Source organism: Amycolatopsis sp. NPDC051716 (assembly GCF_040681595.1).
Taxonomy (GTDB): Bacteria; Actinomycetota; Actinomycetes; order Mycobacteriales; family Pseudonocardiaceae; genus Amycolatopsis.
Genome location: NZ_JBFAZA010000001.1, coordinates 167,096 through 222,506, shown reverse-complemented (window position 1 = coordinate 222,506; position 55,411 = coordinate 167,096). Strand labels below are relative to the sequence as shown.

The window sequence follows — 55,411 nt, the reverse complement described above, 5'->3', positions numbered from 1 at the left end:
CTGGCCATGACCAACCTCGGTGACATCGACGCGCAGACCATCGCCGGCGCGATTTCCACCGGCACCCACGGCACCGGCGCGAAGATCGGCGGCCTCGCCACCCAGATCGTCGCGCTCGAACTCGTCCTCGCGGACGGCTCGGTCGTCACCTGCTCGGCCGGGGAAAGGCCCGACCTCTTCGCCGCCGCCCGTGTCGGGCTCGGCGCGCTCGGCGTGATCACCACGGTGACGCTCGCGTGCGAACCGTCGTTCGTGCTGCGCGCGCAGGAACGACCGGAGCCGCTGGAGCAGGTCCTCGAGGGCTTCCACGACTTCGCCGACGAAAACGAGCACTTCGAGTTCTACTGGTTCCCCTACGGCAAGAACGCCCTGGTCAAGCGCAACAACCGGACCGAGACGCCGCAGCCGCTCGGCAAGGTCCGCGAGTTCGTCGACTACCGGATCATGGAGAACGTCGCCTTCGGCGGCCTCTGCCGGACCGGACGGCTGATGCCGAAGCTCGTGCCGTCGCTCGGCAGCTTCGCCTCCAACGTCTTGAGCGCGCGCGACTACAGCGACCTCTCGCACCGGGTCTTCGTCACCGCGCGCAACGTCCGTTTCACCGAAACGGAATACGCTGTTCCACGTGAATCAGTGCTCGACGTGCTCGCCGAACTACGCGCCGTGGTGCCGACGCTGAAGGACCCGGTGATGTTCCCGGTCGAGGTGCGGGTCGCCGCCGCCGACGACATCTGGCTGTCGACCGCGCAAGGCCGCGACTCCGCCTACATCGCCATCCACCAGTTCACCGGCATGCCCTATCGCGAATACTTCAGCGCGTTCGAGAAGATCGCCGGCGCCGTCGGCGGCCGCCCGCACTGGGGCAAGATGCACGACCTCGACGCCGGCGTCCTCCGCACGCGCTACCCGCACTTCGACGACTTCCTGCGCGTGCGCAAGGAAACCGACCCGAGCGGCATCTTCAGCAACACCTACCTGGACCGGGTGCTCGGACCGGCCGGGTAACGGGCTCGGCTGTCACAACCACCACGTTGTCCACAGCTGTGCATACCTGTGGACAACTTTCTGTGGACAGCTACGACCGCTCCCCGAACCGAGCCGCGAGGTACCCCTTCACCACGTACTTCGCCTCGGCCACGATCTTCTCGTCCCCGCTGGGCTCCTTCCGGAACGCCAGCTTCAGCAGCGCGTCCGCCACCTCGTTCGCGATCCCGATCGCGAACCGCAGGTCCTCCACCGGCCGGTCCACCTGGGTCGCAACCACCTCGGTCAGCGAATCCACGAGCACCGCGTTGTTGTCGCGCGTCTCGTCGAGCAGCTGGCGGTCGATGATGTCGCCGAAGTGGACCTTCGAAAATCCCGGGACCGTCCGGTGCATCTCGAGGTAGATGTCGAGGATCGAGTCCACGACGTCCCACCAGTGCTCCGGCCCCAGCTGCTTCAGCCGCTCGTTCACCGCGCCCACGAAACGTTCCAGATTCCGTGCGGTGAGCGCTTGGACGACCGCGCGCTTGTCCGGGAAGAACTGGTACAGCGAACCGACCGCCACCCCCGCTCGTTTGGCGATCAACGTCGTCGTCAGCGCGTCGTAACCGAGCTCGTCGATCAACGCCGCGCTCGCGTCGAGCATCTGCTCGACCCGTTTGGCGCTTCGCTGCTGGACCGGCTGGCGGCGTAAGGGGGTGGCTTCTGCCGGCACCTTCGCGGCCTGGATGTCGGACACGGCACTCCTCCTCGTCTGATCTGGGACTTTATCGTGCCGACGGGCTTCCCCACGGACGAGTGAAGACCTAGTATATGAGAACTTTTCATGTTCACCCTTATGGGTGCCCTGACGAAGGGGTCAGCAGCCGGTGCAGAACCCGATCTTCCCGCCCGACTTCCTCTGGGGTGTTTCGACATCGGCGTTCCAGATCGAAGGTGCCACCAGCGAAGGTGGGCGCGGACCGTCCATCTGGGACACGTTCACCGCGACCGAGGGCAAGATCGCCCGCGGTGAACAAGCCAACGTAGCCGCCGACCACTACCACCGCTACCCCGAAGACATCGCGCTGATGGCGGAACTCGGCGTCGGCGCCTACCGGATGTCCATCGCCTGGCCCCGCATCCAGCCCGGCGGCAAGGGCGCGCCCAACCCCGAAGGTCTCGGCTTCTACGACAAGCTCATCGACGCCGTCTGCGAGGCGGGCATCGCTCCCGCCGTCACGCTTTACCACTGGGACACCCCCCAAGCCATCGAAGACGAGGGCGGCTGGCTCTCCCGGGCGACCGCTGAGCGCTTCGCCGAGTACGCCCAGATCCTCGGAGACCGCTTCGCCGATCGGGTGAAGCTGTGGATTCCGCTCAACGAACCGATGGTCATGTCCATCTTCGGGTACGGCATCGGGGAGTACGCGCCCGGCAAGGTGCTGCTGCTCGACGCCATCCCGACCGCGCACCACCAGAACCTCGCGCACGGGCTCGCCGTCCAGGCCCTCCGCGCGGCCGGCGCCACGAACATCGGCACGGCCAACAACCACTCGCCCATCTGGCCCGCGGACGACGACGCCCGAGACGCGGCGGAATACCTCGACGCGCTGCTCAACCGGCTCTACGCCGACCCCATGCTGCTCGGCAGCTACCCCGAGCAGCTCCACCCGCACCTGCCCGCCGGGTTCGCCGACGACCTGCCCACCATCGCGCAGCCCCTCGACTTCTACGGCGTCAACTACTACGAGCCGCAGGGGGTCGCGATGCCCGGGCCGGGCAACCCGCTGCCCTTCGAGCTGCGCGACATCGAGGGCTACCCGATGACGACCAACGACTCGCCGATCGTCCCGCACGCCCTCCGCGAGCTGCTCCTGGACTTCCACCACCGCTACCAGGACAAGCTCCCCCCGATCCAGATCACCGAAAACGGCTGCAGCTTCGCCGACGAAGTCGCCGAAGACGGCGGTGTGCACGACCCCGAACGCATCGACTTCCTGCACAGTCACCTCGTCGCGCTGCGCGAGGCGATGGACGCCGGTGTCGACGTCCGTGGCTACTTCTGCTGGTCCCTGATGGACAATTTCGAGTGGTCCAAGGGTTACGCGCCGCGCTTCGGCCTGGTGCACGTCGACTACGAGAGCCTGCGGCGGACGCCGAAGGACTCGTTCCACTGGTACCGGAAGCTGGTGCGGAATGAGTAGTGAGACGACCGAGGCCACCGGCGTGCCGGAAGCGCTCGCCGAGCCCGTCGTGCGGGTGCGGCCCGGCTGGATGAGCCTGCTGTTCTTCGCGAACATCGCGCTCTGGCTGGGCGTCTACGCGCCGATCCAGGTGCTGCTGCCGAAGCAGTCCGAACTGCTCGACCAGGTGAACAAGGAGTTCGTCCTCAGCCTGGTGATGGGCGTCGGCGCGCTCGTGGCGCTGGTCGTCAACCCGACGGTCGGGCTGCTGTCGGACCGGACGTGCTCGCGGTTCGGCCGCCGCCACCCGTGGACGGTGATCGGCGCGGCGGTCGCCGCCGTCGGGCTGATGGTGCTGGCGTTCGCGCCGAACGTGGCGCTGCTGATCACCGGCTGGTGCCTGGTGCAGGCCGGGCTCAACGGGATGCTCGCGACGCTGATGTCCGCCATCGCCGACCGGGTGCCGGTCGGGCAGCGTGCGCAGGTCGGCGGGCTCGTCGGCATCGCGCAGATGCTCGGCACCGTGCTGGGCGCGATCGTGGTCGTCCTCGTGGCCGACTTCGCCGGATTGGCGCCGGCCTACGCGGTCTGCGCCGGGATCGTCGTGGCCGGAGCCGCGTTCTTCGTCCTCCGCACGCCGGACGCGCGCCTGCCGGTGGAGTTCCGGCCGTCGTCCAAAGCCGGTGAGGTGCTCCGCAACCTCTGGGTCTCGCCGCGGCGGTTCCCGGACTTCGCGTGGGCGTGGTCGTGCCACTTCATGATCAACCTCGGCAACGCGTTCGGGACGCTGTACCTGTGGTTCTTCCTCAAGGACGCCGTGCACTACCCGGACCCGGACACCGGGCTGATCATCATGATGGCGCTCTACGGGGTCGCGCTGGTGGCCGGCGCCGTGCTCGCAGGGCACTTCTCCGACAGATCCGGACGGCGCAAGCCGTACGTCCTGATGGCCTCCGGCGTGATGGCCTTGGCCGCTTTGCTCCTGGTCGTCTGGCAGAGCTGGCCGGTCGCGCTCGTGGCGTCCCCGCTGCTCGGCGTCGGGTTCGGGGCGTACATGGCGGTCGCGCTGGCGATGCTGACGCAGGTGCTCCCGACGGCGCAGGACCGCGCGAAGGACCTCGGCGTCATCAACATCGCGAACTCGCTGCCGCAGGTGCTGGCCCCGCTGGTGACGCCGCTGGTGCTCACCTACCTCGGCGGCTACTCGGGACTCTTCGCGGCTTCGGCGGTCGCGACACTCCTGGCCTCGGTGCTCGTCTTGCGCGTGAAGGCGGTCCGCTAAGCCCAACCGAAACAGTGAAGGCCGCACTCGGGGAGTGCGGCCTTCACTGTTTCACGGGTATGGAACCGCGGGCCGGTGCCGGTCGGGGGAGGGGAGTGCAACGGCACCGGCCCGCGGAATTCGGGGGCCGCTCAGAGGCGGGGTGACGGCAGGACCAGACCCATGGTCCAACGCCGTCTTCGATGATCAATCTAGCGGGGGATTACCGCCTGGGCTAGGCCTAACGCGTATTTTTTTCGATTAATCGCGGTGGGGACCGGGTGGTGGCCGAGGACCGGTTCGCGCTGCTCGGGGGTGCGGGCGAAACAGTCCTCGGCCGAGGCGAGTGCCGACGCGGGTCCGATGGGGCGATCGGCCGGCCGTGGCTCGCCTGTCAGGGGGTCAGGCCGTGACCGCTCGGCGCGGGTTCACCAGCGCGTGGCGACCGGTGGTCTCGGCGGCGGTGGGCGGTGCGGGGTGCGCCGTGACCGGGCTCTTGCGGCGGCCCTGGAGCCGGCTGTCGGCCGACTGCTGCTGCGGGGCCAGCCCGCCGGCTACCAAGTGTTCGTGCGCGACCTGCCAGACCGAGCACGGCGCCTTGCAGCGGTGCCACCGGGTCGAGCAGGTCGGGCAGTCGCCGCGCTCGTCGGGCTCGTGCATCTTCAGCATCGCGCGCCACGCCTCGGTCAACCGGGGCAGTTCGGAGCGCGCGACCGAGACGAGCGACTGGGCGTCGGCGCGGTTCGCCAGGTCGGTCAGCATGTCGAGGCGCTCCCAGACCGCATTGCGGAGGACCTGCCCGAGTACCTGATCCATGTCAGCTCACCGTTACCTTTCCGCCATCTTGGCGGCTTCGTTGAGCGCGGCGCGCAGCTGTCCGAGCTGGCCGGACGTCAACCGCGCGGTCTCACCGGGAGGCGAGACCAGTACCACCTGGTTGTCCTCGACGAACACCGTCACCGCCCGCTCGCGGCTGATGAGGTCGCCGCACTGCACCCGCCATACGAGCTGACCGCCCTCGTAGTGGCGGACGCTCGCGGTGCGGGGGTCGACCGCGGCGGCGGGGGTGACGGGGCGGACGGCGGAGACGGGAGGGACCGTCGCCGGCCGCACGGCGCGGGTGGCCGTGCCGGCATGTCCCCCTGCGAACGAGTCCACGAACTCCACGCCCTTCTCCGCTCTGTCGAAAGTCTCCGAAGATGCCTTCTGCAACATCGCACTTGCGCAACGCTGCGGTTTTCGTAGCTCTCCGTGATCGCTACCGGTGTGCGGCCGGTGACGGAGATCTGACAACTACAGTGAGGTGAAACCGGGTGCGATAGAAGGTGGAACCGGCGTCATAGCGGTGACTGGGCTCGGTTCCACGGTAAGCGGTCAACGGACTTCGCCCGGACCGATCAGGGCACCAGTTCGGCTGTTCACACGGTTCACCAGGTTTGCCTACGCTGTTTTACAGACGCCCGACCGGACAGTGGAGGGGGCGCGATGGACGCCAGTAACGGTGGCAGTGCCGAAGCCCGGCAGAGCCACGCAGTTCCCGCTGACGCGTGGGAGCAGCCGGAGATGAGAACGGCTCTCGCGTCTCGCGAGATCAGCGCCGTGTACCGGCTCCTGCGCAAGCACGGTGTCTCGCAGCGCCAGATCGCCGCGATGACCGGCCAATCCCAGTCCGAGGTGTCGGAGATCCTCAAGGGTCGCCAGGTCATGGCCTACGACGTGCTCACGCGGATCGCCGACGGCCTGGGCGTCCCCCGTGGATACATGGGCCTCGCCTACGACGAGGCCACGGCGATACGCGTCGTCGGCTCCGCCGACGGCCAGCAGGCTGAGGAGGACGAGTCCGTGAAGCGACGGAGGTTCCTCGCGCACGCTGCCCAGGTCACGATGGGCGCGGCAGTGTTCGGTCCCGAATCGGGCACCTGGGCGGCCGGGCCGGCCAGGACACCGGCGCCGGGGCGCATCGGCATGACCGACGTCCGCCAGGTCGAAGCCGCGACGCGGGCGCTGCGGGCGCTCGACTACCAGTACGGCGGCGGGTTCTGCCGCGACGCCGTCGTGGCCCAGCTGTCCTGGGGCCAGCAGATGCTCGAGGCGCACGGCACCGACCTGGTGAAGAACCGGCTGTACGTGGCGCTCGCCGACCTCCACTCGCTGGCCGGCTGGACCTCCTTCGACACCGGGCTGATGGACTCCGCCCGCGGCCACTTCGCGAACGCGCTGGACCTGGCCAAGCAGGGCGAGAACCACCCGCTGGTGGCCAACGTGCTCTACCGGATGGGCCGCGTCTACCTGCACCAGGACGCCCCGAACGACGCGCTGAAGCTGTTCCAGCTGGGCCAGATCGCCGCCCAGGAAAGCGGTTCCGAGCTGGCCGTCTCCGTGCTGTGCGCGAACGAGGCCTGGGCCTACGCGATGATGGGCAACGAAGAGCAGGCGGTGAAGCTGCTCGGCCGGAGCAAGGACGAGTTCGAGCGCGCCAACCTGGCCGAAGCCGAGTCGTGGGTGAAGTTCTTCACCGAGACCGACGTCTACGCCATGGTCGGCACCGTCCACACGGTCCTCGCGCAGAAGAACGCCGAGCACACCAAGTACGCGATCCCGGCGCTGACCAAGGCCGTGGAGACCTACGACGACGAAATGGCCCGCTCCAAGACGTTCATGCTGAGCGCGCTCGCCACCAACCACCTGCTGGACGGCGACCTCGACCACGGCGCCAAGGTCGGCGGCAAGGCCATTGACTGCGCCGAGGGCATCAAGTCCGAGCGGGTCAAGGACCGGATGCGGCCCTTGCAGGAAGAGGCCGAGCGCCGCCGCAACAACGCCGACGCCCGTGACCTCGCCGACCGGCTCCACGCTTTCTACGCCGCATAACGCCGAAGGCGCCGGCGCGGTTTTGGACGGCCGGTTCACCTCCGGGAAGCTGCGTGGCGTGCTGGCCGAGACCTGCGCGCTGCTGGACCTCGACCCGGCGGGCGCGCGGTTGCTGCGGTTCACCAACAACGCGGTGTACGCGCTGGTCACGGCCCCGTTCGTGGTCCGGATCGTCGGCTCGACGCAGCTGCGGCACCGGGTCGGCACGGTCGTCCGCGTGGCCCGGCACTTCGAAGACCACGGCGTCCCCGCGATCCGGCTGCTCGCCGACGTCGAACAGCCCTTGGCGGTCGGCGGGCACCTGGTGACCGTGTGGCACCAGGTGCCGAGCATCGGCCGGGCCGCGACGTCCGTCGACCTGGCTCGCCTCCTGCGCCAGGTGCACGCCCTGCCCCCGCCGCCCGGCCTCGCCGAGTGGGCGCCGTTCGCCGCGGTGCGGGCCCGGGTGTCCGACGCCGAAGAGCTCGGCGACGCCGACCGGGAGTTCCTGCTCGACCGCTGCGCCGAACTCGAAGCCGAGCTCGCCGAGCTGGAGTTTCCGCTGCCCAGGGGGCTGGTCCACGGCGACGCGTACCCCGGCAACGTCATCCCCGGCCCGGACGGCCCGGTGCTCTGCGACTTCGATTCCTCGTGCGTCGGGCCGCCGGAATGGGACCTGACGCCGCTGGCGGTCGGCCGCGAGCGGTTCGGCGACCCGCCGGTGCGCTACCGGACGTTCGCCGCGGCGTACGGCTTCGACGTGACGTCGTGGCCCGGCTTCACGGTCCTCCGGGGCATCCGCGAGCTGAAGCTGACGACCAGCGTGCTGCCGATCCTGCGCAGCCGGCCGCAGGTCCGGCCGGAGCTGTACCGGCGCCTGGACGACTTCCGCAACGCGCGGACCGACACACGGTGGACGCGTTACCGATGATCGTCATCTGTCACTTGGTGTGATCGACACCACAGTCTGCACGTGCATTCGACGACGGCAAATGACCGTTCGTCGCATCCAAAAGGCGGCCCGCTCTGGGTAGAAAGTTCTGCCCGACCGGTCAACCCCAATGGGTCACCGGTCATCCCAATGCGCAAGTTGCAGCTACTCGCCGTGACGTCACACCGGCTCCTACCTGCGATGACGAGGTCAGGAAGCGACGACCGGCGCCCGCGTCAGCACGACGGCGAACCCGAAGGCGAGTCCCATCACGGTCAGCTCGAGCGTCGCCCACGCGGCGAGCGCCGTGCGGTCGTGGCGGACGATCCGGGGCATCAGGCGCCAGCGGACGTGAGCCCCCAGCACCGCGATGACGCCGGTGCACGCCAGCTTGAGGACGAGCAGCCGCCCGTACGGCGTCGTGAAGATCGCGGCCCAGAACCCGATGGTCGGGTTGAGCGAGAGCTCGATCAGGCCGTTGAACAGCCCGGTGGCGGCGGAGATGACCAGGCAGAGCGTCGCGAGCTTCGAGAACCGGGGCAGCGCGTGCGCGAGCAGCGTCCGGTTCGCCACCAGGAGCACGGTCATCGCGCCGAGGCCGCCGGTCCAGGCGACGGCGCTCATCACGTGCAGCTCCATCGAGATCATCGTGTAGTCGTGGTAGCTCCAGTTCGACGCGTGCCCGGTGACCGGCAGCGGCAGCAGCGCGAACAGGCCGAGCCCGACGCGGACCTCGGCGGGCACCTTCTCCCCGAAGCGCAGCGCCAGCGCGCCGATCCCGGCGTGGACCAGCGCGAGCACGGCGACGATGACGAGCGCCTTCCCGGCGCCGACGTCGGCGATGTACCGGCCGATGTCGGACGGCGAGAGCGTCGACGAACCCGGCTTGTACTCCGCGGTCTGCAGGATCAGCGCGACCACCGCGGCCGTGGCCCAGACGAGCGCGGCCGCGACGCCGGCCGGGCGGGCCAGCCGCATGATCGGCTCGGTGAGCTTCGGCCGGTCGTAGCCGACGAGGACCGAGAGCAGCGCGAGGCCGATCGTGGTGACCGCGGCGAGGTCGAGCAGGACCCGGACGACCGGGATGCCGGCCGAGACCACCGCGCTGGGCTCCACCACACCGGGAACCGGGGCGGTGGACATGAGCGCGACGCCGATCAAGGCGCCGAGCAGGGCCGCCGTCACGACGCAGAGCAGCGTCGAATAGCGGACCTTCGTGGTGGCCTCGGCCTGGGTCATCAGTTCTTCTCTTCCACCGACCGGCCGGACCGCAGGGCCACGGTCAGCCCGATCGCCAGCAGCACGACCGCACCGGCGATCCAGACCCAGATCGGCACCCCGGTCGACGACGACGACTGCGGCGCCGCCGACGAGGAGCCGCCCGGCGACCTCGCCGCGTCGACGGTCGCCGGCGTGCCGGTGCCGGCGGTCGTCAGGGTGAAGGAGAGCTCGCCGGTCACCGGGTGGCCGTCCGCGGACAGCACCCGGTAGCCGACGGTGTACTTCCCGGCCGGTCCGAGCGGCCGCAGGGGCGCGGTGATGACGTTGTTCACCACGCCGATCGGGCCCTCGGCCCACTGGCCGCCGCCGGGTCCGGTCACCGCGATCTGGTTGACGTCGGCGCCCTGCACGTACTGGTCGAAGGTCAGGCTGATCTTCGCCGGGCCGGCGGCGACGGACGAGCCGTTCGCCGGGTCCGAGGAGATCAGCACGTTGTGCGCCAGCGCCGGGGTGGCCGTGCCGAGCACGGCCACCGCGGTCAACGCCAGCGCGACGAGCGCCTTACCAATCCGGCCGAAAGCAGGCGGACGCGGTCCGCGGCCGATCCGCGCCAGGCGAGGGTTTCCGCCGTGACTGCCGGTCGGATCGGTAACGATAGGCACACCGCGCATCTAGCTGTTGCCTCCCGACTTGACCGTGGCCTTGCGGGCCCGGATGGTCGCACCGGCTCCGACGCCGAGGCCGATGGCGCCGACGAGCAGGCCGGCCCCGCCGAGCCAACGGGCCGTATTGTCCGACGTCGCCGCCGCGGCCTCAGTGTGCTCCCCGGTCGTGGCCGCCGTGCCCGGGGCCATCGCGGCGTGGTCGCCGTCGCCCGTGGCCTTGGCGGCCAGCTTGACGGACGGCGCCGGGTGCTCCGGCTCCTCGCCGTTCGCCGGGGTCGGCTGGTTCCAGTCGACGACCTTGCCGTCGCTGTAGGTCTGGTGCGCCGGGAACTCCACTTCGTCCACGTTGGTCGGTAGCGGGCCGAAGGAGACCGAGAACTCCTGGTAGTCGGTGGCCTTGAGCTCGCTGCCCGGCTGCGCGGTCCAGGTGACCGCGGTGACGGCCTCGGTGATCTGGGTGCCGTTGTCCTTGGTGATCGGCGCGGGCAGCTTCGACTTCGTCACCTCGGCGGTCCAGCCGGGCAGCGGCTTGGTCCGCACCGAGCCGATGCCGTAGTCCGCCTTGAACTCGACGGCGACCTTCGTGGTGGTGAGGGGGTCCTTCTCCTCGCTGGGCACGCGGAAGACGATCGCCGCGTAGCCGCCCTTCGTGGGCTGCGGGCCGTAGACGTTGGCGGTGACGTGCGCGGACGCGACGCCGGTGCCGAGGAGACCGGCGACACCGACGGTGGCGACGAGGAAACCGGCGCGCTTGAAGACGTGCTGGGACATGGGTTCACTCCTGATGAACTCAAGAACGGGACGGCTCGGTTCGGGGACCGGCCGGTGTGGGGATGAGCTGGGGTTTCAGGAGTGGCCGGGCGGGCCGCGCCGCCCGCGGATCCGGCGCAGGTCGACGCCGACGAGGTGGTCCGGACCGGCCGTGCGGGCCGGGACGAGCGCGGGCGCCGCGGACGGCACCGGCAGCGGGGTCAGCAGCCGCGGCAGGATCGCGCGCAGCACGGCCAGCACCGTGAGGAGCATCGTGTCCGCGCGGGCGAGCAGCAGGGCGGTGAGCACGGTCGCGATCGCGTGCGCGAAGACCATGCCGGGCCCGGTGGTGCCGGGCATCGCGGCCATGTCGTGCGCGTGGTGCTCGGCGAGCGTGGTGAGCAGCAGGTGCATCACCAGCTGGGCGGCACCCAGCAGGACGACCGTGGCGACCGGCCCGCGTGCCTTGCGGGCGAGCGCGGCCGCGGTCCAGCCGAACAGGCCGGTGAGCAGGACGGTCATCGCCGGATCCGGCAGGCCGCCGTCGGCGAGCCGGTGTGCGGTGACGGAAAGTGCTCCGGCGCTCACGGCGAGCAACACGCCACGGGTAGCACCCAGCACGGCGGGACGCCGTGCCGGATCGCTCATGAGGAGCAGCCTAAGGGACCTGCTTCGCCGTGAGCGTGTGATCCCGTGAAGTGAGCACACATCGAGTTCACGTCCCGGATTGCGCTCCGGTTCAGGTGATTTGTTGCCGATCTCCGGCCGGTAGGCCACGGTGGGCCGATGACCGGGGTTTGGACCGGTCTTGCCGTGGGTACTGAGCCGTCGGTCAGGAACTAGCCCATTCGGGTGAAGGCCGGCGCGAAGGGCGGGAGAGCGGACACGGATGAACCTCTTCGACTACATCTCCGACCGGGCGAGCAAGCTGTGGCTTGAGGCCTATTTGCACACGAGCATGGTGGTGCAGTGCACCATCCTCGCCGCGGTCCTCGGCGTGCTGATCGGGGTCGCGGTGTACCGCAGCCCGATCGGTTCGGCGGTGGCCACGGCGCTGGCGAGCACGATCCTGACGGTCCCGTCGTTCGCCCTGCTGGGCCTGCTGATCCCGCTTTCGGGGCTCGGTCCGACGACGGCGGTGATCGCGCTGGTGCTCTACGGCCTGCTGCCGATCGTCCGGAACACCATCGTCGGGCTCGACGGCGTCGACCCGGCGGTCACCGACGCCGCCCGCGGCATCGGGATGAGCCGCTTCGGCGTGCTCACCCGGGTCGAGCTGCGGCTGGCCTGGCCGGCGATCCTCACCGGCATGCGGGTGGCCACGCAGATGCTGATGGGCATCGCCGTGATCGCCGCCTACGCGAAGGGTCCCGGCTTCGGTGCCGAGGTCTTCTCCGGGCTCACGAACGCGGGGAGCACCAACTCCCTGAACCAAGCCGTCACCGGCACGGTCGGGGTCGTCATCCTCGCCCTGCTCCTCGACGGCATCTACGTCCTGATCAAGCGTTTCACCATTTCTAGGGGTGTCCGTGGCTGAGAACGAGGAAGTCTCCGGTGTCGAGATCGAGCTGGAGCACGTGACCAAGCGGTACCCCGGCACGCGCGAAGCGGCGGTCGACGACTTCTCCATGGTCGTGCCCGCCGGCAAGATCGTGGTCTTCGTCGGCCCGTCCGGCTGCGGCAAGACCACGACGATGCGGATGATCAACCGGCTGATCGAGCCGACGTCCGGCCGGATCACCATCGGCGGCGACGACGCGCTGAAGCTCGACGTCGACACGCTGCGCCGCCGGATCGGCTACGCGATCCAGCAGGCCGGGCTGTTCCCGCACTTCACCGTCGCGCAGAACATCGGCGTGGTGCCCGGCCTGCTCGGCTGGGACAAGAAGAAGGTCAGCGACCGGGTCGAGGAGATGATGGACCTGGTCGGGCTGGACCCGGCCGACTTCCGCGACCGCTTCCCGCGCCAGCTGTCGGGCGGGCAGCAGCAGCGCGTCGGCGTGGCGCGGGCGCTCGCCGCCGACCCGCCGGTGCTGCTGATGGACGAGCCGTTCGGCGCGGTCGACCCGATCACCCGCGGCAACCTGCAGGACGAGCTGCTGCGGCTGCAGAGCGAGCTGCAGAAGACGATCGTGTTCGTCACGCACGACTTCGACGAAGCCGTGAAGCTGGGCGACAAGATCGCCGTGCTCGGCAACCAGTCGAAGATCCTGCAGTACGACACCCCCGAAGCGATCCTGGCGAACCCGGCGGACGACACGGTCGCCGGCTTCGTGGGCGCGGGCGCGTCGCTGAAGCAACTGACCCTGCTGCGCGTCCGGGACGTCGAACTCCAGCAGGACGCGCTCACCGTGACCGTCGACGAGTCGCCCGCCTCGGTGCGGGAGAAGCTCGACAAGTCGCGCCGGCACTTCGCGCTCGTGCTGGACGCGCGCCGCCGTCCGACGCGGTGGGTGCACGCGCGCGAGCTCACCTCGGCGACTTCGCTGGCCAACCTCGGCAAGCCGCTGCGCGACCTCGTCAGCCTGCAGTCGACGCTGCAGGACGCGCTCGAGGCGATGCTCGCCGAGGGCGGGTCGGTGCCGGTCACCGGCGCGCGCGGCGAGTACGCGGGCACCATCCAGCTGGACACCGTGATCGCGACGATCCAGCAGCTGCGCGAGGAGCACACGAACGACGAAGAGGTGCCGGCATGACGGCCGTCGTCGACACCGGCTTCAGCACCGAGTCCGGCTCGAAACGCGCGGAACGCGTCCGGCTGTTCGCGCAGCCGGTCGTGGTGCTGGTGATCGTCGCGGTGACGCTGGTTTCGGTGTTCTCCAGCGGCCTGAACGCGACGGAGAAGGAGACGCTCAACGCGCCCACCTTGTTCACGGCGCTGTGGGACCACCTGCTGATGACGCTCGTGGTGACCGCCATCGTCGTCCTGGTCGCCGTCCCGCTCGGGGTGATCGTGACGAGGCCGTGGGCGCGCTTCCTGGCCCCGGTCTTCCTGGCGATCGCGAACATCGGCCAGGCCGCGCCCGCGCTGGGCGTGCTGGTGCTGTGGTTCATCGTCACCGGCGCGACCGGCGGGATCTGGGTGGCGGCGCTGCCGCTGGCGTTCTACTCGCTGCTGCCGGTGCTGCGGAACACTATGGTCGGCATCCAGCAGGTCGACCCGGCGCTGATCGACGCGGGCCGCGGCATCGGGATGTCGGCGACGGCGGTGCTCTGGCGGGTCGAGCTCCCGCTGGCCGTCCCGCTGATCCTGGCCGGCCTGCGCACCTCGCTGGTCCTGGCGGTCGGCACGGCGACGTTCGGCATGTTCGTCAACGCCGGCGGCTTCGGGCTGCTCATCGACACCGGCTACAAGCTGAACCTGACGTCGGTGCTGGTCACCGGCTCGGTGCTGGCTGTCGCGCTGGCACTGCTGGTCGACTGGGTGGGCGCGGTCGCCGAACAGTTCTTCGGACCGAAGGGGCTGCGATGAAACTCCGGAGGCTGTTCGCCGTGGCGCTGCTGGGGGTGACGCTGTCGTCCTGCGGGCTGACGGTCAACCAGGCGGTCCCGTACGACATCAAGCCGGGCTCGATCCAGCCGATCCCGTCGCTGCAGGGGTTGAAGGTGACGGTGGGGTCGAAGGACTTCACCGAGAACATCATCCTGGCGTACATGGCCGAGATGGCCCTGACGGCGGCCGGCGCGGAGGTCGTCGACCTGTCCGACATCAAGGGGTCTAACTCGTCTCGCCAGGCGCTGCTGTCCGGCCAGACCGACGTCACGTGGGAGTACACGGGCACGGGCTGGATCAACTACCAGGGCAACGAGCTCCCGGTCCCGGGCGGCGAGAAGGCCCAGTACGAGGCGACGGCCAAGGCGGACGAGGAGAAGTTCGGCGTCACCTGGCTGAACTATTCGCCGCTGAACGACCAGTACGCCTTCGCCGTGACCGAGGAGTACGGCGCGAAGAACAACCTGAAGACGACGTCCGACCTGGCGGCCTTCATCAAGCAGAAACCGGACCAGGCGGTGTTCTGCCTGGAGACGGAGTTCACCAGCCGCCAGGACGGTTTCCCGGCGGCGGTCAAGGCGTACGGCTTCCAGAAGCCGACGGTGAAGAACTTCGGCATCGGCACGATCTATTCGGCGGTGGCGAGCGGAACCTGCCCGGTGGGCGAGGTCTTCACCACGGACGGCCGCATTTCGGGGTTGAACCTGCGGGTACTGGAGGACGACAAGAAAGCGTTCCCCCAGTACAACGCGGTGGCGACGCTGCGCACGGAGTGGCTGAAGCAGCACCCGGAGGTCCGCGGCCCGCTGGAGAAGATCAGCGCGGCGATCGACAACGAGCAGATGGTGGAGCTCTGCAAGCAGGTCGACGTCGACGGCCAGGACGCGGGCAAGGTGGCCCACGACTGGATGGTCAAGAAGGGCTTCGTGAAGTAGCCCGCGGGGGCGCCCCCCGTTTTCGACTCTACCGGCCGGCACCGACAGTTTCGGGGTGCCGGCCGGTGCCGACAGGGGCCCTCCGGCTCGCACTCGTTGACCCACCACCCCGAAGCCCGATTGTCACTACGGACGGCAGCACCGCGTCAAGGCGGGAAAGCGTGCCTTGACCCGGCCCTACCGTCCGCGTGCCGGCTTCGGATCGGGGTGGTGGGGGAGGGCTGGGTGGGGTGCCGGTCCTGCCGTCAGCTTGCTGTTCACAGCGTTAGGGCACCTGCGGCGCTGCGACTCTGCCGGGATAGGGCCGGTGCCGTCAGATGCCCAGCCGGTGCAGCAGCTGCCCTTCCAGCCGTTCCAGTTCGCCGGCCACCGCGCGGTGCACCGACTTGCGCCGCGCCGCCGGCATCCGCTCCGCCGCGCGCACCGAAGCCGACAGCTGCTCCAGCGTCCCGAGTGCCCCCTGGGCGAACTCCTGGTCCGCCTTCGAGGCCTTCTCCGACTTCCGCAGGTCCTGGCAGCCCTCGGCCACCCCCGCGATCCGGGCGTGCAGGGCCGCGCCGCGGCCGGTGTACTCGCCCAGCCGGTCGATCGAGACCCCCAGCTTGCGTGCCTGGTAGCGGTCGTACGCCTCGCGGGCCGCACCCGCCGCGCGCACCGCCAGCGGCGCCACCACCGGGAGCACCGCCGGGCCGAGCACCTTCGCCACCGCGACCGCGTTCTTCGCCCTCTTTGGGGTGAACCTGGCTTCACCCTCGACCTTGGCCTTGCGCGCCATGGCACCTCCTGCGACGTGTCGAGGTCGAACTTACTGGTCGCCCGGGTGGCGGGCATGTCGGCTCGGCGGTGGGAATCTAGAGTGATCTCCATGAACACCGAGGTGGTACTCGACGCGGGCGCGGTCAGCCGCTGCCGTCGCCGCGTGCACCTCGAGCACGACCCCGCCATGCGCGAGGTACCGCTTTCCCCGCCGGACCCCACCGCGCAGCAGCGGATCGACGACGCCACCGCGCACCGCGAGGACATCGTCGGCCGGCTGATGGCCGCCAACGACGACCACTGGGTGAAGATCGGCCGCGACCTGCCCGCCCACGAGCGCGTCGAGCAGACGCTGCAGGCCTTCGCCGACGGGGCGCGCTACATCTGGGGTGCGCTGCTGCCGGTCGACGCGGCCGGGCACCGGCGTGGCGGCATCGACCTGCTCGTCCGCACCGGCCACGGCTACGTCCCGGTGCTCGTCGTGCGCCACCGCATCACCGACCGCGGCGCCGGCGCGATCGTCACCGGGCTGACCGACCTCGACCCGGCCCACCGCGCGGCCGACGAGGGCCGCAAGGTCCGGTCGCAGCCGCGTGACCAGCTCCGGCTCGTGCACATCCGCCGCATGCTGCAGACGCTCGGGCGCGCCGACGAGAGCCTCGCGCTCGGTGGCGTCATCGGCCTCGACGCCGACGTCGTCGTCTGGCACGACCTCACCGCGGGCACCTGGCCGGGCGGGCGCACCGCGCTCACCGAGTACCAGGCCCGCTTCGCCGATCGGCTCGCCATCGCCACCGCCGCCGCGAACGGCGAGGAGCCCCTCGCCGAGCCGTCGCGCGTGCTGGAGTGCCGCCGCTGCCCGTGGTGGCCGACGTGCGAGGTCGTGCTCACCGACACCCGCGACGTCAGCCTCGTCGTCCGGGGAGAGGACGCGGTCGAGCTGCGCCGCGCCGGTGTGTCCACTGTGGACCAGCTGGCCGCGCTCGACCCGGCGGGCGAGCCGCCGGCGGTGAACTGGACCGGCGTCACCTTCCCGGACGCCGTCGTGCTCGCCCGGGCCTGGCTGGCCGACCTGACGCTGGTGCGCCGCGTCGGCCGGGTCGAGGTGCCGCGCGCCGACGTCGAGGTCGACGTCGACATGGAGAGCTTCGGCGACGCCGGCGCGTACCTTTGGGGCTGCCTGCTCAGCGGCGCCGACATCGGCGTCCCGCCGGGCTACCGCGCCTTCGCGACGTGGGACCCGCTGCCCACCGACGACGAGGCCCGCTCCTTCGCCGAGTTCTGGGCCTGGCTCACCGACGTCCGCGAGCGCACCGAAGCGGCGGGCCTGACCTTCCGCGCCTACTGCTACAACGCGCTCGCCGAGAACCGCTGGCTCTTCGGCTCCGTCGAGCGCTTCGGCGACCACCCCGGCGTGCCCACGAAGAAGGACATCCAGTCCTTTGTGGATTCCGAGCAGTGGGTGGACCTCTTCCGCAGCGTCACCGACCAGTTCCTGTGCTCCCACGGCAAGGGCCTGAAGGTGATCGCCCCGGTGGCCGGCTTCTCCTGGCGAGACCCGGAGGCGGGCGGCGAGGCCTCGATGCGCTGGTACCGCGACGCCGTCGGCATGGACGGCGAGAAGCCGGATGACGACCAGCGCGAACGGCTCCTGCGCTACAACGAGGACGACGTCCTCGCGACCCGGGCGCTGCGCGAGTGGATCGACGCGCGGGCGCAGGACGAGGTCCCGTACATGTTCGACCTCTGAGTAGTTCACCGACTAAGACACTTGCCTGCTGGCATGTTCTGCGTAATACTCGTCTGCGAGTACTCGTAGACGAGGAGTTGCGATGAAACGGCGGAAGGTCGCCAACGTCCTGGGGCTGGCCGTCCTTTCCGTCGTACAGGAACGCCCCATGCACCCGTATGAGATGGCGGCCGTGCTCAAGCAGCGCGGCAAGGACGCCGACATGCCGATCAAGTGGGGCTCGCTCTACACGGTTGTCGCGAACCTGGAGAAACACCGCTTCATCGAGGCCGTCGAGAGCGTGAAGGACGGTGGGCGGCCCGAACGGACCGTCTACCGCATCACGCCGGCCGGGCGCGAGGAGTTCGAGGACTGGGTCCGCGAGCTCGTCGGCACGGTCGACCGGGAACCGCCGCGGTTCAAGGCCGGGCTGTCGATGATCGGCGTCCTGGGTCCGGACCAGGCGATCAGCCGGCTGCGGGAGCGGCTGGAGCAGCTCGGCGAACGCGCGGAGGCGCACCGCGCGGTGCTCGAACAGCTGCGGCCGCTGATGCCGCGGCTGTTCCTGGTGGAGGTCGAATACGACCTCGCGATGACGGAAGCCGAGGCGCGCTGGGTGCGCGGCTTCCTCGAAGAACTGACCACCGGCGCCCTGCCGGGCCTCGACGCCTGGCGGCGCTACCACGAAACCGGCGAATTCCCGGACGACCTGGGGGAGTTCGTGGAGAGGTAGGAACCGATGGAAACGACCCGCAAGCACAGAGTGCCCGAGATGGAGGGCTTCCAGGCCCGCTGGTACGCCAAGAACCGGGGCACCGAGGCCCAGCTGGCGCAGTACCGGCGGCAGGCGGCCGAGGTCACCGCGGGGCTGGCCGACGGCGCCGAGATCCTGGAAGTGGCGCCCGGTCCGGGCTTTTTCGCCGTCGAGCTGGCCAAGCGCGGCTACCGCGTCACCGGCCTCGACATCAGCCACACCATGGTCGAGATCGCGCGGGAAAACCGGGCGGGGCTCGACATCGACTTCCGGCAAGGCGACATCACGCAGGCGCCCTTCGCGGACGAGTCGTTCGACTTCGTGGTCTGCCAGGCCGCGTTCAAGAACTTCCGCAAGCCGGTGACGGCGCTGAACGAGATGCACCGGGTGCTGCGCCCGGGCGGGTTCGCGGTGATCCACGACCTCAACCACGAGGCCACCGCCGCGGACATCGACCGCGAGGTAGCCGGGATGGACGTCGGCGTGGTCGGCGGCTTCACCGTCCGGCAGACGCTCGGGTGGCTGCGGCGCCGCGCGTTCACCGCCGCGCAGTTCGAGACGCTGGCCGCGGAAAGCGCGTTCGGCGGCTGCTCGGTCACCCCCGACGGCGTCGGCCTGGAAGTCCGGCTGACCCGCTGATCGCCGGGCGGCACTTTCGCGGGGAAAGTGCCGCCCCCGGCGTCAGCGCGGCGCCATCCGCAGCGAACCGTCCATCCGGACGACCTCGCCGTTCAGGTAGTCGTGGTCGATGAGCGACAGCGCGAGCTGCGCGTACTCGTCCGGCCGCGCGAGCCGCTTCGGGAACGGGATGCCGGCGGCGAGCGACGCGCGGAACTCGTCGCTGACCGTGGCGAGCATCGGGGTGTCGACGATGCCCGGCGCGATGGTCAGCACGCGGATGCCGTGCGAAGCCAAGTCCCGCGCGGCCGGCAACGTCATGCCGACGACGCCGCCCTTGGACGACGCGTAGGCGACCTGCCCGATCTGGCCGTCGAACGCGGCGATGGAGGCGGTGTTGATGATGACGCCGCGGGCGTCGTCCTCGAGGGGCTCGGTCTTGGCGATCGCCTCGGACGCGACGGTCAGCACGTTGAAGGTGCCGACGAGGTTGATCTGGATGACCTTCGCGTACAGCGCGAGGTCGTGCCGGCCCTTCTTGGACAGGATCCGCGCGGACGGCCCGATGCCGGCGCAGTTCACCACGGTCCGCAGCGGCACGCCGGAGCCGGCCGCGGTCGCGACGGCGGCCTCGACCTGCTCGACGTCGGTGACGTCGGCCTCGACGTAGGTGATGCCGTCGACCTGCTCGGCCTTCTCGATCGAAGCCGCCAGGTCCAGCGCGAACACCCGCGCGCCCTTGGCCGCGAGGGCCTTCGCCGTGGCTCCGCCGAGGCCGGACGCGCCCCCGGTGACGAGCGCCGCGGTGCCGTTGATCTGCATCTCTGCCGTTCCCTTCGCTGCTCCGATTCGCCGACCCAGGTTAACGCTCGTTCGCATCGGTGGTTCGTGTCTTCGCTCACCGCTCTTTGGAGCGACCTTTCCCGTTAGCGTCGTGGTCAACTCCGGGTGTCACCTTCAGCAGCATGACGCCAGCTCGGATCGTGGTGGTAGGAACCGGATACGTCGGCTTGACCACGGGGGCCTGCCTGGCCGGCCTGGGTCATTTCGTCACGTGCGTGGACGTCGACCGCGCGAAGGTCTCGCGGCTGGCCGCGGGCCGCGTCGACATCCTCGAACCCGGGCTCGCCGACCTGGTGCACCGCGGGATCGCCGCCGGGCGCCTCCAGTTCGTCGTCGGCGCGCGGGACGCGGTCCGCCACGCGCAGGCGGTGTTCCTCTGCGTGCCGACGCCGATGGAGGCCGGGGGCTCCGCCGACCTGCGCGCGGTCGAGGCGGTGACGGCCGAGATCGGGGACGTCCTGCCCGCCGGCTGCGCGCTCGTCACGAAGTCGACCGTGCCGGTCGGGACGTCGAAGCGGATCCAGGCGCTGGTCGGCCGGACCGACGTGCCGGTGGTGTCGAACCCCGAGTTCCTCCGCGAAGGCACCGCGGTCGCCGACTTCCTGGGCCCGGACCGGATCGTCGTCGGCTCGGACGACCTCGCCGCCGCGCGCTGGGTCGGCGAGCTGTACGCCGAGCTGGACGCGCCGGTCGTCGTCGCCGACGCGGCGAGCGCGGAGCTGGTGAAGTACGCCGCGAACTGCTACCTCGCGCTGAAGCTCTCCTACGTCAACTCGATCGCCGAGCTGTGCGAGCGGCTCGGCGCGGACATCGACCTCGTCACCGAGGGCATGGGGTACGACCGGCGGATCGGGCGGACCTTTCTCAAGCCGGGCCCCGGCTGGGGCGGCTCCTGCCTGCCGAAGGACACCAGCGCGCTGGTCAAGGTGGCCGAGTCGGTGAACTACGACTTCACCATGCTGACCTCCGCCATCGACGAGAACCTGGCCCAGCGCGACCGGATCGTCGCGAAGATCGCCGGCGCGGTCGGCGGGACGCTCGCCGGCGCCCGGATCGGCGTGCTGGGCCTGGCGTTCAAGGCGGGCACCAACGACCTGCGCGACTCGCCCGCGCTCGCCGTCTCGTCGGTGCTGTGCGCGCTGGGCGCCGAGCTGATCGCCTACGACCCGGCCATCGACGGCGAGATCGCCGGGATGACCGTCGTCGACGACCCCTACCAGGTCGCCAAGGACGCGGACGCCGTCGTCGTGCTGACCGAGTGGGCCGAGTTCAAGCACCTCGACTGGGCGGCGATGGCCGAGCTGATGGAGGGCATCGACGTCGTCGACACGCGCAACCTGCTCGACCCGCGGGTGATCGTCGACGCGGGGCTGTCCTGGCAGGGCGTCGGCCGGCCGCGGGCGGCGGCGCGAATCAAGGTTTCTTGAGAACGGGATCTTGGTTAGGCTGGCCGCACGGCATCGCGTGTCGGTCACCGGCTGGGTGAGGCATGGAGGTGGCGGGAGTGCCCCGGAGGCATTTCAACCGTGTCAGTATCCGTTTCCGTTGAATTGAACCATTTGATCGTCCCGTCCCGGAACAACCGGGAATCCGCCGAATTCCTGGCGAACCTGCTCGGCCTCGAAGCCGGGGAGGAATGGGGCCCGTTCATCCCCGTCGAGACGCGCAACGGCGTCCGGCTGGACTTCGCGAGCGTCCCCGAAGAGGACCTGCGCCTGCAGCACTACTGCTTCCTGATCCCGGAGGACGACTTCGACGCCGTCTTCGCGCGGCTCGTCGAAACCGGCGTGACCTACCACGCCGACCCGATGGGGAGGCAGGTCGGCGAAATCAACCACAACCACGGCGGCCGTGGCGTCTATTTCCTCGATCCCGGCGGCAACGGGATGGAAATCATCACGCAGCCGTACGAGCCGGAGCGGAAGCGCCCGTCGTCCTGGTGACAGTTCCTTAGCAATGCGTACTATCGGGGCATGTTCACGACGAGGCCGGAGCTGACCGGCACCTTCGGGATGGTGGCATCGACGCACTGGCTGGCTTCGGCCACCGGGATGGCGGTGCTGGAGGACGGCGGCAACGCCTTCGACGCGGCGGTCGCCGCCGGTTTCGTCCTCCAGGTCGCCGAGCCGCACCTGTGCGGCCCGGCCGGCCAGGTGCCCGGCCTCTTCGTGACGGCGGACGACCCGACCCCGCGGGCACTGGCCGGCCAAGGCCCGTCGCCCGCGGGGGCCACCGCTTCGCACTTCGAGTCGCTGGGCCTGGACCTGATCCCGGGCAGCGGGCTGCTCCCGGCGACCGTCCCGGGTGCGTGGGACGGCTGGCTCATGCTGCTTCGCGACTACGGCACGAAGCCGCTTCGCGACGTGCTCAAGTACGCGATCGGGTACGCGCGCAACGGCGTCCCGCTGGTGTCGCGGGTCAGCGACACGATCAGCGCCGTGTCTCGCCTGTTCACCGAGCACTGGCCGACGTCCGCCGCGCTCTGGATGCCGGACGGCAAGCCCGCCACCGGCCTGCACCGGAACCCGGCGCTGGCTGACACGTGGGAGCGGCTGCTGCGCGAGGCGGAGTCCGTCCCGGGGCGGGAGGCGCAGCTCGACGCGGGACGTCGTGCCTGGTCACAGGGCTTCGTCGCGGAGGCGATCGAGTCCTTCAGCCGCACGGCCTTCCGCGACGATTCGGGCCGCGACCACGCGGGCCTGCTGACGGGCGAGGACCTGGCGTCGTGGTCGGCGTCGTACGAAGACCCGGCCTTCGTGGACGTCGGCGACTGGCGCCTGGTCAAGATGGGTGGCTGGACGCAGGGACCGGCGCTGCTGCAACAGGCCCTGCTCCTGCACGGCTTCCGCGACGAGCTGTCCTATGTGGACGGCATCCCGTCGGAGCGCACGGTGCACCTGGCGACCGAAGCGGCGAAGCTGGCCTTCGCCGACCGCGAGGCCTGGTACGGCGACACCGACGTGCCCTTGGACGTGCTCCTTTCGCCGTCCTACACCGACGCCCGGCGCGCGCTGATCACCGACACGGCGTCCCCCGAGCTTCGCCCCGGAGACGCTCGCGGCCCGGCCCGGCTTCCGGCGATCCTTGACTCCCTCCAGGGCGTGCAGTCGGAGGGCGGCGCCACGGGCGAGCCGACGGTCGGCCCCCAAGGCCAGACCCGCGGCGACACGGTCCACCTCGACGTCGTCGACGCGGCGGGCAACCTCGTCTCGCTGACGCCGTCCGGCGGCTGGCTGCAGTCGAGCCCGACGATCCCCGATCTGGGCTTCTGCCTGGATTCCCGTGGCCAGATGTTCTGGCTGGAGCAGGGCCTGCCCAACTCGCTGGCCCCCCGCAAGCGGCCGCGCATCACGCTGTCGCCGTCCCTGGCCCTGCGGGACGGAGTCCCGACGCTGGCCTTCGGCACTCCCGGCGGCGACCAGCAGGACCAGTGGCAGCTGTGCTTCTGGCTGGCCCACGTCTACGGCGGCCTCAACCTGCAGGAGTCGATCGACTCGCCGGCGTGGCACACGACGGCGTTCCCGAGCTCGTTCTACCCGCGCTCGTGGAACCCCCGCGAGCTGGTGGTGGAGTCCCGGCTGGGTTCGTCCACTTTGGACGCTCTGCGCGAGCGTGGTCACGCCGTGATCGACGCCGGCGACTGGGCCTTGGGCCGCCTCTCCGCGGTTTCCCGCTCCGGCGGGTTGGTGCGAGCGGCGGCGAACGCACGCGGGATGCAGGGGTACGCGGCCGGCCGTTAGAGCGTCAGCGAGCCCCAGCCCCCGCCCTCGGCGAGCAAGGTACGCACGCCGAGGGCGTGCTCGGCAAACCCAGCGAGATCGCCGTGCAGCAGCGCAAGCCGTTCCCCGTCGAGCGGCGTGGTGTCGCCCGCCCACAGTTCCCGGATCCACCCGGCGGCCGGATGCAGCGACCACACGAGCCCGGCAACCTCCGCCTCGGCCGACCCACCCGCGGCCAGGTACTCAGCGAGGACGTCGTCGCAGGCCTGAAGCAGTTCCCGAAGCCCTCGCACGGCTTCATCGGGACTGCCATCCCAGTCCGGCCGGGGCCACACCGACGAGCCGAGCTCGAGCCACAACCGCCAACCCGCGGTCAGCTCATCCTGGTCACGCGGCACCCATTGCCCGGCCATGCTTCCGAGTGTGCGCCCGAAAGCCCGGCCGGGCGGATGGGATTCCTCACTTCCCGGGCTGCTCCCACAGCCAGAACTCGATCCCCTGGTTGTCCGTGCAGTCCGCGGTGTTCCCGTACGGGTGGTGCTCGACCTCCCCGGCCTGCCCACCCTGTTCCCGCACCCGCGCCATCGCCGACTCGAGGTCGTCGACCGCGTACATCAGCTTCCAGCCCACCTGACGGTCCCCGGCCCATAACCCGCCCTCGAGACCCGGCCCCGAGAAACCCCACGAGTCCACCGTCGAGCCCGGCGTGAACTGCCACCCCAGCACCGCGCCGTAGAAGGCCTTCGCCGGCGAAGCCTCCGGGACCTGGAACGTGAAGTACATGGCCTCGCCGTGGCGGGCCGGGCGAGGGCCCGCGGCCGGGGTCGCCGCCTGGGACACCAGCCAGCGCTGGCCGTACGGGTCGCGGAACGATCCGCCCCTCCCGTACGGCGAATCGCTCACCGCGCGGATCAGCGTCGCGCCCAGCTCCAGTGCGCGAGCCACCGAACCGTCCACGTCCGGGACCTCGACCCGCACCGACGCGCCCCCCTCGCGCGGGGCGATGTGGCCGATCTCCGGGTACTCCTCGGCGAGCATCAGCACGGCGTCGCCGATGGCCAGTTCCGCGTGCCCGATGCGGCCGTCGTCCATCAGGATCGGCTCGCCGCGGCGGACGGCGCCGAACACCTCGACGTAGAAGTCGAGTGCCGCGCGGGCGTCGGAAACGGCGAGGTAGGGCGTCAGTGAGCGCAGGGCGGCGTGGCCGGCCGGCGCTTCCGAAGTGGTCGTCATATCGGCTCCGTTCAAGATCGCGCGACGCAGGTTGTCGCGTAGTTCGGCGGCGAAGTCCGGGTCGGGGGCGACCCGCTCGGAGGGACGGCGAAGCGCGTCGAAAGGCTCAGGCATCGCGACCCTCCTTCTCCTCGTAAGCGCGCCGGAACGCGGCACGGGCCCGGACGAGCAACGCCTCGGTGGCGTGCACGCTGCGCCCCAGGTGGCCGGCGACCTCGGGGACGCCGAGGCCGTCGACGTAACGCAGGGTCAGTGCCACCCGGTGGTGCGACCCCAGCGACTCGAGCACCTGTCTCGCGCGCAGGGCGTCGAGCCGCTCGTCCCACGGGTCCTCGACGTCCGGCTCGCTGTCGTGCACGAGCCGCAGTCCACGTTCCTCACGCTCTTTGCGCCGCCAGTGGTCGGCGAGCTTGTGCCGGGCGACGCCGATCAGCCACCCGGTGCTCACTGGAGGTGCGTACTCCTTGCGACAGGCGGCGACCGCCCCGAGGAACGTCTCGGACGTCAGCTCCTCGGCGAGCGTGCGGTCGCCGCACCGGGACAGCAGGTACCCGTAGACCTCCGGCAGGGCCGTCTCGTACAGCCCGAGCAGCGCGAAGGCCGGGTCCGGTCGTACCCGAGGTTCCGTCACACCTTCATAGTCGTCCGGCAGCCGGTTTTTCCGACGGGTGAACTTCCGGTTTTTTCCGGCGGCCAGTTCACCCGGATGGTGACAACGTGGTCCCGCCGCTCCGGGAAGAGCCGGTAGACGCTGACGACGAACGTCCCGGGCCGCGCCCGCTTCCGGGACAGGTAGTCGTGCGCGCACGCGGTCCCGTACCGGACGGTCCAGCCCTGGTACCGATGACTGCGGTGCTCGAGGACGAACCCCATGTCGTCGACGAGCTCGGTGTATTCGTGCACCCGTTCGCCGGGCGTGACTTCACGCAGGTATTCGAGTTCGTGCGGGTAGCCATAACTGTCCATGCGCAGGAGGTTCTCGACGCAAATCAGCGTGCCACCGCCTGCATGCGGGAATCCCAGATCGGGCTGCCCGCCTTACGATTCGTGCTTGACCGACAGCGGGGGGGGGTCCATGGACCGGCCGGCCAAGCCGAACTACCGGCGACGTCAGCTCGGACGCACCCTGCGCAAGCTGCGCGAGGCGGCCGGGCTCAGCCAAGAAGACGCGGGCCGGCCGCTGCGGTTCTCGACGTCGAAGATGAGCCGCATCGAGCAGGGGTACATCCCGGGCTACAACGACTTCCTCGCGCTGCTCGACCGCTATGGCATCATCGCTGCGGACTACGACGAGTACGTGCGGATGTTCGACTACGCGAAGGAAAACGGCTGGTGGCACGCTTTCGGGTTGAGTGATCGCGGCTTCGTGAGTGTGGAGGCCGAGGCGTCGCGCATCCGCAACTACCAGCTCGGGTTCATTCCCGGCCTGCTCCAGACCGAGCCGTACATGCGCGCGACGTTCGCCGGAGCGCGAGATCCGTTCGAGGGCCGCAAGCTGGAGACCGAGATCAAGGTCCGGCTTCGCCGCCAGCTTCGGCTGATCGAGTCCCCGCGGCTGGAACTGCACGCGGTGATCGACGAGTCGGTGATCCGGCGCGAGCCGTGCGACGCCGCGCAGCTGCGTCACCTGCTCAAGGCGGGGGAGCTGCCGAACGTCCACCTGCGGGTTCTTCCTCTGTCGACGGGGTCGCATGACGGTCTGTACAGCAACTTCGTCATCGCGAGCTTCCCCGACCGGGCGGAGCCCGACCTGGCCTACGTCTCCTACGGGTTCGGTGCGCTGCAGATAGAGAAAGACGCGGAAGTGCGCGCTGCCGGCCTGATGTTCGATCATCTGGCCGAGCTGGCATTGGACCAGGAAGACTCGCGTACGTTCATCACTAGGATCCTCGCCGAGATGCAAGACCGACAGAGAGGCGACCGTGGACTGGCGTAAGAGCAGTTACAGCGGGTCCGGCGGCAGCGACGACTGCGTCGAGGTTGCCTTCACCGGTGCCACCATCGCCACCCGGGACTCGAAGGCCCCCGCGGCCGGGGCACTCGAGGTGCCGCCGGCCGCGTGGTCCGCCTTTCTCTCCGCTGTCACGCCCGCGGGTCCGGCAGCCGCCGCCCGGTGATCGCGACGATCGCCGCCAGCACGGCCACCAGGCCGATCACCAGCGCGAACGCGTCCCGGCTCCCGAGCGAACCCGAGAGCGCCGCGTACAGGCTCCCGAGCGTCGCGACGCCGAGCGCCAGCGACGTCTGCTGGTTGGTCGTCATCACGCCTGAGCCGACGCCGGCCAGGTCGGTCGGCACGTGGGACAGCACGATCCGGAACAGCGTCGTCATCGCCAGGGCGTTCCCGACGCCGATCGCCACCATCGACGGTGCCAGGTCGAGGATCGTCACGTGCGGCCACGTGGACAGCGTCGTGCACAGCAGCGCCACCATGCCCACCGCCGTGATCGCGCCTCCGACCGGGACGACTTTCTGGCCGTAGCGGGTCACCAGGCGGCTGCTCAGCATCGACACCGTGAAGTACGCGACCGCCAGCGGCGTCAGTGCGAGGCCCGCGCCGAGTGGCCCGAAGTGCAGGCCCTCCTGCAGCGTCATCGCGTAGACGAACATGAACGAGCCGAACGCGCCGAAGAACGGGATCGCCACCATCAGCCCGCGCCGGACGCTCGGCAGGCGCAGCACCGACGGCGGCAGCAGCGGCGTGCCGCCGGTCCGCTCCAGGCGCCGTTCGACGTGGACCAGGGCCGCGGCGGAAAACGGGAACAGGGCCAGCAGCGCGATCGTCCACGCCGGCCACCCCAGCGCCCGGCCCTCCATCAGCGGGACCAGCAGCGACAGCAGCGTGACCGCCAGGAGCAGCGTGCCGAGGCGGTCGACGCCCAGCGGGTTGTGCGCGCGGCTCTCCGGCAGGCGGCGGGCCAGCAGGAGCACCACCAGGCCGATGGGCACGTTCACCAGGAAGATGGGCCGCCAGCCGGTGCCGAACAGGTCCGCCGCCACCAGGCCGCCGCCGAGGAGCTGGCCGACCACCGTCGAGAGGCCGCCGGTCGCACCGAACAACCCCAGGGCGCGCGAACGCTCTTCGCCGGACGTCGTCGCCTGGATGATCGAGAGCACCTGCGGCAGCAGCATCGCCGACGCCGCCCCCTGCGCGGCGCGGGCCACCACCAGCGTGCCCGCCGTCGGGGCGAGTCCGCAGGCCAGGGACGTCAAGGTGAACAGCCAGAGGCCCCAGAAGAACAGCCGCCGCCTGCCGAACGAGTCGCCGAGGCGGCCGCCGACCACCAGCAGCACCGCGTACGCGATGCCGTAGGCGGCGACCACCAGCTCCAAGGTGGCGGTGGACGCGTGGAGGTCGGCGTTGATGGTCGGCAGCGCGACGTTGACGATGAAGAAGTCGATGATCGGCAGTGCCGCCCCCAGCAGCACCGTGACCAGGCCGGCGGGGGTCAGTCCCGGCCGGAGTCCGGCTCCGGCCGCGCTCGGCGCGAGTTCAGTCGTGGTCATGAGTACTACGATCGACCCGTTCTTAAACTGGTACCAGGTGTTGTTTATCCGGGTACTGCCACTACCTGGTACCAGTTTCGGAGGCGTGGCATCCTGGCACCATGACCACCGCCGTCGAATCCGAACTCCGCCGCCAGGAGCTGGCGAGGTTCCTGCGGAGCCGGCGTGAGCGGATCACGCCCGAGCAGGTCGGCCTCCCGATCATGGGGCGCCGCCGGACGCCGGGGCTGCGCCGCGAAGAGGTCGCGCAGCTCGCCGGCGTGGGGGTCACCTGGTACACGTGGCTCGAGCAGGGCCGCGACATCAACGCGTCCGAGCAGGTCCTGCAGGCGATCGCCCGCACGCTGCGGCTCGACCCGCACGAGCACACCCACCTCTTCCGGCTGGCCGGTGCGCCCGAACCGGAGAACGACAAGGACTGCCAGGTCATCACTCCGGCGATGGAGCTGATGCTGAAGAAGCTCGAGCCGTACCCGGTCGCGGTCCGCAACGCCCGCTGCGACCTGCTGGCCTACAACCGCGGCTACACCTGGCTGATGGGTGACGTCGACGCCATCCCGTTCGGCGACCGGAACACCCTGGTCCAGTGCCTGCTCAACCCCGAGTGGCGCAAGCGGATGCTCGACTGGGAGGCGAACATCCCCCGCGTGATCGCGTCCTTCCGCGCGGCGATGGCCGACCACGTCGCGGAGCCGGCGTGGAAGCAGCTGGTGAAGCGGCTCAAGGCCGAATCGCCGCTGTTCGCCGAGCTGTGGCCGCACCACGACGTCAACTCGGAGCCGATCCGCACCAAGCGGTACCTGCACCCGGACGTCGGGCTGCTCCAGTTCAACTTCACCTACCTCTACTACGGCCGCCGGTCGGAGATCACCGTGTCGACCTACACCCCGGCCGACGAGGAAACGGCGGCGAAGCTGCCGTTGCTGTTCGACTGACGGCGTACGTCCGCAGTGCGCTTCGAGACGGACGCGCAGCCTGGCCGCGGCAGGTAGTTTCGCGGCATGAGAAGGCCTCCGTGGGCAGGACGCGTGGCGCGCGCCGTCGTCGTCGGGGTTTTCGTGATCGGGGCGACCAGTGCGTCGTCGCGGTGGCAGCCCGGGGCGTCGCCGCTGACGCCGATCGGTTTCGCGTGGCTCGCCGCGACCGTCCTCACGCTGCTGCTCGTCCACCGCTTCCCGCTGACGCTCTTCCTGGTCGCGTCCGCCTCCGCGTTCGGCTACTACACCTCCGGCCTGCCCGGCGGCCCGGTCATCGTGGTCCCGACCATCGCGTTGTTCGTGCTGACCCGGCAGCGCGGACCCCTCACCGCGGGCATCACCGGTGCCTCGGCGCTCGCCGCCGCCTACGTCGTGCACGTCATCACGACCAGGTCGTTCGCGCTGGAAACCGGGGCCGCGTTCCTCGTCGTCTGGCTGACCGCCGTGATCGGGGTCGGGACCGCCGTCCGGTACCAGCTCGACGCGCTCGCCGCCCGCCGCGGCCAGGCCGACGAGCACCGCCACCGGCTCGCCGAGCAGGAACGGCTGCGCATCGCCCGCGAGGTGCACGACGTCGTCGCGCACAGCCTGGCGATGATCAACGTCCAGGCCGGGGTCGCCGCGCACGTCGCCGACCGGCGGCCCGAGCAGGCGAAAGAGGCGCTGCTGAACATCAAGGCGGCGAGCGCGTCCGCGCTGAAGGACCTGCGCGCCACCCTGACCGTGCTGCGGTCCGGGGAGGACAAGGCGCCCGCCCCGAGCCTCGCCCAGGCCGGCGAGCTGCTGGACCACGCCCGCGACGCCGGCCTCACGGTCGACGTCCACGGCGAACCCGGCGACCTCCCGGCCCCGGTCGACGCCGCCGCCTACCGGATCCTGCAGGAGTCGCTGACCAACGTCGTCCGGCACGCCGACCAGCCGGGCCACGTCGACGTCCGGTTCGAACGCCGGGCCGGGGCCCTCACGATGAAGGTGCGCGACGACGGCCGCGGTACCGCGCAGCCGGCGCCGGGCCACGGTCTGCGCGGGATGGGCGAACGCGCCGCGGCGCTCGGCGGCCGGTGCACCGCCGGGCCGGTCGGCGGCGGTTTCGAAGTGTGCGTCGAGCTACCGATCGAGGGGGAAGCATGATCCGCGTCCTGCTGGCCGACGACCAGGTCCTGGTCCGCGCCGGGTTCCGCGTGCTGCTGGAGACCGAAGACGGCTTCGAGGTCGTCGGCGAGGCGGGCGACGGCGAGCAAGCGGTTTCCGGAGCGATCGAGCACCACCCCGACATCGTGGTGATGGACGTCCGGATGCCCGGCGTCGACGGTCTCGAAGCCACCCGCCGGATCACCGCGAACCCGGACCTCGCCGCGACGAAGGTGCTGGTGCTGACCACTTTCGACGTCGACGAGTACGTCTACGAGGCGCTGCGCGCGGGCGCCAGCGGGTTTCTCCTGAAGGACACCGAGCCGGTCGAGCTGCTGCGCGCGCTGCGGGTCGTCGCGAGCGGCGAAGCGCTGCTGGCGCCGACCGTCACGCGCCGGCTGATCCAGGAGTTCGTCGGCCGCCCCGAAAACCGGCGCATCGACACCAGCGCCGTCCGGGAGATCACCGACCGCGAGCGCGAGGTGCTCGGCCTGGTCGCGGGCGGGATGTCGAACGACGAAATCGCCGCCCACCTGGTGATCTCGACGGCGACGGCGCGCACCCACGTCAGCCGCATCATGACGAAGATCGGCGCGCGCGACCGCGCCCAGCTGGTGGTGCTGGCCTACGAGTCCGGGCTCGTCACACCGCGCCGTCCCGCCTGACCCGGCGCACCACGCGGACCGCCCGCACCAGGAACACCACGGCGAGGACGCCGACCAGGCAAATCCAGAGCACGGCGCCTCCTCTCCCGGCCGATGCTTCGCTCAGAAGGCGTCCGGGAGGGGGACGGCGTGCACCGACACGGCCGACGTCACACTTCCGGGGGACCGGAACCCGATGCCGAGAACGCCCGGATGACCCTCCACAAAGGCCACGTTCTCCGCTACGTTGCGGATCAACCACAAACCGCAACCTCGCAGGTCGGCCCTCCGTGCCAGACTGTTGCCCCGAACGCCGGATGGGGGTCGAAGATGAGCTGGCAGGATGATCTGCGCCGACTCGACGCGGACCTGGCGGCCGGACGGATCGAGCCTTCGGTGCACCGCAAGCAGCGTGACGAGCTGCTGGCCGCCGCCTCGGGCTCGACGGTTCCCTCGCCCGTGCCTTCACCGCTCCGCCGGCCGGGCAACCGGTCCTGGCAGAGCGCCAACCCGGCGTACGACCGGCCGGCCGGACCGACGCCGGCCCCGGTCGTGCCGCCGCAGGCCACCGGTCCGCGGCCGCCGACTCCCCAGGACCGGCCGTGGATGCGCAGCGCGCCGTCGGCGGCCAAGCCGGGCGGCATCCCCGGCATCCCCGAACTGCCCGACCACATGACCACCGCGCCGAGCCCGGCCGACATCGTGCCGACGCGCTACCTGCGCGTCGACGGCCCGAACCAGCAGCACGCGACGCCCAGCCGGTTCCCGCCGGTCGCCGGCGGGGCCGGCCCGGCGGAGCCGCCGCTCCCGGAGCCGGAAGGTGCCGGGCGGCACCGGTGGCAGACCGACCCGGCCGGTGAAGAGGAGCCGAGCCGGGGCGTCCCGGCCTGGTTGTTCATCACCCTCGCCGTGGTGCTGGTGGTCGGCCTCGTCGCCGGCGGCATCTATTGGTTCGGCAAGAAGGACGCCGCGCCCTCCGACGTGGCCTCGCCGCCGCCGGCGTCATCGAGCGCGCCGCCGCAGACGAACGGTGTCGTCGACCCGTCGCTGACGCTCGAGCAGCGCCTGCCCGCCCTGCCCGGCAAGGCGAACCCCGCCGATTCGACGATGTCGATCGACAAGGCGCTGGAAGCCAAGGTGATCACCGAGGCCGACGCGAAGCAGATCCGGGCCAACAACGGCAAGGAAGTCGTCTTCCGCGCGTCGTCGGATCCGGCGAAGCCCCGCGACGGCAACCTGCTGATGGCGATCCCGACGCTGTCGGTCTACGACGCCAAGCACCTGGTGACGGGCCTGCGGCAGAACCTCTCCGGCGCGCGGCTGGCGGCGACCCGGCTCGGCCCGACCGAAGACGACCTCATGTACACCCAGCGCGGGACCGACGGCTGGGTCGGGATCCTCTGGTACGCCTCCGGCGCGGTGGTCGTCGGCATCGGCGTGTCCCAGTCGGGCACCGCCGACTCGGCTCCGCTGCGGTCCCGGCTCGAGGCGATCCGCAACACCGTGACGACCGTCTTGCCCCCCGGCTGAGCGGATGCCCGCGAAGGCCGGGTGACAAGCCGACCCGAGGGGTGGTCGAACCACCTCGAAGTGCACAATGTGCATGTCGTTGAACAGGCGAAGTGTGTCGGCCGGCCGTGGCCGGCCGATCGGACCGGAATAAGGGGGCTCCTGGTGTCCTGGCAGGAGGAGCTGCGACGGCTGGACGAGGAGCTCGCGGCAGGTCAGCTGTCCGCCGACGAGTACCGGGCACGCCGTGACCAGGTGCTTTCCTCAGCCGTGGGAGTGCAGGACCAGCAACCGCAGCCGCCGGCGTCTTCGAGCGCCGACGCGACCCAGGTGATCGCTCCGATCAGCCCGCCCGGCGGGACACCGCAGCCGAACGCCGGTGACGCCGAACGCACGCAGGCGGTGGCCTGGCAGCCGCAGCAGCCGCCACGCCCGCCGCGGCCCGGTGACCCCGACGCGACCGCCTACGTGCCGCCCGTGCCGTCGCAGCCGTTCTCGCCGCCCGGTGGGTTCGCGCCGCCGCCGCAGGGTACCGACGACAACCCCGAACGCACGCAGGTCGTCCGCAACACCGGCGAGTACCAGCCGAGCTACCAGGGTTATTCGCAGCAGCCGCCCGCCCAGCCGGGCTGGAACCAGGTGCCGCCCGGGTCCGCCGCGCCGCCGTGGGGCACCGACGACAGCGGGCCCGCGCACAACCCGAACGACCTGAGCTGGATGCGCCAGGGTCCGGAGTCCTACTTCGAGACCAAGAGCGGGTCCGGCAAGAAGAAGGTCATCAGCATCGTCGCGGCGGTGGTGGTCCTGCTGCTCGCCGGGTTCGCCATCTGGTGGTTCGGGCTCCGCAGCGATTCGACGCCGGTCGCCGGCCAGACGGGCACCCCGACGACGACCGCGCCGAGCACCACCCCGCCGCCGCCGAGCGTCGCACCCACCCGGGTCCCGCCGATGCCCGGCAAGGCGAGCGACAAGAACGGCACGATGAGTGTCGACGAAGCCGTGCAGAAGGAGTTCCTGAACCCGGCCGAGGCGAGCTCGATCAAGGTGGCCGGTGCCGCGTACGTCAGCTGCCAGGCGTCCACCAACAACCCGTTCGACTACACGGTCCTGCTGGTGAACACCAAGAGCGTCGCGGACGCCGAGCGGCTGGCGCAGACGCTGCAGCGGCCGGGTTCCGGCACCGGGCTCCAGCCGGTCGGCGACCGCGCCGGGCTCCCGCAGTCGGTCGGGGTGTTCAAGGCGGTCCTGCCGGACCACACGACCTACCGTGCCGTGTACGTCTCGGGTGCCGCGGTGATCCGGGTGGACGTCAACCAGGCTCCGGCCACCGACACGGCCGTGACCAAGGAGTTCCAAGGCGTCATGAAGGCGATGCTGGAGAACGTTCCGAACTCGTGACCGGTGCGCAGGTGACCACGCCGCTCCGGGCCGGTGCCGAGCCGGACGAGTTCGGCTGCCGGGTGTTGTCCACCGGCGTCTCGGACTACTCCGACGGGGCCGAAGATCTGGTCACCGCCCTGCTGGAGAACGCGCAGGACCGCGGTTCGCTCAGTGACGAGCTGACCCTGGCCGCGCGGACCTGGCCGGAGCGCTACCACCTCGACCACGGCCGCGCGAACGTGTTGCGGGCGCTGGACTTGCCGTCCGGCGCCGCGGTGCTGGAGATCGGCTGCGGCACCGGTGCGGTGACCAGCTACCTGGCGGAACGGTGCCGGCTCGTGGACGCCGTCGAACCGGTGCCGAGCCGGGCCCGCGGGGCGCGCGCCCGGACCCGGGACTTCGGCGACGTCGAAGTGTTCGTCGGCGGGATCGACGACGTCCCGGCCGTCGAGGCGTACGACATCGTGGTGGTCATCGGCGTGCTCGAATACGTCGGCGCGGGCAGCAACGACGACGACCGCTACACGGCTTTCCTGCGTGCGGCGCACGCGCGGCTCCGGCCGGGCGGGACGCTGGTGCTCGCGATCGAGAACCAGTTCGGCGTCAAGTACCTCTGCGGCGCCCCCGAGGACCACACCGGACTCCCGTGGGACGGGGTGGCCGGCTATCCGGCGGGCGGCGTGGCCCGGACGTTCTCCCGCGCCCGGCTCACCGGCCTCGTCGAACGATCCGGGTTCACCGGGACCACCGTGCTCGGCGCCTTCCCGGACTACAAGCTGACGCGGGCTCTGCTCACCGACGAACTCATTGCCACGCATCCGCGGCTCGCCAAGCAGCTGCCCGGTTTTCCCAGTCCCGACTGGGCGGGCACCGGGGAGCGCGTCGCGGGCGAGGAGCGCGTCTGGGCCGAGCTCGTCGATGCCGGACTGGCCGCGCACCACGGCAATTCCTTCCTCGTGCTGGCCGGCAAGGACGCGGAACCGCGGGTCTGGCCGCGCGAAACGCCGGCGGCGTTCTTCAGCACCGACCGGGCCGCGGACTTCTGCACCCGGTCGGTCGTCGAGCGCGGCGGCGGCACGCTGAGGGTGCGCCGGACGCCGCTGGCCGACCGGCCCGGCTCGGCGCACGGCGTCCGGGTTGTGTCCACAGTGGACGAAGTGATCGACGCCCCGACCGTGCTCGACGTCGTGCGCGCGGAAGCCGGCCGGCTGACGGACCTGCTCGGCCGGTGGCGCGAATGCGTGCTCGCCCGGGCCGGCGAGCTGGGCCCGCGGCTGTGGGACCTGACCCCGCAGAACCTGCTCGTGACGGACTCGGGGCTCGTCCCGATCGACCTCGAATGGTCGGTCGACGGCTGCTCGGCCGAAGACGTCCTCGCCCGCGGGATCCTCATCACCGCCGACGAACTGGCCCGGTCCGGGCACGCCGAGGGGCCGACCGTGGGCGACGTCGTGCGCGACCTCTGCGAGCGGCTCGGCCTGGCCGAAGCGGTCGTGCTCGGTGTCGTGCCGGCGGAGGCGCGGTTCCAGGCCGTCCGGCAGGCGGGCCGGTGCGATCCGGAGTACCTGGCCGCGCGGACCGAAGAACTGACGCGGGCCTGGACGGTCCGGCTCGCCGAACCGTCCGGCCGCTGACGCTCACTGGCGGACGTTGGCCGATGCCCTGCGCACCGACGGCGGTCGCGGGGCCCCCCAGGCGCGAATGCCTGGGCCCACGACACCTACCACCAAGCCCGCCAACGCGGGTGCCGCCACCCCGCGCAGCACGGATCCTGACCCAGGATCCTCTGGCGCTGCCGGCACGACCACCAGCCCTGCAACCCCGATCTGCACGGCCGACTCAACACCATCCGCCGACAAGCCGCTTGGCATAAGGGCTCTCAGGCGCGCATCGACTCCGGCAGCATCCGCCGCATCGCGCGCCGCGTCGGTTCCTCGAAGAAGCGGTGCAGGACATGGGCGATGACGATCGTCAGCGCGAGGAAGCCCAGCACGATCAGCCGGTACTCCCAGCTGGTCGGCACGTCCGTGAGCTTCAGCTTGATCTGGATGACGTGCCGCATCACGTCGACCACCAGCCAGTGCACCAGGTACAGCGCGAACGAGACCTTGCCGCCCCAGACGAGCAGCCTGGTCCGCAGCAGCCACGCCATCGGCTCGCGGTTGCCGATCGCCAGCCCGCCGATCAGCAGCAGGAACAGCGGCACCACGACGACCGTTTCGGCCGAGCCCCACATGATGTGGCCGTTGATCCGCCAGTCGAGGCCCATGTTGAAGCGGCGGAACGAGTCGAAGTGGTGCACCAGGAAGATGATGGCGACGATCACCACGAACACGACCGTCGGCCGCAGGAACCACGGCAGCCGCGCGGAGCGGCCGTACCGCAGCACGATCAACGCGGTGAACGCGCCGCCGAAGAACTCCGTGAGCACGCGCAGCGGGATCATCCCCGGCACCAGCGCGTTGTGGAACAGCAGCAGGTCGCTGCCGTCCTCCATGGTGACGCCGATCGCGACGATCGGGACCACCGACACCAGCGCGCACAGCACGAGCGAGCGGACGCGCACGGTCTTCAGCATCTTGGCCAGCACGGCGACCGCGACGCTGAACACCAGGTACGCCAGCCACTCCGCGCTCAGCGACCAGTCGATCGGGTTCCACTGGTCCGGCTCGATGAACCAGCCCTGGATCAGCAGGACGTGCTCGAGGAACCGGGCCGGGCTGGCGGCCGCCTGGAGGCTGGCGTCGTTGTTCATCTGCAGCGAGTAGGCGCGGTAAAGCGCCCAGCCGAGCAGCACGAGGAACATCACCGGCCAGATCCGGCTCAGCCGCAGCCAGAGGAAACCGAGCGCCTTGCGCGGCGTCCACGGTCCGCTCATCCGGTCGAGGTGGGTGTAGGTCATGATGAAGCCGCTGAGCACGAAGAACAGGTCCACGCCGAGGTAGCCGGAGTCGAACAGCGGGGCCAGCCGGCCCAGGAACGGGAACGAGGAGACCAGTTCGGGGCGGAAGTGGAACGCCAGCACCCACAGCGCGGCCAGTGCGCGCACCCCGGTCAGCTGCGGGATGAACGCCGGGAGCGGACCCTGCTCCGGGTCGGCCTTCGTGGCGGCCGGCGCCGGTTCGGCACGGGGCTCGCCGGTGATCACCGGCAGCACGTCCGTGGTCTCGGTTGCGTCCATTTCCTACCGTTTCGCTTTCGTCGCGGCCCAGGCGCGCTGGGGATCGAGGTCGACCGGCCGGGCCGGCGGATCGGGCGCCACCCGGGACAGTAGGACCTGCTGCACGAGCACCGTGCGGGTGTTCCGGGCGGCGGCTTCCCGCCAGAGGCCGTGGTGTTCGAGCCCCTCCAGCCACGGGTCGTCCGGCCAGCCACCCAGCCGGTCGAGCACGGTCCGCCGCACCAGGTACCCGCTGCCCAGGTAGGGCAGCCGGGCCAGCCGCCGCGCTTCCGGCGGAAGCGCCCCGACCAGGCCGGACACCGGGTCCGCGACCGGGCCGTGGGCCAGGTCCGCGTCCCCGCGCACCGCGGCCAGCAAGCGGGCCACGAGGTGCGGTGAGCATCGCATGCCCGCGTCCAGGACCAGCACGAGGTCGGCTCGCGAGCCCGCCAGCAGCCGGTTGTACGCGTAGCCCGCGCCGCGGGCGATCGGGTGGTGGAGCAGGTCGTAGGGCTTCGGCCCGGCGGGTTCGGCGGTGCCGTCCTGGCACACGAGGACCCGGGACGGCACCACGGTTCCGCGGGCCAGGTCGTCGACCAGCGCCATGACACCGGGGTCGCCCGCGCGTCGCACGATCAGCACGTCGAGGTCGTCGGCGCGGTTCCCGGCGCTCGGCGCGAGCGGCAAGGCGGCCGGCGTGCCGAGCACGCCGTCGGTGCGCCGGGCGGCTTCCGTGCGTTCCACGAGGAGCCGCGCCGCGAGCTGCCGGTCCGGCCCGGGCTCGGCGCCGACAGACGCTTCGCCGTGGAACCGGGGATCCCAGCTCGGGGTGTCGACGGCCAGCGGCGTCTCGGACGGCGGCCGCACCACCGGTGCCGTTCGCGGCGGCCGGTCCGAGCGGGCCGGTGCCGGATGCCGTTCCGCCAGGTCCGCCGCCAGTTCGAGCAGCCGCCGGGCCGACGGGCCCATGTCCAGCTCTTCGCGGACGAAGCGGTAGGCCTCGGTGCGGATCGACCGCTCCAGGCCGCGTTCGTGCAGCAGCGCCGCGGTGGCCGCGCCGACCACCGTCTCCCTGGCGACCACCAGGTGCTGTCCCGCGGTGAACGGCGCCAGGTCGCGGCTCGGCTCGGTGACCGTGACGCAGCCGTTGCACGCCGCTTCCAGCACGCGCACCCACTCCAGCGCGCGCGACGCTTCCCGGTGCAGGTTCAGCAGCACGCGGCTGCGCGCGAGGTGTTCGTGCTTCGCGCGGTTCATCAGGAAGTCCGGCCGCGGCTTGACCATCGGTTCGTGCGGCGGGGTCAGCAGCCGCACTTCGAGGCCGTCCAGATCGCGCGCGGCGCGGGCCAGCAGGGCCGAGCGCCGGTGTTCGGCGGTGCCCAGGTAGGTGACGTCGATGTCACGCGGGCTGTCCGGGTCGCCGCCCCACCGGTCCCACAGCGGGGTGTAGCCGAGCTGGAACCGCCGGACGTCGTGCCCGCGGCGCACGAGTTCGTCCGTCGAGTCGGCGTTGATGTCCACCGCGCCGCCGAACTGCGGCAGCAGGCCGGCGCTGGTGTCGAAGGTGCGCGTGCCGGGGTGTTCGACGCAGAACGCGATCGTCCGCCGCAGCTGGTCCGGCCGCGGGCGCTGGTGCTCGGGCAGCACCACCAGGTACTCGTGCGGGACGACGACGAACACCGTGTCGTCGTCTTCTTCGGGCAGCGGCCCGACGTGGGTTTCGGCCCGGCCGCCCACCGAGCGCACGGCGTCGGCGACGACCTCGAGGAGCTCCTCCATGAACGAGCTGCCGCCCGGCGCGGACGCCAGCACGAGTCGGGGATCGGCCACCGTCAGAGGGTCTTCCGGCGCACGGTGCGCAGCGGCGCGGTCACCCGCCAGCTGAGCGTGTGGCGGTGCGCTTCGAGCTCCCGCGTGAGCTCGGCGACCCGGCGGCGCAGCTGCTCGGCTTCCCGCTCGTCGTGGTGGACGACCTCGGGCAGGTCGGCGCCGTGCAGGGCGAGCTCGGCCTGCAGCAGGTCCATCCGGAGCTGGTCGCGCTCGGTCCGGGTCCGCTCCAGCTCCTGCCGGGCGAGGTCGCGGTCGCGGCGCAGGGCGTCCAGCTCGACGCGGGCCTCCGAACTTTCGTCGACCTGACGGCGGAGGTCGTCGTTGGTGCGGGCTTCTTCGGCGAGCCGTTCCTGCACGCGGAGGGATTCGCGCAGGTCCGCGTCGGCGCCACGGAGCCTGCCGAGCAGGCGCTCGCGCTCGGCCATCAGCACCGAGCGCTCCGCGCGCAGCTGCAGCAGCTCGGCGCGCACGGACGCGGGAACGGCGTACTCGATCGGTTCGTCGGCGGCCGGGGTGATCGGGCCTTCTTCGGAGCTCATGCGCACACCTCGCTGACGCTCGGTGCGGCCTGAGCGGCCAGCGCAGTGTTGAATGATTCGCTCGCAAGCTCGCTCATGCGTGCCGTTCCTCGGTACCGGTGCCTCGGGCGAGGCCGTTCAGGATGGTGGAGAACTCTTGACCGTAGTGCGCGGAGTCCAGGAAGGAACCGACGCCGGCCAGCGCGCGCTCGGCGATCCGCTCGCGGGCCGCGGGCGGGGTGTCCAGCGCCCGCAACAGCCCCACGGTGAGCGCGTTGAGGTCGTTGGGCAGGAAGAGCCAGCCGCTCTCGCCGTCGCTGACGATCTCCCGGGTGCCGAACACGTCGGCGGCGACGACCGGCACCCGGAACGCCATGGCCTCGAGAATCGAGCGCGGCAGCGACTCGATGTCGGAGCTGTTGACGAACAGGTCCGCCGCGCGCAGCCACGGCAGCGGATCGCGGACGATCGGCACCAGGCTGACCGAGCCGCCCAGCCCGGCCGCTTCGACGTAGTCCGCCAGCGCGTCGCAGTACGGCGATTCGTGGGTACCGACGATCACCAGGTGCGCGTCCGGGTGCGTGGTCCGGACCTGCTCGAACGCCAGCAGCAGCGGGGCGTGCCCCTTGCGCGGTTCGCTCACGCCGATGTTGACCAGGACGGTCGCCCGCTCCGGCAGCCCGAGCTCCCGCCGGACCTCTTCCTTCGTCGTGTACAGCGCCTGCTTGGCCGGGGCGAGGTCGATGCCGTACCGGACGGTGATGCAGCGGCGCGGCCGCGACCACGGCAGGAACATCTCGCGCGTGGCGTCGGCGACGAAGAGCAGCGCGTCGGCGTCCGACAGGCAGTGTTCCCAGCGTGCGCGGACCAGCGGGTCGAGCGCGTCCATGCCCCAGTTCAGGTACGCGAAGTCCTCGAGGCTGAAGCTCTCGTGGATGACCCACGCGACGGGCAGGCCCGCGCGCATCGCCGCGTCGACCCCGGCGAACATCCCGAGCGTGTTGACCAGGACGACGCCCGCCCCGGACGCAGTGGCCAGCATGGCCAGCTCGCCGACGTACGCGGTGTAGGTGACCGCGTCCTGGACGCGGTGGTGACCGGTGACGTGCACCGTGACGCCCAGTTCTTCCAGCTCGGTGCGCAGGGGACCGTCTTCCGGCGAAACCAGCGTGATCTTGTGCTCGTGCGGGCCCGCCAGGTGGCGCAGCAGTTCGCTGAGCCAGAACTGGCCACCACCGACGCGCAGGCTGTGGGTCACGACCAGGACGTGGTCGGTGTCGACCGCCGCCTTGACCCGGCCGAGGAGCTCTTCGGTGAACGCCGTCGAGCGCTCGACGGCCTCGGCGTCACGCCGGCTGACGGGCCGCCTGCGCAGCGTCGCGTACCGGGTGGGTGAGGTCCATTCGCGGCCGTCGCGGGTCCACGCACGCACCCGGTAGGCCACCTTGCGGCTTTCGCCGGGGGCCTGGGGCAGGGCGATGCGGGCTTCGTAGCCGCTCAACCCGGCCTGCCGGATCTGCCCGGGCAGGGCGCTGGTGACGTCCGGCCGGGGCAGCATCAGCCGCGCCCGCTGCGGTGCGGCGCCTTCGACGTCGACTTCCACGTGGCTGGGCAGCTTGCCGTCGAGCAGCAGCCAGCCCGAGACGACCATGAGGTCGCCGGCGATCTCGGCGTCGGCGGCCGGGAAGTCGATCTCGCCGAGCGGCGCGGGCTCGCGGTAGCTGCTCTCCGGCCAGACGGTCGTGTGGCTCAGCTCGGTGCCGTCGGGCGCGGTGACCGTCGTTTCCGCGCCGACCGGCTGGTCGCACTCGGCCTCCGCCCGCCACGTCCAGACCGGCCAGTCCGCGGGGACGCCCGGCACCGCGTCGGTGCCGCGCTCCCAGTGCACCGTGGCGACCCGGCCGCCGATCCGGACGGTGCTGCCGTCCGGGCCGGCCGGAGAGACCAGCCAGCCGCCGACCGAGATCCGGTCGGCGGTCACCGAGGCACCGGCGGCGTCCACGCCGGCGAGCCACGGCAGCTCCCGCTCGATCATCTTGTTCCTTCGTCCGTGCGCGGTGCCGCGCTCATCGCCGGGGGTGGTTCGCGAGCTGTTCGCTCAGCGTCTGGACCACGGCGGGGGCCAGGATAGGGCTTTGCCCGCCGATGAGGTTGCGTTCGGCGATTTCGATCACCACGACGTCGCTGTCGACGAGCTTCGCCGCGGCCGCCGAGGCGTCCTGCTGGACGTAGTCGGAGTGCATGATCGTCAGGTCCGTGAACGCGGCCGCGAGGTACATGTTGGCGAAGCCGGTGAACGAGTCGCTGATCATCGCGACCTTGTCGGAGATGGTCCCGGTGGCCGGCCGGCCGTGCAGCTCGATCGGGCTCGTGTTCGGCTGGCCGAAGAACGTGCGGGTCCGGTCCACGCCGCCGTCCGGGGCCAGCGACTCCAGCACGGCGGGCTCGCTGCCGCCGCGGCCGATCAGCGGCGGCAGGTCGGTCTGCTTGTCGAACGTCTCCTTGGGCGCGGTCCGCCAGGTGCGCGTCACCCCCGGCCGGAGGTTCTCGGCCAGCGCCCGGACCATGGTCAGCCCGCCGTGGAACTGCCAGTGGGTGTCCTGCTTGAAGTAGATCGGGGCACCCCGGCGCTGCGACTCGGCGAGCAGGGGCTGCCGCAGGTCCAGGTAGCCGACCTCGGTGTCCAGCCGCTGCCACATCGTCCGGGCGGCGACCGGCGCGCAGTCCTTGCCGGCGTACTGGTCGGGCAGGAACTGGGGGAAGATGTCCGACTTGTCCGGCGGGACGATCAGCACGAGCCGCCGTCCCGACGCCTCGACGGCCCGGCGGAGCCCGATCAGCTCGCCGATCACGTCGGCGGACGGGATGATCGGGTTGCACTTGGCGTACATGTCGTTGCCCAGGTACAGCCAGCCGTCCCGGCCTTCGACCACCGGCGGGTAGTTGCTGTTCGTCTGGCCCTGCACCGGGCCGGTCTCCGGCCGGGCGGGCGGCTGGTTCGCGACCGGGCCGACGCCGGGCTGGGTGCCCTGCGAGCCGAGTGACGGCGGTTCCCCGAACACGGACCGGCTGATCGCGTCCTCCGCCTGCACGGCGGCCTGGCGGCCGGGCAGCCAGTCGGTGGCCCACGCGCTGAGCCCGCTGAAGAACCCCCAGCCGTCCGACGGGCTCGGGAAGTCGTGGAGCTGGTGGTTTTCGAACGCCGCCGGCCTGCCGAACACGCCGAGCGACACCATCGGGGCCAGGAAGAAGACGAGCGCGCAGATCAGGGCCGTCTGCTGACGGCCGTGGCGCGGCCGGTACATCGAGTGGTCCTTCGGCAGCCATGCCTCGTGGACGCTCAGCGGCCGGACCCGCTTATCCGGCTTTCCGCCTTCCAAGTGCACCGACACGCTTCAACCATAGTCCGGGCCGAGCGGGCGCCGGGTTCCCGCCCGCCGTCACCCGTCAGGACCCCGAAAACTGTCGTACATATGTTCTAAAATGGGCGTTGTCCAGGGGAGATGCCGCCCGCGTCCGCGGGTGGCGTGATGGAGGAAGGCAGGGCCATGGCCTACATCACCCTGTCCACGTTCGTGGGCTACAGCGCGAGTTCCGGGCCGTCGCGGTCGTCGTTCGTCCGGCGGCAGCGCCGCCAGTACGAAGATCCGGCGCGAGCGGCGTTCAACTACTACCGGCGGGCGGCCAACGCGGTGCGCTCCGGCCGGGCGGCGAACCAGGACGAGGTCGCGTTGCGCGCCCTCGTCAACGCCGCCGACGAGCGGACGAAACCGCACTACGCGGCGATCGCCGAGGGCTGGCTGCGGTACCTCGGCCGCAAGTCGCCGAGGCTGGTCGAAGTGGGTCGCGGCCGGTGCCGCATCGGCGAGCTCGAGATCGGCGTCAGCCCGCAGATGGGGCTGCGCAAGAGCGACGGGCGCCGGTACGCGACCTGGCTCTACTTCAAGGAGGAGCCGTTGGCGAAGGCGTCGGCGCAGCTCGCGCTGTGGGTGCTGGAGGAGGCGATGCCCGACATCCTGCCCGGCGGCGAGGCGCTGGTGATCGACGTCCGCCGGGGGAAGGAGTACCAGCTCTCCGCCCGGGACCGGGCCCGGCTGCAGCCCTGGGCGCGCAGCGAGGCCTCGGCGTTCCTCACCCTGTGGGACGTGGCCTGAGCAGCACCCCGGCCACCAGGTCCGGCCGGGTGACGAAGGGGTGGTGCGCCACCGGCAGTTCGACGACGTCGGTGGCGCGCGCCGCCTGGGCCCGCTGGGTTTCGGGCAGCGTCGCGCGGTCCTCGCCGCAGACGACGTAGGTCGACGGGACTTCCCGCCACGCCGCCCGGGTCGCCGGCTGGCCGAACACCGCCTCGTTCTGGCGGTTGAGGCGGCCGGCGGCCGCGGCGTACGTGCGGTCGTCGAAGTCCTGGGCGAACCGCGGCCGCACCAGTTCCTCCCGGACGCTCGCGGTGCCGTCTCCGTGGCTGATGTGCACCGGTCCGCCGGTCCCGAGGTCCGCGAGCGCCTCGCCGACGTCCGGCAGGAACGACGTCACGTAGACGAGCCGGTGGATCGCGGGGTGGTCGCCGAGTGTGGTGATCACCATGCCGCCGTAGGAGTGTCCGACGAGCAGCGCGGGCTCGTCGGAGGCGTCGAGCAGGGCGCGGACGGCTTCCGCGTCGGCGTGCAGGTCGCCGCGCGGCTCGCTCTCGCAGCTGGGCAGCACCGCCGCTGAGCTGCGCAGACCGTGCCGGGCGAGTACCTCGGCCGTCGGTTGCCACCACCACGCGCCGTCGCGGACGAACGCGCCGTGGACGAAGACGATCCGCATGGTGACAACTTGGCAGAACCCACCCGGATGAGTGACACAGTTCGCGGCGGGCGGACGGGGACTGGACAAACCGGAGGCCGAACACGAAGCTTTCGCGTGTTCTTCCGCGCCTGGCCGACTCGAGGTCTCAAACCGTGAATGCTGCTTGGGAAGCCGTCTCCCGCGTCGTCGACGAGCCGGCCTGGTACTGGGTGTACGACAAGCTGGCGTTCTGGCCGAGCACCTACGCGCACGCCTGGCCGGGGTTCCGGGAGCCGGTGCCGTCGCGGACGTGGGACCTTTCGCCCGGGAACCTGGACCGCGCTTCGGCGGAGTTCCGCCTCGGCCCGTACGCGGTCGAGGAGCACCAGGTCGCGACGATCGCGCTGGCCGCGTTCCGGGAGGTCTGCGGCCCGGACGACTGGATGTGGGCGCTGCACTGGCAGCACCAGTCCTACCGCGTCCGCCCGCACCTGATGTCCGGGAGCGCCCGGTGGCCGGTGCCGGTGTTCCCGCGTGCGGACTACCACCTGTTCCTGGCGGCGGATTTCTCCTACGGCACGCTCGGGCACCCGTGGGAGCGGACGTTGTGCGTGTTCGGCGAGAAGCTGGTGCCGGCGTTCGAGCGGCTGGGCGACGGCGTGCTGTCGAACGTGCTGCGCCGTGATGGGAAGCCGGCTGAGACAACCGGGGCTTCGCCCCGGGCCGGGGGCTCCGCCACCCGGACCCCCGCAGAGCCGTCCGAGCTGGCCCGCTGAGCCGCCGGCCGGTCTCTTGCTACCGTTCTGCGGGTGTTCGAATATCACGGCTGGGTGACCATCCAGGCGACCGCGAGCGGCGATGACGACGCGGCGCTCCTGGAGCGCCTGGTCGACCGCGTGCACCGCGCGATCCGCGACGCGGGCGACTTCGACCTGGTCGACCTCCGCTGGAGCGCGGGGATGCCCATGCTCCACTTCGGCGGTTTCGACAAGCACGGCGGCCCGCTGGCTCCCGAGCTCCTCGACTTGTTCACCCGCACGGGCGAATTGGCCCCGGGCTCGTACGGCCTCTTGCACACGTGGGACGACCAGGACATGGAGAACGACAACAACTTCCGCGTCTACCGAATGGCCCGAGGCCAGGTAACCGAGCGAGAAGACGCCCACCTGACCCCGGTGGCCCCCACAATCCTCGACACCTACGAACTCTGACCCAACCCCCGACGCCCCCGAAAATCAGCGAGGGCCAGCCTCCATCGTCTGATTCGGGCAGAGCCGGGGCACACCCCAAAAGTCCGGCCAGAGCAGGGCGGGGAACCCTCCGAAGGTCTGGCAAAGGCACCGCGGGGGGTCCGGGGGGCTCGGCCCCCCGAGTGAAATGGCGAGAGGGCTGTATCGGCGCTTTCTGCCGATACAGCCCTCTACCCGCGAGCGGATGACGGGATTCGAACCCGCGACCCTCACCTTGGCAAGGTGATGCGCTACCAGCTGCGCTACATCCGCGTTGTCTTGCTGATGGGAGAAACTTTATACCCATGCCTGAGGGGTCCGGTCACCGGGTCCCCCTGTGCCGGGACCGGTGCTTCGGTGTCACAGCTGGCGTACAAGGGGTGACGACGGCTGATTCCCTCCGTATGGTGTCTCCATTCGACCGAATGGGGAGACCTTCGGGGAGGAGGTGCCGGGCCGGATGACCGAGCTGGGCACGGTGCCGCCACCAGCGGCCTCGGAATCCGATGAGCAGGCACTGCTGCAACGGCTCCGCAACGGCGAGGACGCCGCGTTCGGGGAGCTGTTCGAGCGGCACGCCGCCGCGGTCCGCCGGCTCGCGCAGAGCCTGGCGGCCGATCGGTCCGAGGCCGAGGACATCACCGCGGAGACGTTCTTCCGCGTGTTGCAGGCTCTCCGCCGGGGTGCCGGTCCCCGTGACTACGTTCGCGCTTACCTGCTGACCGTCGCCCGCCGGGTGTCGTGGGAGTGGCACGGTGCGCGCCGGGACGTTCCGGTGTCCGACGACGAACTGACTTTCCGCGCCGGGGCGGGGGCCGACACGCACGCCCGCACGGCCGAGCACACGTTGATCACGACGGCGTTCACGAGCTTGCCGGAGCGCTGGCGGACGGTGTTGTGGCAGACCGAGGTCGAGGGTGAGCAGCCCGCGATGGTCGCTCCCCACTTCGGGTTGAGCGCGAACGCGACCGCGGCGCTGGCCCGCCGGGCCCGGCAGGGGCTGCGGGCGGCGTACCTGCAAGCGCACCTTTCGGTGAATCGCGGGCCGGATTCGTGCCGGGCGGTCGTCGAGAAGCTGGGCGGGTTCACCGCGGGCAGCGTCACCGGCGCCGAAGCCGAGCGGATCAAGGCGCACCTGCACGGCTGCCCGTCTTGCCGGGCGACGCAGGACGAGCTGCGTGACGTCTGCTCGTCGCTGCGGGCGCACGCCGGGGTGCTGGTGCTGCTGGTGCCGGCCGCCGCGTCGCTGGGCGGTGGCGGGGTGCTGGCCGGGCTGGGCGCGACGGTCAAGGGCGTCCTGGTCGGTTCGAAGGTGAAGATCGGGCTGGCGCTGGCGTCGACCGCCGCGGTGGGTGCCGTCGGTGTCGCGGCCGGGCCGGTGTTGTTCGGGGCCGGGCCGGTGCGGGACATCGGGTTGCCCGGTGGGGCGCCCGAGCTCGTCGTGGTGCCGCCGTCCGAAACGCACCACCAGCCGCCGCCGCAGGCGCCGCCGGAGCCGCGGATCGGGATCGGCGTGCTCAACGGCCGTGGCAGCGGGGTCGCGGTGGCGGCCCGGGCGCGGGGCGGGGAGCAGCAGGCCGCCGCGAACGAAGTGCCCGCTCTGCCGGTCGCCGGGGACGTCCCGGTCGCGGCCGTGGGCGGCGGTGGCGCGGGTGACCAGCTCGTCCCGCGTGAAGACGTCCCTTCCTCGACCTTCGCCGCGTCCGACCACCCGGGGTCGTCGCCGCGGCTGGACTCGTCGAGGCCCGTCATGACGATGACGACCGAGTCCACCGACGCGCCCGTTCCGGAGGACGCCGAAGCGCCCGAGCTGTCGCCGACCGGCAAGCCGCGCCCGTCGTCGGACGAGCCGACGGACCAGCCGGAGAAGCCGGCGCCGAAGGACGACCAGGCCGGCGACCCGCAGGCCGGCGACCCGGAGACACCGACGGTCACGACGACTAACGACAACACGGCGACGGACACCACGAAGACGGAGCCGTCGACGACGGTGACGCCGACTTCGGGGAAGCCGTGCCCGAGCAGGGCGTCGTCCGTCACCGGGTCGGGCGAACCGGCCAGCCCGGCTCCGGCCCCGCCGTCGGGTTCTTGATCAGCGATGATCGGTTCCGCCGGGCGAGATGTCCGGTTCCTCCCTCGCGCGGGTGAGCCCGGGCACGGTACCGTTGAGGCGCTCACCCTGCGGGCGCCCCGGGAGGCAACTGAATGAACCGGCTGGTACGCGGCGAAGACGGCCGCGACTGGGTGGTCCGTGCCCAGATGGAATGGCGCGCACCGGCGACGGCCGACGACTTCGAGCACGACGTCGCGGGCAGCTACGGGCCCGGGATCGCGATGATCGTCGTCACCACGCTGCTGGCCGTGATCCTCGTCGTGTGGACGCCCGACCAGGTCAACGTGCCCGCGTGGGTGCTGCTGGCGCTGCTGCTCGTGGTGCTGTTCTTCCCGCTGCGGTGGATCCTGCGGCGCCCGTGGACCGTGGTCGCGGAGACCGAGGGCGACGTCACCGGTGACAGGCCGTCCGAGCGCTGGGTCGGCACCATCCGCGGCATGTTCACCGTGCAGGGCGAGGTCAAGAAGATCTCCAAGACCATCCAGCGGCATTCGCTGCCGGACTTCGACGGGCCACTCCACCCGGTCGAGTAGGACACTGGTGCCATGCCCGAGCTACCCGAGGTCGAAGCACTGGCTCACCACCTGCGCGAGAACGCCGTGGGCCGGACGATCTTCCGCATCGATGTCGCATCGCTGAGCGTCCTGAAGACGGCGACCCCGCCGTGGACCGAGCTGCACGGCCGCGAGATCACCGGCGCGACCCGGCACGGCAAGCACCTCGACGTCGTGGCCGGTGACCTGCACCTGGTCGTCCACCTGGCCCGCGCGGGCTGGCTGCGCTGGTCCGACGGCCTCGCCGCGGCCCCGCTGAAGCCGGGGAAGGGCCCGATCTCGCTGCGGGTGCACCTCGAGTCCGCCACCGGGCCGGGCTTCGACCTCACCGAAGCGGGCACGAAAAAGGGCTTGGCGGTCTGGGTCGTCAAGGACCCGCAGGAGATCGCGAGCGTGGCGCGGCTGGGCCCGGACGCGCTCGCCGTGGACGCCGCCCAGCTGCGTGAGCTGTTCGCCGGGAAGAACACCCGGCTGAAGTGGGCGCTCACCGACCAGTCGCTCATCGCCGGGATCGGCAACGCCTACTCCGACGAGATCATGCACCGCGCGAAGCTCTCGCCGTACGCCACGATCGGCAAGCTCGACGAGGGTGCGCTGGAGACGCTCGCCGAGGCGATCCACGACATCGAGACCGACGCCGTCGAGCGGTCGGTGGGGCAGAAGGCGGCCCGGCTGAAGGGCGAGAAGCGGTCGGGCCTGCGGGTCCACGCGCGGACCGGGCTGCCGTGCCCCGTCTGCGGCGACACGATCCGCGAAATATCCTTCGCCGACAAGTCGTTCCAGTACTGCCCGACCTGCCAGACCGGCGGCAAGCCGCTCGCCGATCGCCGGATGTCGCGGCTGCTGAAGTAGCCGCTTCCGGACGCTGGGTAGGGTCTCTTCAACTCTCGGTCATCGCTGTTGGACAGAAAGTGGGAACAGGCCTTGCACCCGGTCGGTCGAGCGCAGAGCATGGACGCCGTGTCCGGGTTTCCGCTTGCGCAGATCGTCCCGTGGGGTCTCGTGGTGCTGCTCGTCGCCGCGTTGATCGTGCTGCTGGTGCGGCAGCGCAAACCGGCCAGCGTGGTGGAGGACGCCATGCTGCAGGCGGTGCACCGGATGTCGAAGGCGGCACCGAACCTGCGCGCCGGCCTGGACGAGGACGCCGCCGACAAGATCACCACGCAGCTGCTGCAGATGCTCGACTGCGTCGCCGTGGGCATCACCGACAGCGAAGGCACGCTGCTGTCCTGGGACGGCGAGGCGAACGAGCACTACGTCGACCTCGTCGACGCGATCGGCAACGCGATCCGCAAGCACCGCCGCGAGGTCGTCGCGCACGACCGGATGCCGTGCAACCACCGCGGCACCTGCCGGATGAAGACCGCGGTCATCGTGCCGCTGCTGGTGGAGGGCGAGACCGAGGCGGCGCTGATCGTCGTCGGCCGCACCCGCGGGCGGCTGGTGCAGATGGCCGACGCCGTCGCCCAGTTCGTCTGCACCCAGTTCGAACTGTCCCGGCTCGACGAGTCGAAGCAGCAGCTCCAGCAGGCCGAGATCAAGGCGTTGCGCGCGCAGATCTCGCCACACTTCGTCTACAACGCGCTCAACACGATCTCCGCGCTCATCCGCACGGATCCCGAAGAGGCCCGAGAGCTGCTTCAGGACTTCGCCGACTTCACGCGCTACTCGTTCCGGACGTCGGGCATGTTCACCTCGCTCGCCGAGGAGTTGCGCAACATCGACCGCTACCTGACCATCGAGAACGCCCGCTTCGGCGGCCGGCTCGAGGTGCGCATGAAGATCGCGCCCGAGGTGCTCAGCGTCGTCGTGCCGTTCCTGATCATCCAGCCGCTGGTGGAGAACGCGGTCAAGCACGGCCTCGCCAGCAAGCCCAGCGGCGGCTGCGTCACGGTCATCGCGCAGGACTACGGCACCGAAGCGCTGATCAGCGTCGAGGACGACGGCATCGGCATGGACCCGCGGCGGCTGAAGGACGTCAAGAACGCGCACAGCACCGGCGCGCACGTCGGGCTCGGCAACATCAGCCAGCGCATGCAGCAGGTCTTCGGCAGCGACTACGCGGTGATGGTCGAGACCGCGCCCGGTGCCGGCATGAAGGTGACGCTGCGGGTGCCGAAGTTCGTCCCGGGCGTCCGGCCGAACATGCCGGACTACAGCTCCGAGACCGACTCCGGCGACGCCGACGTCCCGGCCCAGGGCGGTCCGGCGCAGCTGAACGGCGCCGAGGTGAACGGCGTCAACGGCACGCGCTCCGGCATCCTCCCCATGGGCTGAATCCGCTGTGACATCCGGGGCTTCGCCCCGGGGCCGGGGGCTTCGCCACCCGGACCCCCGAAAAATCCGGCTAGCCTGGCTTCATGAGCGTTACGGACAAACTGGCTTCGCGGATCCCGGTGCTGGCCGACCGCGTCGAGCGCAAGGACGTCGTGGCCGTGGTGAAGCTGCACGGCGTGATCACGCCGTCGCCGTCCCCGCTGGCCAGGGGCGCGATCAACCTCGCCGCCGTGGAAACGGCGCTGACCAGGGCGTTCGGGCACGATCGGCTCAAGGCGGTCGCGTTGCTGGTGAATTCGCCGGGTGGCGCGCCGACGCAGTCGGGGCTGGTCGCCGAGCGGATCCGGCAGCTGGCCGACGAGAAGGGCGTGCCCGTCCTGGCCTTCTGCGAGGACGTCGCCGCGTCGGGCGGGTACTGGCTGGCCTGCGCCGCCGACGAGATCTACGCGCACCGGACGTCGATGGTCGGCTCGATCGGCGTGATCAGCGGCGGCTTCGGGTTCACCGGCCTCCTGGAGCGCTTCGGCATCGAGCGCCGGCTGCACACGGCGGGCGCGAACAAGTCGCGGCTGGACCCGTTCTCGCCGGAGAAGCCCGAAGACGTCGAGTGGCTGAAGAAGATGCACACCCAGCTCCACGAGCTGTTCGTGAACTGGGTGAAGGAGCGCCGCGGCGATCGGCTGACCGACGCGGAGGACCTGTTCACCGGCGACGTCTGGCTCGGCGCGAAGGCGCTCGAGCTGGGCCTGATCGACGGCCTCGGCAGCCTCCGGCAGATCATCACCCAGCGCTACCCGGACGCCGAGATCTCGGTGGCCGAGCCGAAGAAACCGCTGCTCGCGCGCCTCGGCCTCGGCGCACCGGCGGCGGCCTCGGCGGTGCTGGACGCGGTGACGCAGAAGGCGGCTTGGTCGCGCTTCGGCCTCTGACGCCGATGTCCGGTTCGGGTACTTCCGGGCAGACTTTGTGACCTGGATCACTCTTCCTGTGTAACGCCTCTGGAACCGGGGGTGGAGCGTCGGGTTTCCTCGTCAACGGGCTTTGTTGCGAACGGCAACAAATCCGGACGACAAGGAGGTCGTACCCGATGCCCCACCTCCGGTTCACCATCGGCGCGGTGCTCGGCGCCGCACTGATCGCCATCCCGCTGACCATCCCTGCCGCCGCGTCGATCCCGCCGCCCGAGTCGGGCTGGACGACCGTGTTCGCCGACGACTTCACCGGCGGCGCCGGCTCGCTCCCCTCGAGCGCCAACTGGATCGTCGACACCGGCCACAGCTACCCCGGCGGCCCCGGCAACTGGGGGACCGGGGAGATCCAGAACTACACGGCGAGCAGCAGCAACCTGTCCCAAGACGGCAGCGGCAACCTGCGCATCACGCCGTTGCGCGACGGCGCGGGCAACTGGACGTCGGCCCGGATCGAGACCCAGCGCGCCGACTTCAAGCCCCCGGCGGGCGGCGTGATGCGGATCGAAAGCCGGATCCAGATGCCGAACGTCACCGGAGCGGCCGCGCTCGGCTACTGGCCCGCGTTCTGGGCCCTCGGCGGCCCCTACCGCGGCAACTGGTGGAACTGGCCCGCCATCGGCGAGTTCGACATCATGGAGAACGTCAACGGGATCAACTCCGTCTGGGGCGTCCTGCACTGCGGCGTCAACCCGGGCGGTCCGTGCAACGAGACCACCGGCCTGCCGAACAACCGGGCGTGCCCCGGGAGCAGCTGCCAGTCGGCCTTCCACACCTACCGCTTCGAATGGGACGCGAGCAGCAGCCCGCAGGTCCTCCGCTGGTTCGTCGATGGGCAGCAGTTCCACTCGGTGAGCCAGAACCAGCTCGACGCGACGACCTGGGCGAACATGACCACCCACCAGGGCTACTTCGTGCTGCTGAACCTGGCGATCGGCGGCGCGTTCCCCAACAACAACTCCGGCACGACCACGCCGGGGCCGGGGATCGTGCCGGGGCACCCGATGGTCGTCGACTACGTCACGGTGACCACCCGCGGCGGTGGTGGCGGCACCACGACCCCACCCACCACGACCACTCCGCCGTCCGGTGGCGGCAGCGCGTACAACGCCATCCAGGCGGAGTCGTACAGCCAGCAGTCCGGTCTGATCACCGAGACGACCACGGACACCGGCGGCGGCCAGAACATCGCCGCGGTGGCCAACGGCGACTGGGCGCTGTACCCGAACGTCGACTTCGGCGGCACCGCGGCGACGAACTTCCAGGCGCGCGTGGCGTCCGGGGCCGCCGGCGGGGTCAGCGGGCTGGTCGAGGTGCGGCTGGACAGCCGGTCCAACGCGCCCATCGGCAGCTTCGCGGTGGGGAACACCGGTGGCTGGCAGAGCTGGCGGACCGTCCCGGCGAACATCGGCGGGGTGACCGGCGTCCACAACGTGTACGTCACCTTCACCAGCGGCCAGCCGGCCGACTTCGTGAACCTCAACTGGTTCACGTTCGTGCATTGAGAGCAGGGGGCCCGCGGCTTCGGTCGCGGGTCTCCTCACTTAAGGCGGACGGGGGCTGGACATTGCACTCGGCAATGGGCAGGATGCGTTTCACTGTGAGTGCTCACGATGACACCCGGAAGCTCGTGGTCCTGGCTGTGGACGACGAGCCGAACGGTCTTGACGAACTCGTCCACTGCCTGCGCAACAGCCCGCACGTGGCGAAGGTGTTCCCGGCGATCGACGCCTCCGAGGCGCTGCGGTTGCTGTCCACCGACGACCCGCGGTTGCGCGAGCGCAAGGACCGCGGCCTGCCGATCGTCGACGCCGTCTTCGCGGACATCGACATGCCCGGGCTGTCCGGGATGGAGATGTCGCGCGTGTTCGCCGCCCTGCGGCCCTCGCCCGCGCTGGTGTTCGTCACCGGGCACGCCGAAGAGGCCGTCAACGCCTTCGACCTCGGCGCCCTCGACTACGTGCTCAAGCCGTACCAGCAGGATCGCCTCGACCGCGCCATCTCGCGCGTGCTGGACAAGCTGGCCGCCGCGGCGGCGCCCCCGCCCGGCGCGCTGGGCGGCGAGCCGGTCAAGAACGACGACGAGGTCATCCCGGTCGAGCTGGCCGGCACCACCAAGCTCATCCCGCGCTCCTCGGTCCGCTGGGTCGAGGCGCAGGGCGACTACGCGCGCCTGTTCACCACCGAAGGCAGCCACCTGGTCCGCATCCCGCTGGCCCAGCTCGAAGAGCGCTGGGAGAAGGCCGGCTTCGTCCGCATCCACCGGTCGTTCCTGGTCGCCCTGCCGCTGATCACCGAGCTGCGCATGGGCCAGGGTGGCTACCAGGTCGTCATCGGCAACGAGGAGAAGGTGCTGCCGGTGAGCCGGCGGCACACCCGCGCGCTGAAGGACCGGCTGGTCGGTTCGGGCCGGAACGGCTGAGCCGGGGCCGGCCATGACGGACGACTTCTACGAGCGCCGCTCGAACGGCGTCCGCGAACCGGATCCGACCCTCGGCCGGCGGGCCCGGCACCGGCCGCTGCCGCAGCCGGCCGACCGGGCCGTCGTCGAGTCCCTGCCGCCGGCGCCCGAGAACGAGCCGCCGCCGAAGCCGGAACACCACGCGAAACCCAAGCGGGAGCGTGTGATCCTCGCCGACCCGCGCCGCGGCGCCGGCACCCTGCGCGCCCGGGTCGAGCTGGAGGAGCAGACCAGCTGGGGAAAGCTGCTCGTCCGCGACCACCTGGTCAAGGTGCAGCTGCGGACGGCGTTGCTGCTCGCGCTGCTCGTCGTCGGCGTCTTCGGCGCGCTGCCCATGCTGTTCTACCTGGTGCCCGGGTTCTCGCAGGCCAGCCTGCTCGGCATTCCGGTGGCCTGGCTGATTCTCGGCGTGCTGCCGTTCCCATTCCTGTTCGGCGTCGGGATCTGGTACAACCGGCTCGCCGAACGCAACGAACGCGCGTTCGTGGACATGATCGAAAACTAGTTTCGCACCGAGTCGTGCGAGGATTCCTCCCGTGCAGTTGAACCCGTGGGCCTTGACCGGCATCGTGCTGGTCGCCGTGGTGACGCCCTACCTCGGTCACCGTTCCTCGCGGTCGGCGACGAGCACGCACGACTTCCTGGTCGCGCGGCGCACCGTGCGGTCCCGCCGCAACGCCGCCGCGATCTCCGGCGAATACCTGTCCGCGGCCTCGTTCCTCGGCATCGCCGGAATCGTGCTCAAGGACGGCGCCGACGCGCTGTGGTTCCCGATCGGGTTCACCGCGGGCTACCTCGCCCTGATGCTGTTCGTGGCCGCGCCGCTGCGCCGGTCCGGGGCCTACACGCTGCCCGACTTCGTCGAAATGCGGCTCGGCTCGCAGGGCCTGCGCCGGTTCTCCACGGCGTTCGTCGTGTTCATCGGGATCCTGTACATGGCCCCGCAGCTGCAGGGCGCCGGCCTGACCCTGGCGACGGTCGTGCCGGTGCCCGCGTGGGCGGGCGCCATCGTGGTCATGATCCTCGTCGCGTTCAACGTCATCTCCGGCGGGATGCGCGCGATCACCGTGGTCCAGGCGTTCCAGTACTGGCTCAAGCTGTTCGCGATCGCGGTGCCCGCGTTCGTGCTGTGCATGGTCTTCTTCACCGGCGGCGGCCCGGACGGGTTCCGGCCGCTCGGTTCGCCCGCGCCGCCGGTGTTCGTCAGCGACACCACGGTGGACGTGCAAACCGACGTCACGCTGCACGTCACCTCGGACACGTACCTCTGGGCCTACGGCCGCACCGACAACGGCCCGGCGGCCGGGCCGACGCACTGGACACCGCTGGCGCCGCACACGGTTTCCGAAGGCACCAAGCTGAAGTTCCTGGCCGGCACGCCGGTCCCGGTGGTCAGCGACTCGGTCGCGGACAACTCGGACTGGCTGCACCCGGCTTCGGGCAGCCTCACCGACCTGCTCCAGACGTACTCGCTGA

The 55,411-nt window shown here is 70.9% G+C and carries 55 protein-coding genes and 1 tRNA gene (2 of these 56 cut by a window edge); 35 read left to right on the top strand and 21 right to left on the bottom strand.

Translation table 11 applies throughout. The annotated features are described in order from the left end of the window. Window positions 1-1,005, top strand: partial view of a D-arabinono-1,4-lactone oxidase gene (locus AB0M30_RS01105; RefSeq protein ID WP_364578308.1) — the 3' portion only. 294 nt of this gene lie to the left of the window's left edge; the window shows 1,005 of its 1,299 coding nt (coding positions 295-1,299); its start codon lies off the left edge, out of view; its stop codon occupies window positions 1,003-1,005. 70 nt (window positions 1,006-1,075) lie between these two features. Here the strand turns inward: AB0M30_RS01105 and AB0M30_RS01100 are convergent, their stop codons facing one another. Continuing rightward, window positions 1,076-1,723, bottom strand: a complete 648-nt coding sequence (locus tag AB0M30_RS01100; RefSeq protein ID WP_364578306.1) for a TetR family transcriptional regulator — start codon at window positions 1,721-1,723, stop codon at window positions 1,076-1,078. A gap of 130 nt (window positions 1,724-1,853) precedes the next feature. On the opposite strand from AB0M30_RS01100, the gene AB0M30_RS01095 reads away from it, so the two are divergent. Then, window positions 1,854-3,170 carry a GH1 family beta-glucosidase gene (locus tag AB0M30_RS01095; RefSeq protein ID WP_364578304.1) on the top strand — a complete coding sequence of 439 codons (1,317 nt, stop codon included), beginning with the start codon at window positions 1,854-1,856 and terminating at the stop codon, window positions 3,168-3,170. Continuing rightward, a complete protein-coding gene (locus AB0M30_RS01090; protein ID WP_364578302.1) occupies window positions 3,163-4,431 on the top strand; it encodes an MFS transporter in 1,269 nt (422 codons plus the stop codon). Before AB0M30_RS01095 ends, AB0M30_RS01090 begins: the two co-directional genes overlap by 8 nt. A gap of 381 nt (window positions 4,432-4,812) precedes the next feature. Here the strand turns inward: AB0M30_RS01090 and AB0M30_RS01085 are convergent, their stop codons facing one another. Next, complete coding sequence (locus AB0M30_RS01085; RefSeq protein ID WP_360165783.1) at window positions 4,813-5,226, bottom strand: hypothetical protein; 414 nt, start codon at window positions 5,224-5,226, stop codon at window positions 4,813-4,815. Window positions 5,227-5,238: 12 nt separating this feature from the next. Beyond that, on the bottom strand, window positions 5,239-5,577 hold the full coding sequence (locus tag AB0M30_RS01080; protein WP_103342174.1) for a hypothetical protein: 339 nt from the start codon (window positions 5,575-5,577) through the stop codon (window positions 5,239-5,241). Window positions 5,578-5,895: 318 nt separating this feature from the next. On the opposite strand from AB0M30_RS01080, the gene AB0M30_RS01075 reads away from it, so the two are divergent. Both AB0M30_RS01075 and AB0M30_RS01070 read left to right on the top strand, forming a co-directional pair. Next, window positions 5,896-7,281: a helix-turn-helix transcriptional regulator gene (locus tag AB0M30_RS01075; protein WP_103342175.1), complete on the top strand. Its 1,386-nt coding sequence runs from the start codon at window positions 5,896-5,898 to the stop codon at window positions 7,279-7,281. A 22-nt stretch (window positions 7,282-7,303) separates the two neighbouring features. Beyond that, on the top strand, window positions 7,304-8,191 hold the full coding sequence (locus AB0M30_RS01070; protein WP_364578746.1) for an aminoglycoside phosphotransferase family protein: 888 nt from the start codon (window positions 7,304-7,306) through the stop codon (window positions 8,189-8,191). 210 nt (window positions 8,192-8,401) lie between these two features. On the opposite strand, the gene AB0M30_RS01065 is transcribed toward AB0M30_RS01070, so the two are convergent. The 4 genes from AB0M30_RS01065 to AB0M30_RS01050 form a co-directional block, all read right to left on the bottom strand. After that, window positions 8,402-9,430 (bottom strand): CopD family protein, encoded by a 1,029-nt coding sequence (locus AB0M30_RS01065; protein WP_364578299.1) that lies wholly within the window; start codon window positions 9,428-9,430, stop codon window positions 8,402-8,404. After that, window positions 9,430-9,981 (bottom strand): copper resistance CopC family protein, encoded by a 552-nt coding sequence (locus AB0M30_RS01060; RefSeq protein ID WP_364578744.1) that lies wholly within the window; start codon window positions 9,979-9,981, stop codon window positions 9,430-9,432. Before AB0M30_RS01060 ends, AB0M30_RS01065 begins: the two co-directional genes overlap by 1 nt. A gap of 102 nt (window positions 9,982-10,083) precedes the next feature. Further along, window positions 10,084-10,848, bottom strand: coding sequence for a YcnI family protein (locus AB0M30_RS01055; protein WP_364578296.1), 765 nt, complete (start codon window positions 10,846-10,848; stop codon window positions 10,084-10,086). Window positions 10,849-10,923: 75 nt separating this feature from the next. Further along, window positions 10,924-11,424: a hypothetical protein gene (locus tag AB0M30_RS01050; protein ID WP_364578741.1), complete on the bottom strand. Its 501-nt coding sequence runs from the start codon at window positions 11,422-11,424 to the stop codon at window positions 10,924-10,926. Window positions 11,425-11,716: 292 nt separating this feature from the next. On the opposite strand from AB0M30_RS01050, the gene AB0M30_RS01045 reads away from it, so the two are divergent. Genes AB0M30_RS01045 through AB0M30_RS01030 form a run of 4 tightly spaced genes read left to right on the top strand, consistent with a single transcriptional unit; the run spans window position 11,717 to window position 15,255 of the window. Further along, window positions 11,717-12,364: an ABC transporter permease gene (locus AB0M30_RS01045; RefSeq protein ID WP_364578295.1), complete on the top strand. Its 648-nt coding sequence runs from the start codon at window positions 11,717-11,719 to the stop codon at window positions 12,362-12,364. Further along, window positions 12,357-13,523 (top strand): ATP-binding cassette domain-containing protein, encoded by a 1,167-nt coding sequence (locus tag AB0M30_RS01040; RefSeq protein ID WP_364578293.1) that lies wholly within the window; start codon window positions 12,357-12,359, stop codon window positions 13,521-13,523. The genes AB0M30_RS01045 and AB0M30_RS01040 overlap by 8 nt, the downstream gene beginning before the upstream one ends. Continuing rightward, window positions 13,520-14,299, top strand: coding sequence for an ABC transporter permease (locus tag AB0M30_RS01035; protein WP_103342180.1), 780 nt, complete (start codon window positions 13,520-13,522; stop codon window positions 14,297-14,299). Before AB0M30_RS01040 ends, AB0M30_RS01035 begins: the two co-directional genes overlap by 4 nt. After that, a complete protein-coding gene (locus AB0M30_RS01030) occupies window positions 14,296-15,255 on the top strand; it encodes a glycine betaine ABC transporter substrate-binding protein (protein ID WP_364578290.1) in 960 nt (319 codons plus the stop codon). The genes AB0M30_RS01035 and AB0M30_RS01030 overlap by 4 nt, the downstream gene beginning before the upstream one ends. 313 nt (window positions 15,256-15,568) lie before the next feature. Here the strand turns inward: AB0M30_RS01030 and AB0M30_RS01025 are convergent, their stop codons facing one another. After that, window positions 15,569-16,030 carry a DUF6474 family protein gene (locus AB0M30_RS01025; RefSeq protein WP_364578288.1) on the bottom strand — a complete coding sequence of 154 codons (462 nt, stop codon included), beginning with the start codon at window positions 16,028-16,030 and terminating at the stop codon, window positions 15,569-15,571. Window positions 16,031-16,120: 90 nt separating this feature from the next. Between AB0M30_RS01025 and AB0M30_RS01020 the strand changes: the two genes are divergently transcribed. The 3 genes from AB0M30_RS01020 to AB0M30_RS01010 all read left to right on the top strand — a co-directional run bounded on the left by AB0M30_RS01020 (window position 16,121) and on the right by AB0M30_RS01010 (window position 19,133). After that, window positions 16,121-17,761: a TM0106 family RecB-like putative nuclease gene (locus tag AB0M30_RS01020; RefSeq protein WP_364578285.1), complete on the top strand. Its 1,641-nt coding sequence runs from the start codon at window positions 16,121-16,123 to the stop codon at window positions 17,759-17,761. A gap of 82 nt (window positions 17,762-17,843) precedes the next feature. Next, a complete protein-coding gene (locus AB0M30_RS01015) occupies window positions 17,844-18,473 on the top strand; it encodes a PadR family transcriptional regulator (RefSeq protein WP_364578282.1) in 630 nt (209 codons plus the stop codon). Window positions 18,474-18,479: 6 nt separating this feature from the next. Further along, the gene (locus AB0M30_RS01010) at window positions 18,480-19,133 is read left to right on the top strand and encodes a class I SAM-dependent methyltransferase (protein WP_364578280.1); all 654 of its coding nucleotides are present in this window, start codon (window positions 18,480-18,482) and stop codon (window positions 19,131-19,133) included. Between the two features lie 42 nt (window positions 19,134-19,175). Here the strand turns inward: AB0M30_RS01010 and AB0M30_RS01005 are convergent, their stop codons facing one another. Then, window positions 19,176-19,934, bottom strand: a complete 759-nt coding sequence (locus tag AB0M30_RS01005; RefSeq protein WP_364578277.1) for an SDR family NAD(P)-dependent oxidoreductase — start codon at window positions 19,932-19,934, stop codon at window positions 19,176-19,178. A gap of 143 nt (window positions 19,935-20,077) precedes the next feature. On the opposite strand from AB0M30_RS01005, the gene AB0M30_RS01000 reads away from it, so the two are divergent. From AB0M30_RS01000 to AB0M30_RS00990, 3 genes are all read left to right on the top strand, one after another. Beyond that, window positions 20,078-21,382 (top strand): UDP-glucose/GDP-mannose dehydrogenase family protein, encoded by a 1,305-nt coding sequence (locus AB0M30_RS01000; RefSeq protein WP_364578275.1) that lies wholly within the window; start codon window positions 20,078-20,080, stop codon window positions 21,380-21,382. 132 nt (window positions 21,383-21,514) lie between these two features. Next, the gene (locus tag AB0M30_RS00995; RefSeq protein ID WP_364578272.1) at window positions 21,515-21,898 is read left to right on the top strand and encodes a VOC family protein; all 384 of its coding nucleotides are present in this window, start codon (window positions 21,515-21,517) and stop codon (window positions 21,896-21,898) included. A gap of 30 nt (window positions 21,899-21,928) precedes the next feature. Then, entirely contained in the window at window positions 21,929-23,695 is a 1,767-nt protein-coding gene (locus AB0M30_RS00990) for a gamma-glutamyltransferase (protein WP_364578270.1), read from the top strand. On the opposite strand, the gene AB0M30_RS00985 is transcribed toward AB0M30_RS00990, so the two are convergent. The 4 genes from AB0M30_RS00985 to AB0M30_RS00970 are packed head-to-tail and all read right to left on the bottom strand — an operon-like array spanning window position 23,692 to window position 25,873. After that, window positions 23,692-24,087 (bottom strand): hypothetical protein, encoded by a 396-nt coding sequence (locus AB0M30_RS00985; protein WP_364578267.1) that lies wholly within the window; start codon window positions 24,085-24,087, stop codon window positions 23,692-23,694. The two genes, AB0M30_RS00990 and AB0M30_RS00985, sit on opposite strands and share 4 nt — an antisense overlap. A gap of 46 nt (window positions 24,088-24,133) precedes the next feature. Further along, on the bottom strand, window positions 24,134-25,021 hold the full coding sequence (locus AB0M30_RS00980; RefSeq protein ID WP_364578265.1) for a VOC family protein: 888 nt from the start codon (window positions 25,019-25,021) through the stop codon (window positions 24,134-24,136). Further along, window positions 25,014-25,538, bottom strand: coding sequence for a sigma-70 family RNA polymerase sigma factor (locus tag AB0M30_RS00975; RefSeq protein WP_103342194.1), 525 nt, complete (start codon window positions 25,536-25,538; stop codon window positions 25,014-25,016). The genes AB0M30_RS00980 and AB0M30_RS00975 overlap by 8 nt, the downstream gene beginning before the upstream one ends. Continuing rightward, entirely contained in the window at window positions 25,535-25,873 is a 339-nt protein-coding gene (locus tag AB0M30_RS00970; protein ID WP_364578263.1) for a hypothetical protein, read from the bottom strand. Before AB0M30_RS00970 ends, AB0M30_RS00975 begins: the two co-directional genes overlap by 4 nt. A gap of 109 nt (window positions 25,874-25,982) precedes the next feature. Here AB0M30_RS00970 and AB0M30_RS00965 point away from each other — a divergent pair, with 109 nt between their 5' ends. Beyond that, a complete protein-coding gene (locus tag AB0M30_RS00965) occupies window positions 25,983-26,843 on the top strand; it encodes a helix-turn-helix transcriptional regulator (protein ID WP_364578261.1) in 861 nt (286 codons plus the stop codon). Beyond that, entirely contained in the window at window positions 26,830-27,024 is a 195-nt protein-coding gene (locus AB0M30_RS00960; protein WP_364578258.1) for a DUF397 domain-containing protein, read from the top strand. The genes AB0M30_RS00965 and AB0M30_RS00960 overlap by 14 nt, the downstream gene beginning before the upstream one ends. Here the strand turns inward: AB0M30_RS00960 and AB0M30_RS00955 are convergent. Continuing rightward, on the bottom strand, window positions 26,990-28,414 hold the full coding sequence (locus AB0M30_RS00955; protein WP_364578256.1) for an MFS transporter: 1,425 nt from the start codon (window positions 28,412-28,414) through the stop codon (window positions 26,990-26,992). The two genes, AB0M30_RS00960 and AB0M30_RS00955, sit on opposite strands and share 35 nt — an antisense overlap. Window positions 28,415-28,515: 101 nt before the next feature. Between AB0M30_RS00955 and AB0M30_RS00950 the strand changes: the two genes are divergently transcribed. The 6 genes from AB0M30_RS00950 (at window position 28,516) to AB0M30_RS00925 (ending at window position 35,689) form a co-directional block, all read left to right on the top strand. Next, on the top strand, window positions 28,516-29,349 hold the full coding sequence (locus AB0M30_RS00950; RefSeq protein WP_364578254.1) for a helix-turn-helix transcriptional regulator: 834 nt from the start codon (window positions 28,516-28,518) through the stop codon (window positions 29,347-29,349). Window positions 29,350-29,415: 66 nt separating this feature from the next. Beyond that, window positions 29,416-30,522 carry a sensor histidine kinase gene (locus AB0M30_RS00945; protein WP_364578252.1) on the top strand — a complete coding sequence of 369 codons (1,107 nt, stop codon included), beginning with the start codon at window positions 29,416-29,418 and terminating at the stop codon, window positions 30,520-30,522. After that, complete coding sequence (locus tag AB0M30_RS00940) at window positions 30,519-31,187, top strand: response regulator transcription factor (protein ID WP_103342198.1); 669 nt, start codon at window positions 30,519-30,521, stop codon at window positions 31,185-31,187. The genes AB0M30_RS00945 and AB0M30_RS00940 overlap by 4 nt, the downstream gene beginning before the upstream one ends. Window positions 31,188-31,496: 309 nt before the next feature. After that, a complete protein-coding gene (locus AB0M30_RS00935) occupies window positions 31,497-32,696 on the top strand; it encodes a hypothetical protein (protein WP_364578248.1) in 1,200 nt (399 codons plus the stop codon). Between the two features lie 144 nt (window positions 32,697-32,840). Then, window positions 32,841-34,073, top strand: coding sequence for a hypothetical protein (locus AB0M30_RS00930; protein ID WP_364578245.1), 1,233 nt, complete (start codon window positions 32,841-32,843; stop codon window positions 34,071-34,073). An 11-nt stretch (window positions 34,074-34,084) separates the two neighbouring features. Next, window positions 34,085-35,689: a class I SAM-dependent methyltransferase gene (locus tag AB0M30_RS00925; RefSeq protein ID WP_364578242.1), complete on the top strand. Its 1,605-nt coding sequence runs from the start codon at window positions 34,085-34,087 to the stop codon at window positions 35,687-35,689. A gap of 245 nt (window positions 35,690-35,934) precedes the next feature. Here the strand turns inward: AB0M30_RS00925 and AB0M30_RS00920 are convergent, their stop codons facing one another. The 5 genes from AB0M30_RS00920 to AB0M30_RS00900 all read right to left on the bottom strand — a co-directional run bounded on the left by AB0M30_RS00920 (window position 35,935) and on the right by AB0M30_RS00900 (window position 42,955). Further along, complete coding sequence (locus tag AB0M30_RS00920; protein WP_364578240.1) at window positions 35,935-37,236, bottom strand: acyltransferase; 1,302 nt, start codon at window positions 37,234-37,236, stop codon at window positions 35,935-35,937. 3 nt (window positions 37,237-37,239) lie between these two features. Further along, complete coding sequence (locus tag AB0M30_RS00915; protein ID WP_364578237.1) at window positions 37,240-39,045, bottom strand: glycosyltransferase; 1,806 nt, start codon at window positions 39,043-39,045, stop codon at window positions 37,240-37,242. Between the two features lie 2 nt (window positions 39,046-39,047). After that, complete coding sequence (locus tag AB0M30_RS00910) at window positions 39,048-39,584, bottom strand: hypothetical protein (RefSeq protein WP_364578235.1); 537 nt, start codon at window positions 39,582-39,584, stop codon at window positions 39,048-39,050. Window positions 39,585-39,657: 73 nt separating this feature from the next. Beyond that, window positions 39,658-41,598: a glycosyltransferase family 4 protein gene (locus tag AB0M30_RS00905; protein WP_364578232.1), complete on the bottom strand. Its 1,941-nt coding sequence runs from the start codon at window positions 41,596-41,598 to the stop codon at window positions 39,658-39,660. 31 nt (window positions 41,599-41,629) lie between these two features. Further along, window positions 41,630-42,955 carry a hypothetical protein gene (locus AB0M30_RS00900; RefSeq protein ID WP_364578230.1) on the bottom strand — a complete coding sequence of 442 codons (1,326 nt, stop codon included), beginning with the start codon at window positions 42,953-42,955 and terminating at the stop codon, window positions 41,630-41,632. Window positions 42,956-43,111: 156 nt separating this feature from the next. On the opposite strand from AB0M30_RS00900, the gene AB0M30_RS00895 reads away from it, so the two are divergent. Then, window positions 43,112-43,717: a hypothetical protein gene (locus AB0M30_RS00895; protein WP_364578739.1), complete on the top strand. Its 606-nt coding sequence runs from the start codon at window positions 43,112-43,114 to the stop codon at window positions 43,715-43,717. Here the strand turns inward: AB0M30_RS00895 and AB0M30_RS00890 are convergent. Beyond that, window positions 43,695-44,372 (bottom strand): alpha/beta hydrolase, encoded by a 678-nt coding sequence (locus AB0M30_RS00890; protein WP_364578227.1) that lies wholly within the window; start codon window positions 44,370-44,372, stop codon window positions 43,695-43,697. The two genes, AB0M30_RS00895 and AB0M30_RS00890, sit on opposite strands and share 23 nt — an antisense overlap. A gap of 134 nt (window positions 44,373-44,506) precedes the next feature. On the opposite strand from AB0M30_RS00890, the gene AB0M30_RS00885 reads away from it, so the two are divergent. Both AB0M30_RS00885 and AB0M30_RS00880 read left to right on the top strand, forming a co-directional pair. After that, on the top strand, window positions 44,507-45,109 hold the full coding sequence (locus tag AB0M30_RS00885) for a DUF2716 domain-containing protein (protein ID WP_364578224.1): 603 nt from the start codon (window positions 44,507-44,509) through the stop codon (window positions 45,107-45,109). Window positions 45,110-45,142: 33 nt separating this feature from the next. Then, window positions 45,143-45,544 carry an immunity 7 family protein gene (locus AB0M30_RS00880; protein WP_364578221.1) on the top strand — a complete coding sequence of 134 codons (402 nt, stop codon included), beginning with the start codon at window positions 45,143-45,145 and terminating at the stop codon, window positions 45,542-45,544. Window positions 45,545-45,762: 218 nt separating this feature from the next. On the opposite strand, the gene AB0M30_RS00875 is transcribed toward AB0M30_RS00880, so the two are convergent. After that, a tRNA-Gly gene (locus AB0M30_RS00875) sits at window positions 45,763-45,835 on the bottom strand. Window positions 45,836-46,022: 187 nt separating this feature from the next. Between AB0M30_RS00875 and AB0M30_RS00870 the strand changes: the two genes are divergently transcribed. The 9 genes from AB0M30_RS00870 to AB0M30_RS00830 form a co-directional block, all read left to right on the top strand. Then, entirely contained in the window at window positions 46,023-47,654 is a 1,632-nt protein-coding gene (locus AB0M30_RS00870; protein WP_364578219.1) for a sigma-70 family RNA polymerase sigma factor, read from the top strand. 113 nt (window positions 47,655-47,767) lie between these two features. Then, on the top strand, window positions 47,768-48,208 hold the full coding sequence (locus tag AB0M30_RS00865; RefSeq protein WP_013222080.1) for a hypothetical protein: 441 nt from the start codon (window positions 47,768-47,770) through the stop codon (window positions 48,206-48,208). A gap of 12 nt (window positions 48,209-48,220) precedes the next feature. Next, window positions 48,221-49,081 carry a DNA-formamidopyrimidine glycosylase family protein gene (locus AB0M30_RS00860; protein ID WP_364578216.1) on the top strand — a complete coding sequence of 287 codons (861 nt, stop codon included), beginning with the start codon at window positions 48,221-48,223 and terminating at the stop codon, window positions 49,079-49,081. A 99-nt stretch (window positions 49,082-49,180) separates the two neighbouring features. After that, window positions 49,181-50,506 carry a histidine kinase gene (locus AB0M30_RS00855; protein WP_364578214.1) on the top strand — a complete coding sequence of 442 codons (1,326 nt, stop codon included), beginning with the start codon at window positions 49,181-49,183 and terminating at the stop codon, window positions 50,504-50,506. 83 nt (window positions 50,507-50,589) lie between these two features. Then, window positions 50,590-51,435 carry a S49 family peptidase gene (locus tag AB0M30_RS00850; protein WP_364578212.1) on the top strand — a complete coding sequence of 282 codons (846 nt, stop codon included), beginning with the start codon at window positions 50,590-50,592 and terminating at the stop codon, window positions 51,433-51,435. Between the two features lie 158 nt (window positions 51,436-51,593). Further along, on the top strand, window positions 51,594-52,979 hold the full coding sequence (locus tag AB0M30_RS00845; RefSeq protein WP_364578210.1) for a carbohydrate-binding protein: 1,386 nt from the start codon (window positions 51,594-51,596) through the stop codon (window positions 52,977-52,979). A gap of 83 nt (window positions 52,980-53,062) precedes the next feature. Then, complete coding sequence (locus tag AB0M30_RS00840) at window positions 53,063-53,896, top strand: LytTR family DNA-binding domain-containing protein (RefSeq protein WP_043792552.1); 834 nt, start codon at window positions 53,063-53,065, stop codon at window positions 53,894-53,896. A 13-nt stretch (window positions 53,897-53,909) separates the two neighbouring features. Continuing rightward, window positions 53,910-54,440: a hypothetical protein gene (locus AB0M30_RS00835; protein ID WP_364578207.1), complete on the top strand. Its 531-nt coding sequence runs from the start codon at window positions 53,910-53,912 to the stop codon at window positions 54,438-54,440. 31 nt (window positions 54,441-54,471) lie between these two features. Next, window positions 54,472-55,411: the 5' portion of a cation acetate symporter gene (locus AB0M30_RS00830; RefSeq protein WP_364578204.1), read on the top strand. It continues 851 nt past the right edge of the window; 940 of the gene's 1,791 nt are visible here — the first part of the coding sequence; it begins with the start codon at window positions 54,472-54,474; the stop codon falls past the right edge of the window.

Excerpts from the sequence above, each read along its gene's own strand:
- AB0M30_RS01090 (WP_364578302.1), top strand. The coding sequence starts at position 3,163 with ATGAGTAGTGAGACGACCGAGGCCACCGGCGTGCCGGAAGCGCTCGCC.
- AB0M30_RS01085 (WP_360165783.1), bottom strand. The coding sequence starts at position 5,226 with ATGGATCAGGTACTCGGGCAGGTCCTCCGCAATGCGGTCTGGGAGCGC.
- AB0M30_RS01075 (WP_103342175.1), top strand. The coding sequence starts at position 5,896 with ATGGACGCCAGTAACGGTGGCAGTGCCGAAGCCCGGCAGAGCCACGCA.
- AB0M30_RS01065 (WP_364578299.1), bottom strand. The coding sequence starts at position 9,430 with ATGACCCAGGCCGAGGCCACCACGAAGGTCCGCTATTCGACGCTGCTC.
- AB0M30_RS01055 (WP_364578296.1), bottom strand. The coding sequence starts at position 10,848 with ATGTCCCAGCACGTCTTCAAGCGCGCCGGTTTCCTCGTCGCCACCGTC.
- AB0M30_RS01045 (WP_364578295.1), top strand. The coding sequence starts at position 11,717 with ATGAACCTCTTCGACTACATCTCCGACCGGGCGAGCAAGCTGTGGCTT.
- AB0M30_RS01035 (WP_103342180.1), top strand. The coding sequence starts at position 13,520 with ATGACGGCCGTCGTCGACACCGGCTTCAGCACCGAGTCCGGCTCGAAA.
- AB0M30_RS01030 (WP_364578290.1), top strand. The coding sequence starts at position 14,296 with ATGAAACTCCGGAGGCTGTTCGCCGTGGCGCTGCTGGGGGTGACGCTG.
- AB0M30_RS01025 (WP_364578288.1), bottom strand. The coding sequence starts at position 16,030 with ATGGCGCGCAAGGCCAAGGTCGAGGGTGAAGCCAGGTTCACCCCAAAG.
- AB0M30_RS01020 (WP_364578285.1), top strand. The coding sequence starts at position 16,121 with ATGAACACCGAGGTGGTACTCGACGCGGGCGCGGTCAGCCGCTGCCGT.
- AB0M30_RS01015 (WP_364578282.1), top strand. The coding sequence starts at position 17,844 with ATGAAACGGCGGAAGGTCGCCAACGTCCTGGGGCTGGCCGTCCTTTCC.
- AB0M30_RS01010 (WP_364578280.1), top strand. The coding sequence starts at position 18,480 with ATGGAAACGACCCGCAAGCACAGAGTGCCCGAGATGGAGGGCTTCCAG.
- AB0M30_RS01005 (WP_364578277.1), bottom strand. The coding sequence starts at position 19,934 with ATGCAGATCAACGGCACCGCGGCGCTCGTCACCGGGGGCGCGTCCGGC.
- AB0M30_RS01000 (WP_364578275.1), top strand. The coding sequence starts at position 20,078 with ATGACGCCAGCTCGGATCGTGGTGGTAGGAACCGGATACGTCGGCTTG.
- AB0M30_RS00990 (WP_364578270.1), top strand. The coding sequence starts at position 21,929 with ATGTTCACGACGAGGCCGGAGCTGACCGGCACCTTCGGGATGGTGGCA.
- AB0M30_RS00985 (WP_364578267.1), bottom strand. The coding sequence starts at position 24,087 with ATGGCCGGGCAATGGGTGCCGCGTGACCAGGATGAGCTGACCGCGGGT.
- AB0M30_RS00980 (WP_364578265.1), bottom strand. The coding sequence starts at position 25,021 with ATGCCTGAGCCTTTCGACGCGCTTCGCCGTCCCTCCGAGCGGGTCGCC.
- AB0M30_RS00970 (WP_364578263.1), bottom strand. The coding sequence starts at position 25,873 with ATGGACAGTTATGGCTACCCGCACGAACTCGAATACCTGCGTGAAGTC.
- AB0M30_RS00965 (WP_364578261.1), top strand. The coding sequence starts at position 25,983 with ATGGACCGGCCGGCCAAGCCGAACTACCGGCGACGTCAGCTCGGACGC.
- AB0M30_RS00955 (WP_364578256.1), bottom strand. The coding sequence starts at position 28,414 with ATGACCACGACTGAACTCGCGCCGAGCGCGGCCGGAGCCGGACTCCGG.
- AB0M30_RS00950 (WP_364578254.1), top strand. The coding sequence starts at position 28,516 with ATGACCACCGCCGTCGAATCCGAACTCCGCCGCCAGGAGCTGGCGAGG.
- AB0M30_RS00945 (WP_364578252.1), top strand. The coding sequence starts at position 29,416 with ATGAGAAGGCCTCCGTGGGCAGGACGCGTGGCGCGCGCCGTCGTCGTC.
- AB0M30_RS00940 (WP_103342198.1), top strand. The coding sequence starts at position 30,519 with ATGATCCGCGTCCTGCTGGCCGACGACCAGGTCCTGGTCCGCGCCGGG.
- AB0M30_RS00935 (WP_364578248.1), top strand. The coding sequence starts at position 31,497 with ATGAGCTGGCAGGATGATCTGCGCCGACTCGACGCGGACCTGGCGGCC.
- AB0M30_RS00920 (WP_364578240.1), bottom strand. The coding sequence starts at position 37,236 with ATGGACGCAACCGAGACCACGGACGTGCTGCCGGTGATCACCGGCGAG.
- AB0M30_RS00910 (WP_364578235.1), bottom strand. The coding sequence starts at position 39,584 with ATGAGCTCCGAAGAAGGCCCGATCACCCCGGCCGCCGACGAACCGATC.
- AB0M30_RS00905 (WP_364578232.1), bottom strand. The coding sequence starts at position 41,598 with ATGATCGAGCGGGAGCTGCCGTGGCTCGCCGGCGTGGACGCCGCCGGT.
- AB0M30_RS00895 (WP_364578739.1), top strand. The coding sequence starts at position 43,112 with ATGGCCTACATCACCCTGTCCACGTTCGTGGGCTACAGCGCGAGTTCC.
- AB0M30_RS00890 (WP_364578227.1), bottom strand. The coding sequence starts at position 44,372 with ATGCGGATCGTCTTCGTCCACGGCGCGTTCGTCCGCGACGGCGCGTGG.
- AB0M30_RS00870 (WP_364578219.1), top strand. The coding sequence starts at position 46,023 with ATGACCGAGCTGGGCACGGTGCCGCCACCAGCGGCCTCGGAATCCGAT.
- AB0M30_RS00865 (WP_013222080.1), top strand. The coding sequence starts at position 47,768 with ATGAACCGGCTGGTACGCGGCGAAGACGGCCGCGACTGGGTGGTCCGT.
- AB0M30_RS00860 (WP_364578216.1), top strand. The coding sequence starts at position 48,221 with ATGCCCGAGCTACCCGAGGTCGAAGCACTGGCTCACCACCTGCGCGAG.
- AB0M30_RS00855 (WP_364578214.1), top strand. The coding sequence starts at position 49,181 with ATGGACGCCGTGTCCGGGTTTCCGCTTGCGCAGATCGTCCCGTGGGGT.
- AB0M30_RS00850 (WP_364578212.1), top strand. The coding sequence starts at position 50,590 with ATGAGCGTTACGGACAAACTGGCTTCGCGGATCCCGGTGCTGGCCGAC.
- AB0M30_RS00845 (WP_364578210.1), top strand. The coding sequence starts at position 51,594 with ATGCCCCACCTCCGGTTCACCATCGGCGCGGTGCTCGGCGCCGCACTG.
- AB0M30_RS00840 (WP_043792552.1), top strand. The coding sequence starts at position 53,063 with ATGCGTTTCACTGTGAGTGCTCACGATGACACCCGGAAGCTCGTGGTC.
- AB0M30_RS00835 (WP_364578207.1), top strand. The coding sequence starts at position 53,910 with ATGACGGACGACTTCTACGAGCGCCGCTCGAACGGCGTCCGCGAACCG.